Origin of the sequence: Pseudorhodobacter sp. E13 (assembly GCF_003991405.1) — a bacterium.
Classification (GTDB): domain Bacteria; phylum Pseudomonadota; class Alphaproteobacteria; order Rhodobacterales; family Rhodobacteraceae; genus Pseudorhodobacter.
Genome location: NZ_RPEN01000141.1, coordinates 1 through 47927, shown reverse-complemented (window position 1 = coordinate 47927; position 47927 = coordinate 1). Strand labels below are relative to the sequence as shown.

42 protein-coding genes are annotated in these 47927 nt (G+C 55.9%); 29 read left to right on the top strand and 13 right to left on the bottom strand.

Features of this window, described 5'->3' with window-relative positions; all coding sequences use genetic code 11:
* Positions 1 to 104: 104 nt before the first annotated feature.
* Positions 105 to 524 carry a type I restriction-modification system subunit M N-terminal domain-containing protein gene (locus EGN72_RS03215; protein WP_127045212.1) on the bottom strand — a complete coding sequence of 140 codons (420 nt, stop codon included), beginning with the start codon at positions 522 to 524 and terminating at the stop codon, positions 105 to 107.
* A 175-nt stretch (positions 525 to 699) separates the two neighbouring features.
* Between EGN72_RS03215 and mobC the strand changes: the two genes are divergently transcribed.
* The 3 genes from mobC (at position 700) to EGN72_RS03200 (ending at position 3873) form a co-directional block, all read left to right on the top strand.
* Positions 700 to 1221 carry a plasmid mobilization relaxosome protein MobC gene (gene mobC, locus EGN72_RS03210; protein WP_127045211.1) on the top strand — a complete coding sequence of 174 codons (522 nt, stop codon included), beginning with the start codon at positions 700 to 702 and terminating at the stop codon, positions 1219 to 1221.
* Positions 1211 to 2119, top strand: coding sequence for a relaxase/mobilization nuclease domain-containing protein (locus tag EGN72_RS03205; protein WP_158623131.1), 909 nt, complete (start codon positions 1211 to 1213; stop codon positions 2117 to 2119). Before mobC ends, EGN72_RS03205 begins: the two co-directional genes overlap by 11 nt.
* Positions 2120 to 2226: 107 nt before the next feature.
* Positions 2227 to 3873, top strand: coding sequence for a type IV secretory system conjugative DNA transfer family protein (locus EGN72_RS03200; protein WP_158623130.1), 1647 nt, complete (start codon positions 2227 to 2229; stop codon positions 3871 to 3873).
* On the opposite strand, the gene EGN72_RS19440 is transcribed toward EGN72_RS03200, so the two are convergent.
* Positions 3864 to 4103, bottom strand: coding sequence for a hypothetical protein (locus EGN72_RS19440; RefSeq protein ID WP_233587009.1), 240 nt, complete (start codon positions 4101 to 4103; stop codon positions 3864 to 3866). The genes EGN72_RS03200 and EGN72_RS19440 overlap by 10 nt on opposite strands.
* A gap of 50 nt (positions 4104 to 4153) precedes the next feature.
* Between EGN72_RS19440 and EGN72_RS03195 the strand changes: the two genes are divergently transcribed.
* From EGN72_RS03195 to EGN72_RS03185, 3 genes are all read left to right on the top strand, one after another.
* Positions 4154 to 4408, top strand: a complete 255-nt coding sequence (locus EGN72_RS03195) for a hypothetical protein (protein ID WP_127045208.1) — start codon at positions 4154 to 4156, stop codon at positions 4406 to 4408.
* Between the two features lie 477 nt (positions 4409 to 4885).
* Positions 4886 to 5146: a hypothetical protein gene (locus EGN72_RS03190; RefSeq protein ID WP_127045207.1), complete on the top strand. Its 261-nt coding sequence runs from the start codon at positions 4886 to 4888 to the stop codon at positions 5144 to 5146.
* Between the two features lie 10 nt (positions 5147 to 5156).
* On the top strand, positions 5157 to 6884 hold the full coding sequence (locus tag EGN72_RS03185) for a recombinase family protein (protein ID WP_127045206.1): 1728 nt from the start codon (positions 5157 to 5159) through the stop codon (positions 6882 to 6884).
* Here the strand turns inward: EGN72_RS03185 and EGN72_RS03180 are convergent.
* Positions 6873 to 7112: a hypothetical protein gene (locus tag EGN72_RS03180; protein ID WP_158623128.1), complete on the bottom strand. Its 240-nt coding sequence runs from the start codon at positions 7110 to 7112 to the stop codon at positions 6873 to 6875. The genes EGN72_RS03185 and EGN72_RS03180 overlap by 12 nt on opposite strands.
* A gap of 236 nt (positions 7113 to 7348) precedes the next feature.
* Between EGN72_RS03180 and EGN72_RS03175 the strand changes: the two genes are divergently transcribed.
* Positions 7349 to 7762: a hypothetical protein gene (locus EGN72_RS03175; RefSeq protein ID WP_158623127.1), complete on the top strand. Its 414-nt coding sequence runs from the start codon at positions 7349 to 7351 to the stop codon at positions 7760 to 7762.
* 33 nt (positions 7763 to 7795) lie between these two features.
* Here the strand turns inward: EGN72_RS03175 and EGN72_RS03170 are convergent, their stop codons facing one another.
* The 3 genes from EGN72_RS03170 to EGN72_RS03160 all read right to left on the bottom strand — a co-directional run bounded on the left by EGN72_RS03170 (position 7796) and on the right by EGN72_RS03160 (position 11441).
* The gene (locus EGN72_RS03170; RefSeq protein WP_127045203.1) at positions 7796 to 9571 is read right to left on the bottom strand and encodes a hypothetical protein; all 1776 of its coding nucleotides are present in this window, start codon (positions 9569 to 9571) and stop codon (positions 7796 to 7798) included.
* Between the two features lies 1 nt (position 9572).
* On the bottom strand, positions 9573 to 10550 hold the full coding sequence (locus EGN72_RS03165; RefSeq protein ID WP_127045202.1) for a hypothetical protein: 978 nt from the start codon (positions 10548 to 10550) through the stop codon (positions 9573 to 9575).
* Positions 10551 to 10760: 210 nt separating this feature from the next.
* The gene (locus tag EGN72_RS03160) at positions 10761 to 11441 is read right to left on the bottom strand and encodes a vWA domain-containing protein (RefSeq protein ID WP_158623125.1); all 681 of its coding nucleotides are present in this window, start codon (positions 11439 to 11441) and stop codon (positions 10761 to 10763) included.
* 239 nt (positions 11442 to 11680) lie between these two features.
* Here EGN72_RS03160 and EGN72_RS03155 point away from each other — a divergent pair, with 239 nt between their 5' ends.
* The 4 genes from EGN72_RS03155 (at position 11681) to EGN72_RS03140 (ending at position 17114) form a co-directional block, all read left to right on the top strand.
* Positions 11681 to 13090 (top strand): PP2C family serine/threonine-protein phosphatase, encoded by a 1410-nt coding sequence (locus tag EGN72_RS03155; protein ID WP_127045200.1) that lies wholly within the window; start codon positions 11681 to 11683, stop codon positions 13088 to 13090.
* On the top strand, positions 13087 to 14367 hold the full coding sequence (locus tag EGN72_RS03150) for a hypothetical protein (protein ID WP_127045199.1): 1281 nt from the start codon (positions 13087 to 13089) through the stop codon (positions 14365 to 14367). The genes EGN72_RS03155 and EGN72_RS03150 overlap by 4 nt, the downstream gene beginning before the upstream one ends.
* Positions 14368 to 14392: 25 nt before the next feature.
* On the top strand, positions 14393 to 16342 hold the full coding sequence (locus EGN72_RS03145; protein WP_127045198.1) for a CHAT domain-containing protein: 1950 nt from the start codon (positions 14393 to 14395) through the stop codon (positions 16340 to 16342).
* 328 nt (positions 16343 to 16670) lie between these two features.
* Positions 16671 to 17114 carry a hypothetical protein gene (locus EGN72_RS03140; protein ID WP_127045197.1) on the top strand — a complete coding sequence of 148 codons (444 nt, stop codon included), beginning with the start codon at positions 16671 to 16673 and terminating at the stop codon, positions 17112 to 17114.
* A 172-nt stretch (positions 17115 to 17286) separates the two neighbouring features.
* Here EGN72_RS03140 and EGN72_RS03135 read toward each other — a convergent pair whose 3' ends face one another.
* Positions 17287 to 18267, bottom strand: coding sequence for a hypothetical protein (locus EGN72_RS03135; protein ID WP_127045196.1), 981 nt, complete (start codon positions 18265 to 18267; stop codon positions 17287 to 17289).
* Positions 18268 to 19013: 746 nt separating this feature from the next.
* Between EGN72_RS03135 and EGN72_RS03130 the strand changes: the two genes are divergently transcribed.
* The 5 genes from EGN72_RS03130 to EGN72_RS03110 all read left to right on the top strand — a co-directional run bounded on the left by EGN72_RS03130 (position 19014) and on the right by EGN72_RS03110 (position 25123).
* A complete protein-coding gene (locus EGN72_RS03130) occupies positions 19014 to 19670 on the top strand; it encodes a hypothetical protein (RefSeq protein ID WP_127045195.1) in 657 nt (218 codons plus the stop codon).
* Positions 19670 to 19939, top strand: a complete 270-nt coding sequence (locus EGN72_RS03125; protein WP_127045194.1) for a WGR domain-containing protein — start codon at positions 19670 to 19672, stop codon at positions 19937 to 19939. The genes EGN72_RS03130 and EGN72_RS03125 overlap by 1 nt, the downstream gene beginning before the upstream one ends.
* A gap of 76 nt (positions 19940 to 20015) precedes the next feature.
* Positions 20016 to 20843, top strand: a complete 828-nt coding sequence (locus EGN72_RS03120; RefSeq protein WP_127045193.1) for a tetratricopeptide repeat protein — start codon at positions 20016 to 20018, stop codon at positions 20841 to 20843.
* Between the two features lie 169 nt (positions 20844 to 21012).
* Positions 21013 to 23421, top strand: coding sequence for a filamentous hemagglutinin N-terminal domain-containing protein (locus EGN72_RS03115; RefSeq protein ID WP_158623123.1), 2409 nt, complete (start codon positions 21013 to 21015; stop codon positions 23419 to 23421).
* Between the two features lie 52 nt (positions 23422 to 23473).
* On the top strand, positions 23474 to 25123 hold the full coding sequence (locus EGN72_RS03110; protein ID WP_127045191.1) for a ShlB/FhaC/HecB family hemolysin secretion/activation protein: 1650 nt from the start codon (positions 23474 to 23476) through the stop codon (positions 25121 to 25123).
* A 10-nt stretch (positions 25124 to 25133) separates the two neighbouring features.
* On the opposite strand, the gene EGN72_RS03105 is transcribed toward EGN72_RS03110, so the two are convergent.
* The 5 genes from EGN72_RS03105 to EGN72_RS19660 all read right to left on the bottom strand — a co-directional run bounded on the left by EGN72_RS03105 (position 25134) and on the right by EGN72_RS19660 (position 37230).
* Positions 25134 to 25463 (bottom strand): hypothetical protein, encoded by a 330-nt coding sequence (locus EGN72_RS03105; RefSeq protein WP_127045190.1) that lies wholly within the window; start codon positions 25461 to 25463, stop codon positions 25134 to 25136.
* A 38-nt stretch (positions 25464 to 25501) separates the two neighbouring features.
* Entirely contained in the window at positions 25502 to 25816 is a 315-nt protein-coding gene (locus EGN72_RS03100) for a hypothetical protein (protein ID WP_127045189.1), read from the bottom strand.
* 252 nt (positions 25817 to 26068) lie between these two features.
* The gene (locus tag EGN72_RS03095; protein WP_158623122.1) at positions 26069 to 35488 is read right to left on the bottom strand and encodes a filamentous hemagglutinin N-terminal domain-containing protein; all 9420 of its coding nucleotides are present in this window, start codon (positions 35486 to 35488) and stop codon (positions 26069 to 26071) included.
* Positions 35489 to 36073: 585 nt separating this feature from the next.
* Positions 36074 to 37051 (bottom strand): tyrosine-type recombinase/integrase, encoded by a 978-nt coding sequence (locus tag EGN72_RS03090; protein WP_370323147.1) that lies wholly within the window; start codon positions 37049 to 37051, stop codon positions 36074 to 36076.
* Positions 36952 to 37230 (bottom strand): helix-turn-helix domain-containing protein, encoded by a 279-nt coding sequence (locus EGN72_RS19660; RefSeq protein ID WP_127045186.1) that lies wholly within the window; start codon positions 37228 to 37230, stop codon positions 36952 to 36954. The genes EGN72_RS03090 and EGN72_RS19660 overlap by 100 nt, the downstream gene beginning before the upstream one ends.
* 158 nt (positions 37231 to 37388) lie before the next feature.
* Here EGN72_RS19660 and EGN72_RS03080 point away from each other — a divergent pair, with 158 nt between their 5' ends.
* The gene (locus EGN72_RS03080; RefSeq protein ID WP_127045185.1) at positions 37389 to 38003 is read left to right on the top strand and encodes a hypothetical protein; all 615 of its coding nucleotides are present in this window, start codon (positions 37389 to 37391) and stop codon (positions 38001 to 38003) included.
* Positions 38004 to 38014: 11 nt separating this feature from the next.
* On the opposite strand, the gene EGN72_RS19120 is transcribed toward EGN72_RS03080, so the two are convergent.
* Positions 38015 to 38185 carry a hypothetical protein gene (locus EGN72_RS19120; protein ID WP_158623121.1) on the bottom strand — a complete coding sequence of 57 codons (171 nt, stop codon included), beginning with the start codon at positions 38183 to 38185 and terminating at the stop codon, positions 38015 to 38017.
* Between the two features lie 187 nt (positions 38186 to 38372).
* Here EGN72_RS19120 and EGN72_RS03075 point away from each other — a divergent pair, with 187 nt between their 5' ends.
* The 12 genes from EGN72_RS03075 to EGN72_RS03020 form a co-directional block, all read left to right on the top strand.
* On the top strand, positions 38373 to 39023 hold the full coding sequence (locus tag EGN72_RS03075; RefSeq protein WP_127045184.1) for a tyrosine-type recombinase/integrase: 651 nt from the start codon (positions 38373 to 38375) through the stop codon (positions 39021 to 39023).
* Entirely contained in the window at positions 39020 to 39913 is an 894-nt protein-coding gene (locus EGN72_RS03070; protein WP_127045183.1) for a hypothetical protein, read from the top strand. Before EGN72_RS03075 ends, EGN72_RS03070 begins: the two co-directional genes overlap by 4 nt.
* 97 nt (positions 39914 to 40010) lie before the next feature.
* A complete protein-coding gene (locus tag EGN72_RS03065) occupies positions 40011 to 41024 on the top strand; it encodes a hypothetical protein (protein ID WP_127045182.1) in 1014 nt (337 codons plus the stop codon).
* A 298-nt stretch (positions 41025 to 41322) separates the two neighbouring features.
* Complete coding sequence (locus EGN72_RS03060) at positions 41323 to 42231, top strand: orotidine 5'-phosphate decarboxylase / HUMPS family protein (protein WP_158623120.1); 909 nt, start codon at positions 41323 to 41325, stop codon at positions 42229 to 42231.
* 4 nt (positions 42232 to 42235) lie between these two features.
* On the top strand, positions 42236 to 42727 hold the full coding sequence (locus EGN72_RS03055; protein ID WP_127045180.1) for a GNAT family N-acetyltransferase: 492 nt from the start codon (positions 42236 to 42238) through the stop codon (positions 42725 to 42727).
* 71 nt (positions 42728 to 42798) lie between these two features.
* On the top strand, positions 42799 to 43062 hold the full coding sequence (locus tag EGN72_RS03050) for an addiction module antitoxin (protein ID WP_127045179.1): 264 nt from the start codon (positions 42799 to 42801) through the stop codon (positions 43060 to 43062).
* Entirely contained in the window at positions 43059 to 43376 is a 318-nt protein-coding gene (locus EGN72_RS03045) for a type II toxin-antitoxin system RelE/ParE family toxin (RefSeq protein WP_127045178.1), read from the top strand. Before EGN72_RS03050 ends, EGN72_RS03045 begins: the two co-directional genes overlap by 4 nt.
* A gap of 211 nt (positions 43377 to 43587) precedes the next feature.
* The gene (locus EGN72_RS03040) at positions 43588 to 44241 is read left to right on the top strand and encodes a tyrosine-type recombinase/integrase (protein ID WP_127045177.1); all 654 of its coding nucleotides are present in this window, start codon (positions 43588 to 43590) and stop codon (positions 44239 to 44241) included.
* The gene (locus EGN72_RS03035) at positions 44241 to 45047 is read left to right on the top strand and encodes a hypothetical protein (RefSeq protein ID WP_127045176.1); all 807 of its coding nucleotides are present in this window, start codon (positions 44241 to 44243) and stop codon (positions 45045 to 45047) included. Before EGN72_RS03040 ends, EGN72_RS03035 begins: the two co-directional genes overlap by 1 nt.
* A gap of 61 nt (positions 45048 to 45108) precedes the next feature.
* Positions 45109 to 46599: a hypothetical protein gene (locus EGN72_RS03030; RefSeq protein WP_127045175.1), complete on the top strand. Its 1491-nt coding sequence runs from the start codon at positions 45109 to 45111 to the stop codon at positions 46597 to 46599.
* An 89-nt stretch (positions 46600 to 46688) separates the two neighbouring features.
* The gene (locus EGN72_RS03025; RefSeq protein WP_127045174.1) at positions 46689 to 47324 is read left to right on the top strand and encodes a hypothetical protein; all 636 of its coding nucleotides are present in this window, start codon (positions 46689 to 46691) and stop codon (positions 47322 to 47324) included.
* 217 nt (positions 47325 to 47541) lie between these two features.
* A partial coding sequence (locus EGN72_RS03020; protein ID WP_233587008.1) for an AAA family ATPase occupies positions 47542 to 47927 on the top strand: 386 nt, incomplete at its 3' end.

Below are 47927 nucleotides of genomic sequence, written 5' to 3'. Positions count from 1 at the left end.
GAAACGGAAGGAAACACCAGCATTGACGCCATCATGACACGCAGAACATAACCACTGGGTGGGTCAGTTCTCGGTGACAATGCCGGGTCAATTCTCAGTGGCAATCAACAGTCGTCTTCACTCTCACTTCCCATCGTGCTCTGCTCGATGGCATTCAGGATGCTTTGGAGATCCTCGAGTATGAAGTTGCCAGCAGTCTCTTCGTCATCCTCATCGACCTTGACGTTCCCACGCGCTGCGATGGCCGAAAAAAGCTCTTGTGGCTTCAGGAAGTACCCAAGCTTCTCGAGGCTTTCCTCTCGGATGGCTTCAAGGTCATCCGCGTCGGTGACGAGGCGGTAGTCCTTCACCTCCTCGGTTTCGAGGAGCTTGTTGGCGAAGATGTACTGCTTCTCGGACAGGTACTTGTAGAAAATGAAGCCGAGAATGTAGTCGCGGAACTGGTCAGCGTCCATCTTGCCGCGAAGTTCGTTCGCGATCTTCCAAAGCTGGCTTTCAAGTCGTTGTTTCTGCGCTTCGGTCATGAGGTTCCAACTAAATTTGCTCGCGTTTATGCTACCTTATCCACGACTAGCGTCTAGAGAAAGCTCCGAATTTCCTTGGTGTCCAGCAGTCGACGGAACCCCGTCCCTACCATGACCGCGAAGTCTGCACAAAGTTTGCTGCCAATGTCATGCGGCGGTAGACTTCGGATATTCCATGAGAAACAAACCCATCGGGATCGGTCGGGCTCTGAGCCAAGGCTTGCGTTTATCCTCGGATGCGACCCACGCGCGGGAGAAGTCTGAGGAAGCAGAACGCGCCTCCTACCGCCGCCAGTATTGGCAGAGCTATTCGAAGAAGGTGAAACGGATCTTTGGTACGGTCTCACCAGATGAATACGAAGCGGCCCAGTTGCGCGCAGACGACGCTGGGCGGTCTGTATGGGGCCAAGTTTGGGCAGAGTCGCAGGCTTATTGCAGCGATCGCGCGATTGCGACCGGCGAGATCGCCGATCTGCAACGGGAACTGGTCGCTGAACTTCGGCGCATCGGCAACAACTTAAATCAACTTGCGCGCCTCGGTTACATTCAGAACCGCAAGCAAGGTGCCTTGAAGCAATCGGATGACACACTGACGGTCAAAACCATGCAGCAACTTTCGATGCTTGAAGCCGCGGTCACCAAGTTCGACGATGGCACGACGATCAAGGTGCTCTCTGGCATCGAGAATGATCATTAAATCCATGTCGCGGAAGACACCGACCTTCGCGCAACTTGCGTCCTACATAGGGCGCGAACCAGGTCCGGCTTCCGGCACCTCCTTCGTGCGAAATCTCTACGCCGACGGCCGCGACACTGCGCCAATTGTCGCGCAGTTTTTGGACAACTACCGCTACTTGCCCGAGCGCAAGGGCGGCAACGCCCTGTATCACGAGGTGATCGTGCTGGAGCCGCAGCCGCACTTGGCAGCTGATACCGTCGAGACTGCCTTACACGCGCTTGCCGAGAAATATTGCCAGCAACGCGCTCCGCATCAACTGGCATGGGGGCGGGTTCATCATGACACGGAGTTCCCTCATATTCATCTGATGATCTCCGCCAATTCCGTCCGCTCAGACCGACGCGTGCGGATGGAGCGGTCCATCTTTGCACACGTTCAGCGGGATCTGGAACGCTGGCGAGCGGAAAACCTCCCTCAGCTGAAAGCGCGGGTGATCTACGGGCACGAGCATGAAAAACAGTCCCCGAGGCAACCATGCCGAGAAGGAGAGATGGTACGACGGACCAAGAAACCGTCGAGAAAGCAGCAGGTCTATCAGCAGGTCCAGGAGGCGATTGGCTTGGCTTCCGATCGTTCTGATCTGATCAAGCTATTGAACCAGAATGATTTTGAGCTGTATGAGCGCGGGAAGACTATCGGCGTTATCGACCGGGGAACCGGGAAACGCTATCGTTTGCAAACATTGGGTCTTTCCGACGCGTTATTGGCGATCGACTTGGTACGCGGCGGTCGGACCGTGCCCAATGAAAATCCGCCCCTCGACGCCCGCGCCCAGCAAATTCTTCGACGGCGGATGGGTGTAGCCGCGCGCGAGCAACTGGTCGATCCTGAACGCGATCTGCCAGAGCGCTTCTAGGGGTTAGCGGAACCCCGTCTCCTTACACCATTCACCGAACGCGGTAGCCGGGAATGGCCATGCACAAAGACCGTGCAGGGCTGGACGAATTCCAAGGAGACGCGAGCATGAAAGCATTCAACCAAGGTTTTCTAAAAGTCATTCTGATCGTGTCGATCCTTCCGCTGGTTCCAGTGTTCCTGTTGTCGCTCACTCCGGCAGGGTTACTGCTGGTCGCAGTGGTCGCCTACTTTGCATGGCCTGCCTTCCAGCGGGGCGTCAATCAACTGTTTCGGGGAATCTGGGAATTCGTAACCTCGATCTTCGTCGGATTCTTCAAACTGATCGGCTTGTTGTTGATCGGCCTTCTCAAGGGCCTAGGCCTACTGCTGAAAGCCTTTGGCCTATCGTTTGGCTGGCTGGCCGGACTGAACCTGCCATCAACCCGCTTCATGGGCTGGTTCGAGCGTTGGCGCTTGCTAAATGCGTCCAATCAAGGGCCTCTGGTTGACGGCCGGTCGGCGCGCCTGACCGAGACGGCAGGCTACGAGAGCTTGTTGGTTCAGGGCGGTATGGGACGCGGCAAAAGCTCGACCTTCGTGCTGCCCAACTTGTTGTCCCCTCCGAACAAGCAGCCAAGTTTCGTGATCTCTGATACCTCGGGCGAGCTCTATCAGGCCAGCTCGGGATACTTGGCCAGCCGCGGTTACCTGATCCGCGTTCTAAACCTGATGGATCCGGCCCATTCCGAAACCTACAACCCACTTGCCAACGCTACCGCCCCTCAACATCTGGCAGATTTGGCCAAGACTCTTGTCCGCTCAGCAAGCGGTCGCACCATGGGGCAAGCCGCTCACGATCCTTTCTGGGATCAATCAGCTGAAAAACTGATCCGTATTCTAGCGCAGTGCCTGTTGAATCAGCCCGATCCAGCCTTTCGGAACCTAGCAAATCTCCGCCGCCTGGTCCTGGGTTTTGATGCCCATGTCGCACCGCAAGGGCAACTCGGCCAGATCGATCGCTTCGTTTTGGCCGCCACGCAAAATGACCAGAGCACGTTCGCCGCGTATCGGGCTTTCGTGCAGGGAAACCTGAAGACCATTCAGTCTGTCCTTATGACAGCCGATGTTGCACTTGATGCTATCGCGACGCCGGAAATGGCCGCGTTGACTGCCACCAATACCCTCAAATTTAGCGAGCTACGCCAGCAACCGATCGCGCTCTATGTGATGGTCAACCAGACACAGATGGAGCTCTACGCCTTTCTGCTCAACCTGTTCTATGCCGACCTATTCAAGTCGCTTTTGAAGGATCCAGCCAATCCCGGTCGCCCGGTCTGGCTGTTCCTTGACGAATTTGGGCACCTGCAGATCCCTGGCTTTGAGGTATTTGCCACCACTGCCCGCAAATACAAGGTCAGCTATTCCCTCTTTCTACAATCACTGGCCCAGCTGGAGGGGCGCTACGGCCCGCACAACGCCCGCACCATCATCGAGGGGCTAGGCAGCGAAATCTATTTGCCCGGCACGTCCCTCGACACCGCCAGAAATCTGGAAGCACGGCTCGGTCGAACCGACAAGGCTCCCCTGATGGCGGCCAGCGACATCATCCGTATGGATGAAAATCAAGCACTGCTTTTGTACTCGAACCGTTTGCCCATCCTGTTGAAAACCAAACGGTACTACCAGCGCGCCGATCTACGCCATCGCGCAAAGAAATCGCCCGCACCGTTGCCTCAAACGGGCGGACGCACACCTCGTCTCATTCAACTGTAGCTATGAACCCCATGGAATCCCGAGAGAAAAGCGCCCGTGATGAAGGCTATTCTGACGGCTGGTTTGATGCCCTCGAAGGCCGGACACAGCAAAGAACCCAAGAAGACGAAATATTCGGGTCGGGTCGCGATCTGCACGCTTATCGAGCTGGCTATGAACTCGGTTTCATGACCGGCAGGCACCACCGTCGAACTCTGCCGCTCACGGTCAGCGGAAGCGTTCGGCTTCATCGCATGCAAAATGACGACCAGGACTTTGAACGCGACTAGGAAATATCGGCATGAACAAAAACGAAATTCGCGATGCAGGATTCACCGAGGGTTACGCCCGAGGAATCGACGGGAAACCGCGCGCCATGCGCACACCGATGGAGCTGATCCTGCTAGCCCCAAAGTTGGTTCCCACCTTCTACGATGCCTATGAGCAAGGGTACGCCAAAGGAAAAGACGATTTTCGGACGCTCATGGAATGGCGCGCCAATGCTGAAACGATGCAAGCGGCTAGAGAGGAACAGGAGAAAAGCCATGAGCGCTAGTTGGGATGGACACCACGACGCCCGCAATGATGCTGAGTTCGACGTAGCCTTTGATCTCCCACGGCAGCCGCGACCACGTTTCTTGAAGTCTCTGATGTCCACTCAGTATCGGGTGGCCTACATGGCTGCGTATCGGCAAACCTACAATCACGCCCTGCGAAGGCACGAAGACGGGATCGCCTATGAGTTGTCCTGTCGATCTAAATTAATCCCTGGCGAACAAGTGCCACGTGGCCGGGTCTTTGAGCGAGGCTGGCGAGACGGCTTTGATGGCAAAGATTCCATTCCCGATGGATATTCACACACAGAAGTCGAAACCTATGAACGCGGCCACAGCGTTGGCAAACAGTACCGCGAGTTGGAGTTGACCCAGCAATCGCGGCAAAGGAGTCGACACTTGCTTTCGCCATGACGTGCAAGGCAGTTTGTCACGGATTGGCTTGCTGAACCGTTGCTCTAAAAATAAAATTACCAAACATGAGGAACCGATCTGCCCGGCTGACGGAAATCACTCCCGAGGAAATGGCGCTCTTGCAGGCCAAGGCCGACGAAATGGCCGAGCTGCAGGCATTGTTGAACAAACTGCCAATGGGTTTGCAGATCGAAACCCTGACCGAAACGGAACTCGAACGGCTGCGCCTGATCGCACGGTCACCGGCTACGATGTTATGCGGTGATAGCTTGCTGCTCTGGAATAATCTTTGCCGCCAGCACACCAGCCTCAAACCTCGTACTTGAACCTTTCCAGATGTCCATTCCCCCAACGACTTCGGCACAACGGTTCGGGGTGGCGTTGTTGCGGGTGTCTACGGACAAGCAGTTCCAAGAAGGCGAGAGCATCGAAACACAGCGCCGCAAGGTAGAATTCGTGGCGCGACGAGAACGGATCGATATCGTCCGATATTTCATCGAGCACTACTCCGGTCGCAAGTCAGATCGCCGTATCCTCGACGAACTCTTCGAATTTTTGTCGGAAAACCGCGACATAGACGCGGTGATTGTGGGCGATATCGACCGCTTCACTAGGGGTGGTACTGAAATTTATCTTGCCCTGAAACGTCAGTTGAGGGAACTAAACGTGCGGCTGGTCGACACAACCGGCATCATCCAGCCGGAACGAAACCGATTGGAGCATCTCGGCGTTGAGTATCAGTGGTCTATCGAATCTCCGAGCCATTACGCTGAAATCTTCATGGCAGAGAAGGCCCGCGCCGAAGCATCCGATATTCTGACACGCACAATCGGACAGCAGATTCAATTGACGCGTGACGGGTATCAATGTCGCGCCGCAAATTTCGGATATCGCAATCGGAAGATCACCACCGAAGACGGCAAGAAGAAGACCATCCTGGTGCCCCACGAGTTGGAAGGGCCTTGGATTGTCCGAATGTTCGAGCTGAAAGCTGAAGGTGGCTGGCGCGACGATGCGATCTGCGAAGCAATCAACGCGATGGGCTATCAATCCCGCCCAACGAATATCTATGACAAGGATACAAGGCGCGTACTAGGGCAGACCCGGCAGAAGCAGCTTTGTCCTAAGCAGCTAAACCGCTACATTTCTCGACTGATCTACTGCGGTGTCCGCTGCGAGCGCTGGAATCAGGACAAGCCAGTACTAGCTCCAATTGAGCCGTTGATTTCAATTGACCTGTTCAACCGAGCCAACCGTGGCAAGGTACGCATCAAACAACACAAGGACGGTTCTCTTGAAATTTCGGAAGACCGTGAGACCTACGTCAGCCGTCGCCACAATCCCGAATTCCTGCTCCGCCACGTCGTCACCTGTCCGGAATGTGCCCGTCCCTTGGTGGCATCGCGCTCGAAAGGAAAGTCAGGGAATTACTTCGGATACTATCATTGCAGCCGTGGTCACAGATACTTTGGCGTTAACAAGAACGAGTTCGAGAAGACTGTTGCCAATTATTTGGACCGACTACAGGCCAAGCCCGGTTTTCTGCCGCTGTTCCGGGAAGTTGTGAGAGACGTTTGGATCCAGAAAAACCGCGCCCGAAAGAGCGAAAGCGATCAAATCACTCAGCATATTGCTGCCCTTGAGGGCCGACAGGAATCTTTGCTGGACCGCATCGCGACCAGTAACTCCCGCTTGGTTCAGCAGAAGCTTGAGGCCCAAGTTGAGGAATTGGAGGCGACGATCAAGGCAACCCGAAAGAAGCTGACGTCAACGACCATCCGAGAGGACGAAATCGACGCTTACTTCGACGTCGCAAAAAAGCTGATGGAACACCCCACGGAGCATGCGATGAACGCGCCCACCAAGGAGAAGATCGAGAATCTGTGGGGGTTTATCTTCAAAAAGCATCCAACCTACCGTGATCTGGTCGATGGAACACCCGAATTGACGCTCCTGTACCGGCTTAACCGGGATGTCGGAGTCGATAGAGAACAGTTGGCTGGGGAACTGGTTTCTGAATGGAACACCTTTGAGGCCGAAGTCCTGGCGTTCCTACTCATCTGAATCATCAATTCTCGGACCATTCCACTTACCATCAGTGTCGATGTCGCGGTAGATCTCAAATCCTTCTTCAGCAATGCCGTAGAGCACGTTGATGATTTCGACCATGTCGTCGTCAGAGTAGTTGCGGCCCAGCATTCCGAGCATCCGGCGCGCGGCGGAAATGGTGATGCGGTGCTCGTTGTTTTGGCCGTTATCCGGACCTTGGTTGTGTCGGTAATTATCTGTCATGGTTTTGAAATTATGTTGACCAAAGCCTATCGACCGCGCGGCGTCACGCGTCTCGAGCACGCCGAAAAACTTAATGAAGTCTTAATGAAGTCGAGCGGGCAGCATCTGCAGATTTGTGCCGCTGGGTTGCGGGCGAGGCTTTCCCGCCCGTGCCGGGCTGCCCCACCCACCCGTTGGCGCACGCGCAAGAGCTGTGCAGATATTGGCTTTCTGCCGTTGCCGCGTAGCCTTGTGGCATGGAGAAAAGTTCGGATCGGGCCCGTGAAACTACACAAAACTCCGTCGAAGACAAAACACGTGTGGTCACTGAGGAGGTGGGCAATGCAGTGGATACTGTCACCGAAGACCCCGGTTATTTCGAATTCACCTCTGAATGGCAGGGCATCGGTCTGCACATCCGCTACAATGCCTGCTGGCTTGGTCGTTGCGCCGGCTTGCGCACCCATCATGTTGAGCTGCGCTCGGAAGGAAAGGTGAAGCTGCCGGTCACGGCAACCGGTTATCGCTCGCTGTTTTTGCACGGCGAAGACCCCTTCGCCGATTGGGGTGGCGATGTCGTGGCGTTCGTGTCGGACTGGCTGGATGATGCGTCCAGGAGCGCCGACTGGCAGCGCTATGTCGAGGAGTCGCGGCAATTGTCGCTGTTTTGATAGGGTTGGTTTCGACAGCATGGTTTTGCCCGTCTATTCGGTCGTCAGAAAGCGCCCGTCTTCGAATCCCAGTGCGCCGAATTCTGACTGCAGCGCTTTGAAGTCAAACCGCGTCTCATGCAGGAACAGCGCGCTCAGGAGCAGTGGCATTGCATCGCTTAGCTGGTCGAACACCGGGCCGTCTGGACTCCAACTGGTGCTGTCAGACTTGTTCAGACGGTCATCCGTCTCAACGTGCCGGATGATGCCATTCGCAACGGCGTCGCTACAGGGGGCAACGAATATCGAGGTCAAGTTTGGTGCGCTTGCAGCAAAAACCAGACAGGCCAGCTCGATCTCGCCCTGCTCAATGCGGTATTTCTTGTAGGAGATGTCTGCGAACAATGTGGCCAGTGACCGTTCCAGGTGATCAAGCGGCGACAGGTCAAACAGGATGATCTGAGTGGCGGCATTGGCGATGGGGTCGTGCCACTGCTCCTGCCAGTGCTTGTCTGACAAGAGCAGCATTGAGGTTGAGGCCAGGATGCCTTTTTTGAGGATCCGGTCGATGATCAGAAGTTGCCCGGGTTTGCTGAAGAGACAGATATCCATGACATGCTGGCCGTTGCGTTTGACCGCTTTCACCATATAGACCAGATAGTCCTGCCGGATTTGCTCCAGCGCCTGCATTGCGGATGCGTCCAGATCATATTGTTGTTTGAGGCGATCTTTGGTCCGCGAGGCCACAAAAATGACCTCTCGATCCTCATGGCGCGAAATGAAGCGATCCCAGTCAGTTCGAGGCAAATCGTCGAACAGGCAAACCCGGGCCGGTATCGGCGGGCCAGTGACCAGGGTTTCTGACAATTGCGCCTCCAGCGCGTCCGTATCGCTGCCCTTATCTGAGGATGGCAGACGCAATGTGGATGTGGCGGTTTTGAAGGGTGCCAGCGCGTCGCATTGATCCAGGAGCGGTTGGCAATAGGAGACGTAATCAGTGGAATGCAGGCTGGCTTGACCGGCGCGTTCGACCAGCTGTGCGATGCGGGTTTCCAGAAATGCGCTTAGTTCAACTGAGAACGGTTCGAACTCAATCCCGAGCAAGGTTTGGTCAGCTTCCCTGCTGGACGTCTCCGCTGTCTCGGCGCTGGTCAGCAGGGCCTTGGCCGTGTCATCTTCGGTTTGCGTGAGGAAATCGTTCACGGCGGTTTGCCAGAAATCTTCGGTCAGCATTGGGGTCAGTATTGCCAGTCTCTGATCAGGAAAGTCGTCCTGCGGCAAGTCATCGACCACGTAGTCTTCCAGGCCGATTTGTGTAGCGTAAACGAGGACAGGTGTCTGAAAACACCCCTTGATCACGGCGGCCAGTGCGGCCATGCGCGCAAAACGGCTATGAAGCCCTGCAATCAATGCCTCGCCCTGTTCCAGCCAGTCGCGATAATCGAGATAGGCCTCTACGAACGCATCCCGCATCACCCCCGCATCTTGGGCGATCATCAGCGATTGCAGCGTGGCATAGATCTCATGGCAATTCCGGCATCGGTCCCTCAGCCCCTCCAGCCGGATCAATTGTTTTGCGCCGCCCAATTCCCGCATCAGATAGGCCTGTGCCATCAGTAACGCGCCGTAGGCCGTCGATTGGTTGAGCTCAAAATGGCAGGTCTCATGCAAGGATGCGATCAAGGACGTCCAGTTCGTTTCCCCGCCACCTGCGTGCATGTCCCAGCCCAGGTGATCGAAGCGGCCAGTGGCGGTTTTGGCGTCGCCATCAAGCAAGAGCTCCAGATTGCCTTGGAGCTCGTGCCTGTCGGATTGGGGCGTTTTTGCCATCTCAGCCTTTCACATAGTCCAGAATGCCGAGGGACAGCCGTGGTTGGTCTTGCACCAATTCCCAACGCAGAACCTGGATGACCGCGTTCAGCTCTTCACGCCGCCATTCCTGTGCAGTGGCCGCTTCGCCCAGCAACGAGGTCAGAGGGGGCGCATCTTTGTCTTTGCCGGGTCGGAAGGTGATCGCAGCAAACCCGAAGGTGCCGGGTGCGGAGCGGGCCCGGATCGGCTTTTTCTCGCAATTCAGCACGTAGACGCCTGTTGCGCTTGGCTCCAGATAGGGCATCGGCAAAGCCAGAACTTCATCGCCATTCTCAGTGTCTTCCAGCGCCGTCGTGCTGAACTCAAACACATAGATCTGCGTTTCCTTCGGCGCATCAAAGCGGATATCCAGCATAAATTCCTGGCCCGGCGTGATGCGTAGCAGATCGTCTTTCACGCGCAGATTGTCACCGCGCCCATCGCCTTGGTTCGACAAACGCAAAGACGTGTTCGCCAGTTTGATTTCCGGCGCGCCGTCCCCCTGCAGCTCGGCCAGAAGTTTCAGCAGCAGCACCGGGTTTCTGGGCGGCGCAATCATTCCGGGTGAGGCTTCCAGAATCCGGTCGATGATCTGGCTCGGTGTGAGGCGTACCATATCCTCGGGCGAGAACAGTGACGCAGCCTCTTTGCCGGCGCCCACGCTCAGATGATAGAGCATGTGCTCTGCTTCTAGGATCGACACGCTGATCTGGCCACAGCGGATTTTCTGGCCGCGATCCTCGCGCCAGCTTCTGGGCGGGCGTTTGTCATCGTCCTCGACCAGAACCCGTTTCTTACTGATATCTTCGAGTTCTTTTGCATCGGGTTCATAGATTTGCTCGAAGAACGGAGCCGGTTCCTGACGCCCCAGGGTCTCCATCAGACCACCAAAGGCGTGGATCATCTTGAACGTATCACCCACATGTTTGCGCTTCCCGAATTTCTGTTTGTTGCCCAACTTGTCGATATCCTCTTTCCGAATGCGGGGCGGTTTCGGAAAATCGCGAACTGGCGGGTTGTTATGCCCAAGGCCTGCAATTGGGTTTTGATCATCGCGCATGGTCTTTCCTTTCACTGCTGATCTTCAACGAAAAACGCGCCCCTGACTACCGGCAAAGCTCAGAGCCAAGGGCGTGTCGTGGTCATTTCAATATCGGGACATAGCCGATCAGATCCGGGCAGATTGGAACGTATCGCTCAGCGTCTGGCCAACCTTGGCGAGGAATTTTTGGAGATCCCCGCCATTGGTCGAAACCCGGTGCGCTTTCCCGTCTGAGGCGATCTTTTCCAGCATGGCGGTGTTGGCATCCATCCCAAAGGCGATGCAGATGATATCCGCCTCTTCCTTGGCCTGTCGGATGATCGCGTCACTGGCATGACTGTGCCCGTCCGACATCAGGATCATGACCGGGCGGTAGAACTTGTAGCCATCGGAATTGGGACGTTTGTCCAGCTCCTGCACCGATTGCAGGCCCAGCTGAAGCGCTGCCTCGAAATTGGTGCCGCCGCTGGCATGGCCCGGTTTCAGGGTGAGGCCGACCGCTGATTGCGCGAAAACCGTCCGTTTGGCGCGATCGTTGAACGGAATTTCAGTGATTAAAAAGCCATCTTTGTTTGCCGGGACAGCCGTTTCTTTCACCAACCCGTTCTTGGCCAGATTGCATTCATCAATTTTGCCGCTGCTGCTCATTGAGCCCGAATTGTCGAGCATGATCACAACGTGCTGCCGCCCGTATTTGATGTTCATGTCCTTGAAGGCTTCTTCAGGCGGTTCCAAGTCGGCAAATACATTGTCGGATGGTGTGGGGTTTTCCGGTTGCTGACCGGCCATTGCCGCGTCGAAATCCATTGTGTTTCCCATGGGTGTTTTCCTTTCTCTCACTGCGACATTGCAGCGAGGCCAGAGGATCAGAGCGCCCCGAGTCGCAAAACGCGTGGGATCCCACGCGTTGACGCTGCGCGCGGAAATGAACGGCGATTCCATCGGGCCTCAAAACACTGGGGTGTGGGGAACCACGCCTGCCCGCAACTCCCGCCCCCTCTCAAAGCTGGGTCATCCGAAACCCGTTTTGAGAAAGGAAATCTCACATGTCTTCCGACATTCGCCGCTGGCCCATCAGCGATGCCTGCCAGGTACAATCGGCACGCCTGGGGTTTGATCCTGACACGCCCGAACAAATGATCGCCACCCGCAATGCGCAAGCCGAACAACTGCTAGCACTCATTCATGGTGGCCAACCGCAGCAGAAAACAGGCCGCTCGCACCTCATGATTGGCGTCGCGCTGGCCGCATTGATGTTCGTTCTGCCCGACACCGTGAACGCCGATGTCTACGCGATCCCCGAAAAACTGAACCCACCTGCGACGCTGCAGTTTCCACCCGATCCACCTGTTTGGCAGCCGTTGGACTTGCCCGAGACCAGCAATGAAGAGAAGGAAAGCGCGGAGGATGGTGCGCCTCGCGATGCGATTGCCCTGCCGCGTGTCGATCCGCATCCACCGCTGACCATTCGCACCAATCCATCCGCTGAAACGGCCCAACCCAGCTGGCGGCCAGAAGTCCTGATCAGTTTTCCATCTCTCAACGAGTTTTTCGCCGCGCTGCCGCAATTGCTCCTGGCCGGGGTTGCCTGGCTCATCTGGCGCGAGCTGCGCGCGATACGGCGCGAGAAACACGCCGAGACCACGGAACAGGAGATGCAGGAAAGCAAGGACGGAGACATGGACGACAACATCAGCGGTGAAGAACAGGAAGACGTGCGGAGTCCCTGGCGGGTGACGGTTGGCGGGGCGTCCCATTGCGGGCAAGTCCGCAAAGAAAACCAGGATGCCTATGCCGTACGAGACGTTGCCGACGGCATCGCCTTCGCAGCTACCTGCGACGGCGTGGGCGGGCGGCCCGGCGGTCGTACCGCCGCGCGCTATTGTTCCCGCAAGCTGAAATCCCGCGTCACCATGGGGCTCACCGTTGGACTATCCGCCGAACAGGCTTTGCTAGATGCCCTCGCTAGCTGCCCAAATCAAATGGAAGAAGACGGCATCGAGGGGCTGACTACAGCGTTGCTGGCATTGGTCGATGGCGACCGTCTGACATGGACCAGCCTTGGAGATGGTCGCATTTGCATCATTCACCCCGATGGCGTGGCACAGGACCTGATGGCCCCGCATCACGCGCCAAACATGCCGTCAAATGTCATCACCGCCCATCTTGAAGCTGGGCGAACATTCACCCCCCGATTGGGCTCCATGCGTGTAGAACCCGGCAGCCTGATCTTCACCATGTCCGATGGGGCGGGCGATTTGTTCAACCTCCATGGCCTCGCGGCACGCCACAAACAAATCGTCGAGCAAATCCACAAGGCCGGGCCTGAGATCTTCTGCGACAATCTGCTGAGCCACCTCGAAAGCCTCAAAGACAAGGAAACTGGCCAGCCGCTCCATTCCGACAACCTGACCCTCACCGTCATGTTGGTTGAGAACGAGGAGGCCCAGGCATGAGCAAGCACGTCTTGAGTTTTGGAGGCCGAAAATTCCGCGTCGTCAAAGACAGCTTTGATGGCGGCGGACAAGGCAAAGTGTATCATGCAGAGGATGAGATCACGGGATTGCCTGCGATCTACAAAGTTCTGGATCGTCCCGATGACAAAAATGCCAATGGAAAAGCCCGGCTGCGCTACATGGTCGACAATCAGATCGGTGCAAGTCTGCCGCAGGTCTGCCCGCCACTGGTTCCGCGTGAAAAACGCGGCGAGCTGGGCTATCTCACCTTGCGTGCCCCGGGCGTGGCGCTTGACCAGGACCGGCCGCGCCGGTTTCCCGAACGGTTGGAAACCGCCTGGATATTGGCCTGCCACTGGTCGCGTCTTGAAGCCCAAGGGTTGGCCCATGGCGATGTTGCGCCTTCAAATTTTACCATCACACCCGAGGGCGACGTCTGGGTGATCGACACTGATGGGTTTGCCGCGCAAGACCCTTTCGTGCCCCAGCCCACCATGGTCGGCCAGCACCCCTTTCTCGCCCCGGAAATCCGCACGGCCCGAAACCAGAAGAAGCCGATTGCGGCAACCATAAACAGCGACCGCTTTGCCTGGACGGTGCTTTTGAGCTGTGTGCTGCTCAACCGCCATCCGACCGATGGGCTCAAGGTTGCGACTCCCGCGAAATTCGACAAGGTGATGATGAGCGGCAAGTGGCCGGAGCGCCGCCGCAGACCCAAGAAAGGTGAAACGCCGATCACCGCCTTAGGAAATGATCTGCCGCTCCTGTTCGACAAAGCCTTTAACGCAACTCCAGCAGGCCGACCTTCGGCAAATGACTGGCGCCTCGCCCTGGGACGCGCTTTACAGAATATGGTGCAACACAAATGTGGCCATGTGTTTGTCGCTGGCAAGCGCAATACCTGCCCCTGGTGTGGCCAAAGCTACCAGCCTCTGCTTTCAGCAAAGGCACAGGACCAACTCACTATTCGGCTGCGGGCATTGTCGAAGCCTGAAGCCACGGAATTCACTTTCAAACGCGGCGAGCGGCTGATCCTTGGGCGCAGCAACATCCCTGGTGCCAGTGCCTTCGTGTCGTCCGAACATCTGGCACTCGCCATCATCGGCAACGATCTCCACCTCGAAAACCTGGGCCGTAACGGCACGTTGATCGCAGTGAAAGGAAGGGGAGAGCAGCTTCTTTCGCGGCTTGTGACGGCACTGCCGGGCAAAGCCCTTGACGGCGCCGTCCTGACCCTGGCGGATACGAAAGTAGCGCTTGGAATTTCCGCGCGATAGGCTCGGCGTATGAAAGGTGCGGCGGATGAGCGACAACGACAACATCGAGGTGACCATCGGAGATGTGTTCGACTGGCTCAATGCTCCGAGCGTTTCCGAAGCGGCCGAAAACCAGAAGCTGGAACTGATCGATGGCATTCTTGAGCGCGGGCTGGCCCCCGATGAAGCCGGCCCGCTGTTGGAATTGAAATTCCAGATCATCGCGCATTCCAACTGGCTCACCCCACACAAGATCGAAACCGCGCTCGGCGTTCTCTCAGAAGCACGCCAACACAAATCCGCGAATGTGGAACTGGCCCTGATCGGCGATGATCTCAGAAGGCTCGGCATCGCCTACACCGAATTCGCTTTGGAAAAGAAGCCCAAACAATCAGCCGACACCGTGGATGCCTTGGCGCTTGTTCTGGCCGACTACGAAGACACCGGCGAAATCCTCGGAAAATCCCTGCCACCGGATGTTCGACACGGATTGGCGGCGTCGATCTACAATGATCTGGGCGCGGCCTGGATCGCCCGAAACCCCAACGACCCGGGCGGCCTCAGAAACGCCGAAACAGCCTTCGCCAGTGCCTTGGCAGAGCTCGAACAACACGATGCCGAACCCGAGCGATTGCGAATTCTCAGCAATCAAATCGTCCTTCGTTCGCTTCTAGGAGACTGGCGCGGTGCCGCAGCGCTCATTGCACAATTCGATGACCTCTTCGATTGCGTTCGCAACGATCATCTGGCCTCCGCCCAAGCCGACATCACGACGCTCTTTGACAAAATCCAGTCGCTCTGCGTGCTCATACTGGCGCGCACCGCTGGAGACCACGCCGCCTTGGAGCGTTCCGAACTGCTTCTCAAACGTGCAGTCCCGGACGCGCCACCCCCTCACCCCCTTGTGCCCGGGGAAGCGCATCTCATTTTCATTGTTCCGCCACTGGATTTTCCGACACAGGCGTTTCTGCGGCTGGGAGAAACCCACGAACGCTTCGATCTGCCAGAGCTGACCCGCAATGGCCTGCTCACCTTGCTTGCCAAAGGCGAAGACACCTGGTTGCCAGCCTATCTCACGGTCCTGGTGGAAAACCAGGAAGCGGGTTTTGGTACCATCATCGATGTGACCACCAAAAAGCTGGCGCGAGCCATAGCACCGGTTCTGCGCCGCATCGAACACCTGATCCGCTCCGGCACACTGAATTCTCTCACGCTCACGCGCACCAACCTGCTGGGTCACTTGCCAGTACACCTCGTGCCTCTCTCTGACACCGGGCCACTTTGCCTTGCTTTGCCCGTCAGCAACAAAATTCCCGCGTCTCCAAGAGAGCGGCATTCAAGAGACCTGATGCCTGCAAACATCCTCATGGTAGCCGACCCAGACGACAACCTGCCATTTGCACGGGCTGAAGCCCTGGCCATCACCGCTCAATTCCCACAAAGCACCGTTTTGATCGGGGAGGAGGCCACAAAGGATCGGGTGCTCAAGGCGCTTGGCAATGGTGAGACCTATTCCCACGTGCACTTCGCCACCCATGGCCGGTTCCACTGGTCGGACGGCGATGCTGACGGGATAGTCCTGCGCAATCGAGCCATCCTTACCGCAGGCGAAATCACCGGCCATTCTCGCCTGTCGCACGGCGCACTCGTGTTTTTGGCCGCTTGCGAAACCGGCTTATCGGATGTTTGGGAAAACGGCTTTGATCCTGCGTCCCTCGCACGCAGCTTTCTTGAGGCCGGGGCCGGTGACGTTGTAGCCGCGCTCTGGCCCCTGTCAGATGCGTCCGCCGCGCGCCTTGCCACCCTGTTCTATGAAGAGCTGCTGACGTACCCGAATGCAAAACGCGCGTTACATCACGCACAAAAGCGCTTCCATACTGCAAATGCTCCCAACACACAGAGCACGCTACGCTGGACAGAGACAGGGCTATCCTCCAAAACCAAAAAGGCACCATCGACCTTCGATTGGGCGGGTCTGGTGTGTTTTGAGACGTGATCGAACGTTTTAAACGGGGCAGAAATTGCCGTAGCACGAAACTGAACAACGCACAGCGGCAGGTTTGACCGGAAGCCATGAGGCGGCCTCAACTGAAAATTCTGGTTCAGTGTTCCTTCGCACCGACACTCCAACAGCGAGCCCGGAAAGTGGTCAGTACTCAAGCGTTCCGCAAAGCACATCAGGCCAGCGCGACATTTGAGTTTACCCCTTTAAACGAACGGCTTATTCTGAATCACCAGAGCAACCGCGCCGTCGGGGGCAAAGATCTGAAGCCCAACCGCGGTAAGGCAACGCAGGGCGCTCAGAAAAAAACAGGACATACCCGATGTTCCGCCTCCGCTTTGGCAAAGACCGCATCTATCTGGAAAGGAAAGGATCCTTGAACGACATCCCGTCTGATATTGCACCCGATTTCAGCCTGATCGGCCATTACGCGAAATCGCTGGCGGATGACCTGCTTTTTACGCGTATGTCCGAGGCGGTATATCATCAATGCATTGAAATGGGCTTCGAAACAATCACCCCATCCGACACGCCCTTTCCGGCGTTTTCAGAGGGGGAGTTTGATCAGCTGATGCGCGCCACGCTCACCGCCCGGCATCGGGAAATGTTCCAACAGCAATCAAGCGAGGACGTGGCGCGGGCCATTGACCAGCAAATTGCAGCCGGTTTTGGCACGGCAGCGGTTCAGGCCATCTTTGTGAGCTTTGCTGAGCATGGGGTGTTTTTCATCAAGACCGATCAGGATGATGACGATACCACATCCTGAGGCATGCGCGCGCGAGGACACAACAAACTGTTGCATCCTGTGAGGATCTCTTGTTACGTCGCATTTGCGCCCGATGCAGCAGGGGCGCGGTACTGCTCGGCGACCCGACAGCAAATCCCCCAGTTTGTGGTCGGGTCAGCCAAAGCGGGCGGCGTCTGGCAGAATACTTGCGCTATTCAATCGCCAGGAGCTGCCAGGCACTCCCATCACAGAATGACACCCGACCGCCCGTGTAACGCAGTTTTCCTTCATCGTCAGCCTGGCAGATATGATGCGTGCCCAGCTTCAGGGTGCCGTCGATCTGAGCATTTCCCACAACATGGAGTTTTTCTGCCGGAGTGGCCGTTCCTACACCGATCCTTCGATTGACGATCAGATTGTAGTTGATGGTCGCCCCATACCCGACCGTCAGACCATAGCCGACATCAAGTCCGTAATTGATAGTCGCCCCATAACCCACATTTAAATCGCGACCCACATCCACGCCCCAATCCACATCCAAGCTGCGGGCCTGCAGATCGCCACTGAACAGGCCACCACCATTTACATGCAACCGTTCAGTGGGATTTGTGGTGTTGATCCCCACATTGCCGCCTGAGGTGACGGTCATGCGCTCATAGTCATTGGTGAAGAAGCGCAGGGGCACATTGCCGCCGGTCCCGATGAGAAACGCAGATGGCGCGGGATTGCTGACGGATCGCAAAAACACGGCGCCTGACTTTGGCAAGGCACGATAGCTCCCCGTGGCATTACTGCCAAAGGCCGTGAGTGAAACACCGGCCCCATTGCTCTGCACGGTAGAAGATGCGCCCACATCCTCGGCACTGGCATTGGAAACATTCTGCGTGGCGCTGACAATCCGCGCCGCCTCGTTGCCTGTGATCTGTAGAGCGACATTGGGCGTGGCCGTGCCAATGCCCACTTGACCGTCAGCATAGTAAATGTCGTTGCCCGATCCATCCTGCCATTTGATCTTGGCGTCCACTGCCTCGATAGCGCCGCGCAATTCGTGCATATGCGCGGCCTTAATGGACGTGCTGCCTGCCACAATCTCTTCGTCCCAGGAAAGGGCCGAAGCCGTTGCACCCACAACAAGGCCAAAGACGCTCAGAAGCGCGCCTGTAATCCGAAATCGATTTGAGACAAAGTTCATCACCCGCATCATAGCGTAGGATCGCTCGGACGGCCAAATCGAATTGGCGCATTTTGTGACACGCGCGGCGGTTCGACGTCTGCCCAAGCAATCCAGCAGGATGGCGGGTCAGTCTCGTACTGTAGCGCCAAGGGTAGACCCCGGTCGGCCCACGGAAGAGACCCCTTGCGCGGCGGCTGGTTCACCACAGTTCCCAGGATCATGGAGTCTTGGTTGGCTGAGTTCGCGTTCGAGGCACTGCCGTGCCGCGAAGGACGCCTCATTCAAGCAAGAAAGTACGCGAAGCCAGCCCGCATTAGAGGTTGTTTTGTTCATTCAAAAACAAGAGAACGCGGCCTCTGTCTACGCTCGAACGCGTTTCCTGTTCCAGTCTGAATTCAATACATCGAATCGCGCTCTAATTCACGGGGCGTTTGCTGCCGTGGCTCATGCAGCCTGCATGTTTCCTGAGCGACAGGATTTGAAAACCGGGTTGGTACGATTTGCCTGACGATTGGGCGGCGGCGGAGCGCTTTCCCCGCAGTTGCCGCACCCGGCGGTTTCGTCCGGTGCATCAGCACCGCACCACACACAGGTGGCGTCTCGTGAGTTTTTCGGCAGCATTGCATTCCCCCTGCTTGCTTATGGCGAGCGTAGCGGGATAATTTGAGAGTCCAAGTCTTGCGATCTGGTTATCCACAAGATTTTCTTAAAACCGTGGCGCAGGACACATCTGCCACAACCGTCAAAGGGAGAATTCCGGTGAAATGGCCAAAGCATCGAAGCTTGATCGTCTGAGTGACCAGGTTCTCAAGGTGCTTTTGGAAAAGCACAACTGCCCATTGCGCTTCCATGAGGTGCGGGCGCGGTTCATGGGCAATATCGCGACGCCGGACATGGCCGCAACGCCCATGCAGGAAATCAAAGCGCTTTGGGGTGGAGAACTCCCCGAGTTCGAAGATACGGAAGATGCCCGCCTGCTTGTGAGTGGGCTGATGGGCGGGCTCTGGAACGGTCTGAGCAAACATCAGAAGCGTCAGAATCCGTTTCAACTGACACGGATCAAGGCTGCCCCGCCCAGCTATGAGCATCTGGCCCGGTTATCAAAATTCCGCCGCCAGGAGCTGGATGGCTTTATCGAAGGCCTGTTCGCGGGGAAGGATTACATGGAATTCCCCGAAACAGCGCATAAAGCCGTGGGGAACCTGTCCGAGATACGCGCCATGATGGCGGGCACTCACGAGCTCTGCGCATGTCCACCCGCCCCGGCCAGCACGGACAGTCTGGGTGAGACCCTGAAGCATATCCGTGAGCTGACCCGTATCGCGGAAACAGAGATCAATACTGTGATCCAGTCCTGCAAGGCCGCACGGGCGCATCTGCTTGAGACCTATAGGGCCGAAAAACCGGACATAGTGCATTGATGGAATTTGACGACCCTCAGTTTGACATCTTCCCCGATCGGCTGCATCTGCGCCGGGTTGATCCAGCAAAGAACATGCGCCGGTTTTATCTGATGACTGTGCAGCGCGATCTGTTCGGTGGGGCCAGTCTTGTGCGGGAATGGGGGCGCGTCGGCAGCTCCGGCCAGCTGCGCATTGATCACCATTCAGATGAAGGCCAGGCAGTTGATGCCCTGGCGGATATTGCCAACCAGAAACACAAGCGCGGGTATCGCGCCAGTGAGAGTTAGGTTTTGATTGCGGGTGAAGGCTATTTCCGATAATTCATCCGTTTAACAGCGCCACGTCGATTGAAGGAAGTTACACATGCAAATTATCTCGCGTTTGTCATTGGTTATCGGGTTTTCTGTGCTGAGCGCGGGTGTTGTTTTGGCGGACATTCCTGCAGGGATTGCGGCTCTTGAAGTCGGCGATGCACAAACCGCTGCACGCGAGTTCCAAGCGAGCTTTGACGAAGGCAATGCGGACGGCGCGTTTTACCTGGGCCGTATGTTTGAGCTTGGGTTGGGCACGCAGGCAAATATTGCGCAAGCCGCTGAGCTTTTTAAGGTCGCCGCCGCTCAGGACAGCGCTCTGGCACAGAACCGCCTGGGGCTGATGTATCTCGATGGCCAGGGGGTGATCCGAGACTATGCGCAAGGGGCAGAGCTTATCTGCAAAGCCGCTGATGCCGGCGAGGCCAATGCGCAATTCAATTGCGGCGCAGCCTATGGCGATGGCAAAGGTGTTGCCAAGGACCCGGCCAAAGCCCGCGCGTACTGGCAGCAAGCCTCAGAACAAGGGCATATCGCGGCCACGAACTTCCTTGGTCTTGCCTATAAGACCGGTGATGGTGTCGAAGCCGATGCGGCCAGGGCTTACGAACTCTTTTCCACCACAGCTGAGCAAGGCAACCCGATGGGTCTCTATGAGGTGGCGCTCGCCCTGGAAACAGGCACCGGCACGGAAGCGGATAAGCTGCAAGCCTATACTTATGCCAATATCGCCGCGGCCCGAGCGCACCCAGACGCTCCTGCCCTGCGAGATCGCATCGAAGCCGATCTGAGTTCAGAGGAAATCACCCAGGCCCAGAAAGCGGCCCGTGACTGGATCGCAGCGGCCGAGGCCAGGGCCGCTGAAGCACGCAGCAACTGATGCCATGGCTGTGTTTGGTGCCCGTGCCCCTCGTTTGGGACTAAGTTCTAGAGCGTGTTTTGTTCCATTGAATTCAGGATGGAACAGGAAACGCGTTCGATCACAGGGGGAGACAGCATTCTCCTGTATCCGGTTGAAGAAAACATCCTCTAGGGCCAGCGCATTCACGTTGGCCGTCCTTTTTTCTTTTTCACCCGCAAGTCTTGTTGCCCAGATCGTCTCTGACGGCAGCACCAACACGAATGTGGTGGTCAATGCCGATGGCTCTGTCACAGTGGGCATTGCGCCCACCACATCGGATGGCGTGAGCTTGAACCGCTACCGCGATTTCAGCGTGCCCAAACCGGGCGTGCAGCTCGACAACCGCACCGAAGCTGCGCGGACCATCGTCAACGAGGTCACTGGCACGTCCCGCACGGACATCGAAGGTCCTGTCGAAGTGCTGGGGCAACGCGCCCATGTTATCGTGGCCAATCCCAATGGCATCGTCATTGATGGGGGCCGCTTTGTGAACACAGGCCGCGTGGCGCTCACCACAGGGCAAATCTCCACCACACAGCGCCAGATCGCGCCGGGTATTTTCCAAGACAATTTGGTCTCGACCGTGAATGGCGGCACCATCACCGTCAAAGGCGGTGGCCTGTCCGGCCAGATGGATGCGATTGATCTCATTGCCCATTCGATCCGGGTTGATGGCCCGATCACCAATGAAAGCACAAACGCGGGAGCCAGCATTCGCTTGGCCGCTGGTAGCTCCAGCACAGAATTTGATAGTGCGGTGCTGCCCGGCAATACCGGCCTCAGCTGGGGCAATATCACCGGCGCAGGTGCCACCTCGGAGGGGGCCGTGCTGGTGGAGATCACCCGACCCGGTGTATTGCGCGCCAATCGCGTCGGCATCGAGGTCAGCGATCAAGGCGCAGGGGTGCGCTTTGCCGGTGAAGGCTATGCCACGGCGCGCAGCTTTACCCTCAGTGCCGATGGGCGGATTGATCTCAGCGGGGCCAAGATTGAGGCCCCAGCGGGGATTTCGGCCTCGGCGCGTTCGATTACGCTTGATAATAGCACACTCACGGCCTCTGAGGGTCCGATTAGCATGGCTGCGACAGAGGCCACTGGAGATGGCCTCACCGGGCTTGATTTTGCCCTGAGTGGACAGACCCTGTTTCTGAGCTCGGAAGGCAATCTGAGCTTTGGCATAACCGAGGATGGTACAACCAGCCTGACCTCTACCACGGGCGATATCGTGCTCCAGGCCAAAGGGACTTTTGCCGATGCAGGCAGCAGCTTTGCCGCGCATCGCAATCTCCTGGTCAGTGCCGATCAGCGCCTGAGCCTTTCTGAGAGCACGCTTGGCACCACGGAAGGATCGATCCAGCTCGATACCAAAGGAGCGTTCACTGCCACAGGCACAGTGGCCAATGCCTTTGGCCATTTGCTGGTCACCGCCGATGAGGCCACGCTTGCCAAAGGTACACGACGCAGCGAGTTCAAGGCCGAGAATGGCAGCTTCATTCTGACCACATTCGGCGTGAACTCCGCGGGTCATCTGACCAATACCGGCAGCCTGATCCAGGGCGGCGTGCAGGTCGATGGCCTCAAGGACAGTGCCGAGACGGAAAGCACAGGAGCTGTCACGCTCAATGTTAAAGGCAGTTTGATCAACACCACCGCAGAAGACCTGGCCGTCATATTTGGGGCCGGAGGCGATGTTTCGATCCGCACCGGCGTGAACATCGAGAACAACCGTGGCCGTATCCTGGCCAATGGCGATGTGAAGCTCATTGCTGAAGGGGACGTGCTCAATATAGTAGACGCGCCCAACGGAGCCGTAGACCCCGAAGTGGTGCAATACACCCGCAAGGGCAAACGCCAGTGGTGGACGCTCTGGATCAAGCGCAAGCGCGAGTCCTACGTCTCCTATGATTACGGCACCCTGGAGAATACCGATCAACTCGCGGCGATCACAGCCACGGACGGCGTGAGCATCGAGGCCAGCGGCTCTCTCATCAACCAGGGCGGTGATATCAATGCCAATGATGGCGATCTGGAAATCAAAGCCCTGCGCGTCGAAACCATCGGCCTTGGCTCGGGCAAGGTCTATGTGCGCAGGACCTGCGTTCTGACCTGTTCTTATGATGGCGAGGGCTCTGTTGCTTACTTTGGTGGACGCCTTAACGCCTCAGAGAATGTCAGGATCGAGGCTACGGAGAAGTTCTATAACCGCGCAGGCTCTGTCTTGGCCATTGGCAACGTGGAAATCATCTCAGGGGACGTTGAGCTCGAAGCCGCTCTTGTGCCCACATTGGTGACCCGCCCAGCTGGGCTTTACAACTTCTGGGCTTCTAAAGCCGCCTGGGTGTTCCTGCGCGATCAGTTCGGTTCCATTGTGGCCGACACCGGCAATATCACCGTCACCAGTGATCGTCCCGCCAAGATCACAGGCGGTACGCTCACTGCCGGGGGCAGCGTCGAGCTTGAAAATGGCCAGGAAATTGTTCGCGCGCCGGATGCCTATTCAGACGCACCCAATCACACCATCGGGTTCTTCGCGGACCTGCCGCTGATCCGGCAGTAGGCGCGTGCGTGGTATAAGCGCATATGGGCGAGGCTGCATCGCCAAGGCAAGTATGGTCCTCGCCCTCACGTTTGCAACCAGCGCGCCACTCCTGGCGCAGCAAGTGCCGGACCCAATACTCGAAGAAGAACGCCGCAGGCAGCTGGAACAGCGTACCAATGAACTTGGCACGCTTGAGCGGCGCGGCGGCGCACCTGATCCAGGACCCGCCCAAGCGAGAGGCGGACCCTGTTTCCAGATCAATCGGTTGACCGTAGAGGGTGTCACGCTCCTCTCACCCGAAGAGCTCGCGGCCATCACCAGCAAATACGTCCCTCGCTGTATGCAAGGCGCGGATATCCAGGCGGTGATGCGCGAGCTGGATGCCACCTATGCCGATCAGGGCTATATCACCTCCAAGACCTATATCCCGCCGCAGAACCTCGCCGCGGGTGAACTGACCCTCACCATGCTCGAAGGCACGGTCGAGGACATTCTGCTGATCGATGCCGAGCAGCAGATCGAAAGCAAGCGTGGCGAGCGGCAGCTCAAAACCGCCTTTCCAAATGCGGAAGGCGAGCTCTTCCAGCTCCGCGACTTCGAGCAAGGGCTTGATCAGATGAACCGCCTGGCCTCGGTCGAGGCGATCCTGAAACTGCAACCGGGCGCAGAGCCCGGCGGCTCCTATGTCATTGTCCAGCGGGTGCAAGAAGATCGTGTGCGCGGCTATGCGCGGCTGGACAATCAGGGCTCAGAAAGCACCGGGCGCAACAGGCTCTCCTTCGATCTCGAAGTGGACGATCTCTTCGGGGCCAATGATGCCTGGACCTTTGGCTATTCCGGATCAGAAAACACCAACGCGCTCAGCATTAACGGCTCTGTTCCTTATGGCTATTGGACATTTGAGACGGAGCTTGCCTATTCCGAGTACCTGACACCGCTCAATGCGCTTTCCGAGCTCTTTGGCACCTCCCGTACCGCTGGCCTGAAAGCCCGCTATGTTGCGCATCGCGATCAGACGTCCACAACCGAGCTGAACTTCGGGTTGCGGCTGCGCAAAAGTGACCGCTTCATCAACGATCTGCGCCTGACGCCGCAGAACCTCACGACCTTCAACCTTGGCGTCAAACATCTCCGCCTCGGAGAAAAGGCCCGGAATTCCTATGACGCGACGCTGACCTTTGGCACCACGCTCTTTGGGGCCGACAAGGACGCGCCTGGCGTTGGTTCAGACATTCCCCGCGCGCAGTTCTTCAAGATCAACGCCGGCTGGCAGCGTCAGGGCGCGCTTGGGCAGGCAGGCACCCTGGTCACCGATCTGCGTGCCCAATGGAGCCCGCATACGCTCTATGGCACGGAGCAATTGTCACTAGGGTCGTTCTCAACTGTGCGGGGCTATGAGGCCTCTGTCGCCACAGGCGATATGGGCCTCAACATGCGCAATGATCTCTACCTCACGCCTAACATCTGGAACTTCCTGCCTGAAGAGATCGCTGGCAAGGTGGCGGCCAAGACCCAGACACATCTCTTCCTGGATATGGGGGTCACCCATGATCGCGCCCGCGACGTCACTGAAAAAGCCGCAGGCTTCGGGATCGGCCTGTCGTATTATCACAAGCGGTTCACCCTCTCAGGCACCGTCGGTGTGCCGCTCATCGAAGGCAATAGTTTTGGGATCGGTGATCCCGTGGTCCAAATCAGGGCGGATGTGAAAACATGGTGAGTTTCGTTTACTATTTGCCCCAGCCCTTGTGCTGACAAAATCCATTATTTAAATCTATCAAAAAGTTATCCCCAGAATAGGTTATTCCAACCCACGCCCCTTCAGTGTTATGAACTATCTCTGTGAAGGGTTCTTTGTACGCAAGCAGATATGGTTTTCCCGGTGTCTCCGTCTTTGTTGCAATCCAAATTCGTTCGCCACTATCATCAATTAGCCAAAGATTGTCAGAGGTTGAAACGCCATATTTCTCTTTAACGGAAATCCAATTTAATATGACAAGTTTGCCCTGAGGTGTGTAAACCTCGCGGTAAATATCAGCTTTATCTACGTGTATTTTCATTTTCTTACTGCAGGGGCCGAGGATTAATGAAAGAGTCGCTAGGTAGATATCCAGTCTTCGAAGCGATGATAGACGGTGAATTCGCCAGCATAGTCTTCCTCCGGCACCTCGAACGTGGGCAGAATTTTCAACTCCAACTTTGCTTCGACGTTCTTGCAGACAGCTAACAAGTCAGCAGGAGTTACATAAAAATGGAGGCGGCTCATTATTGCAAAGCCTTCGAAATAGCCACACTGACCTGTTCGGATGTCGCGCCTATTGGAACTGTAATCACGCTCGCATCGGGAATTAGCTATGTCAGACCAGCGGTCGAAATTGGGTGATCTGAGCTCAAAACCGCCAGAGATATCCATTCTGGGACGTCTTCTTTCAGATCAATGTAATCATCCCAGTATTGGAGACCAGCTTGGTCAAGCCTACTAACAACTTCTGCCAACGACTCAAAGTCAAAGTATGGCCCGTATACTAACAGGCTAGTTGTTTCATCACTAGGGCTATCAAAAGCCATCATTTGCGCGAAATCGCCACTTGCAAGTGAAAGGCTTTCAAGTGCTGCGCGCCTGATCACTAATGCCCTATTCGGAATTCGTATCATTCCTGCAACCTCAATTTGGAATTGTGACGCCGTCCGGAACATGAATTCGGACATTGTGGATCGGAGTACTCGTGGCGGGTTGGAAAATTACACGATCCAGGCCTGTGTTACTTCCAGTCCCGCCATGCATCATTGCTTCCGGTGCCGCAAAATCTATTCGAATACTACCGGTCGCTCCTGGTGGGACCCCACCATCGAACTGTTGAGTAACAAAAACTCGCGGGGTTGTTGCGCCGGGAACATGTCCAACAGCAGATGGAATAGCTGTTCCCTGATTATCCAACCACAGTCGAGCTTCTGCTGGAGATACCCAACGAGAAACGTACACGTAGCCGTCGGGGAGTGGTCCGTTTGCGGCACCCAAGCCACGGGGGTAAATCGTGTCATAATGCCCGACTGGAACCTCTGGAGGCGATACGATGCGGTTTGGCGTAGTTCTTCCCAGCCTAACGATATCGGCGCTCGCTTCGATCACGTCATCGAGGAGTTTCGAACCGCCAGCTTGAGACACCGCTGCTCCGCCTGCCGCAAACTCCGCAAGTGTTACTTCAGCTCCCTCCCGCCCGAGCGTCATGGCAATGCAGGTTGGATTTCGCCCGCAGAACGCCACAGCGCCTCGAACGGCTTGCCGGACACTGACCCCAACTAATCCACCGCCACCAGCGAGCAGGATCACACTGGTCAGTTCACCAACAAAGTCCTCCATGGCCTCCAGATTGGCTGCGCGTCGCGCGGCGTCTGCTTCAAGGCGTATAATCTCGTTGTCGAAGCGGGTGCTGCATGTTGTACCATCCTGTCCGCCACAATGTGTCAGTACAAATTCAGCCCGGAATTGTTCTTGTCCAAGTTGTTGCAGACGATTCCAATCATGGCTGGAAGCAACCTCTTGAGCACGGCCATATTGGAACGCGTCAAAGCTCGAGAGCGTCAGCCGTGCGTTGGAAAGGCCCAGTAATCTGACAAAGTCGGCATATTGGCCGGAAAGATCAGCCGCGACGATACGCTTTAGATGGTATTCTTCGCAACGCCGATTGCCATCACACGCTGCGAATGCGGCATCATTGCGTGCACTCAAGGCAAGATAGCGTTCCGCAATCTCAAAACAATCGCCGTTTGCCTGGATGCAGTTTCGCAAATCATTCTGCGCCTGAACCAACTCGCTGTGGCTCAAGTAATTGTTGTTGATTGCCGATTCACCAATTGTGCTGCCGAAGCTGACGTTTGTCGCCTCGCCGTCCGCAAATGGGAACGCGGCAATGGCCCCCACCAATGGAGCCAGAGCCTGTTTTTGATCATTCGAGAGATTGTCTGCCCCCGCCAGCAGCGACGAGCTAGCGCCTGAAGCAAAGCCCGCGGCACAATTGCCGTTGAGGGCTTCGAGAGCCACGCAGCCCACACCGCCGTGGAGCAGGAGATGACCGAACGAGCCTTCCCAATCGGCATTGCCATGGCCGAGCTCACCGATGCCGAACTGCGCGACGGCCAGTGTCTCGGAAATCAGGAAGGTACGGGCCAGATCATCGAAGCCCTCAAAGAGGTCTTCCCCGCGCACTGCGTTGGTAACCACTTGGTTGAGGACGCGGTTGCCAAAGCGATCGACAATCGCATCCGGCGCAAAATAGGCTTGCAGGCTACCCGCCTGATCGATGCTGGTGGGCGTGGTGCTGAGCCCGAGCTCATTGCTCAGATGACCGGAGATATAGGAAGTGCCGCCAGCGATGAGCGCGGTCTGCAGCGCGTCGCCCAGATCGAACTGACCGGTGATCGCCCCATCAATGACACTGACGGTGAAGCTGTTGAAGCTCTGCTGCGCCGCGATCTGGAATAAGGTCTGGGAGGTCCCGACACTGGTTCCGGCACTGCCGAAAAGCCCCAGTCCGGATCCACCGGTGGCGTAGGTGACAGCGATCTGCAGCAATGCCCGGAAGGCGGGGGTGAGTTGGACCTGCTTGTCATACCATTCACGATCCCGCAGAGCGATGGTGTGATAGGTCGCGCCGTAATCCTGGATTAGAGTGTCGAGATAGGCGAATTGCTGGCCATCGGAGGCCCCGGGCAGGTCGTAGTCACGCAAGTACTTGGCGTCGATGCTCCCCGCTGCTGCCTGCGCCCCCTCCAGGGCTGCAGGTGTGTAGAGATTGGCAAGGGCGTTGTCGAAGTCGCGGTTGGAGATTGTGCGCGCCAGGGAGCGGTTGATATCCACCCCACGCCAGCCCGCGATATGCACGTCGCCCCCTACGGAGAACTCAGGGACTTGCGTGGAGACAATCTCGGGGAAGGCGACGGTTTCCCGGTCATAGCCTTCCTGGATCGTGGTGATGGTCACGAGATTGGTGTTCTGGGTGAACTTCTCCAGACGGATGGCATCGATGGCACCGTCAATATAGAGATTGCGTCCTGCTTCGAGCCGCACGCGGTTGGCCTCAAAGCGCCCGCCAATAATGCGGATGTCGTTCTCGGCCTGAAGGGTCAGCTGGCTGTCAGCCTGGAATTCACTTCCGGTACCAAGCTCGGCATCAATGCTAATCGAGGTCTTGGACTTGTTATAGGTGATGCCAAGGAAGCTGCTGGTCTTGTTATAAATCGCAGAGCGCACATAGCGCTCCCGGTAGGTGCCCAGCAGGATATTGCTCTGGGCCGAGGCAATGGTGAGATCACCGCCTGCAGTGATTTTGGCCCCTGCGGCAATCACATCGCCCTCGGAGCGCAGGCTGACATCGCCGCGCGCTGCACTGATTTCGGGGCGCGTGTAGATATCGTCGTACTGATAGACCGAGCGATAGTAGCGGCGCTTGGTGAACCAGCTGCTGCTGGACCATGACCATTCATCGGAGAACTCACGGTAGCCCCAGGCGGCGGCCAGGCTGATGCCCTCATCCGCCTCAATGGTGACATCTCCATAGTGCGCTTTTATCGGCGTACCCAGGAAGGCGGCATGGCCGCCGGCGATGATGTTCACATTTTGGCGTGCGGTGATCTGGTTGGTATAGGCGCGGTATTCCTCGACATTGCTGAGCTGTGAGCTGCGCACCTCTTCGGTCAGGTGCAGCGCCCCATCTACGATACGTTCCACATTATCCGCACTGGTGGGCCGCCAGTTGCCCGCGTCGCGATATTTGTCCGAGAAGCTCCAGCCGACATATCCAGGCACATTGCCGCTTCCGCGTGTGTTAGCGCGATAAAGCGGCTCACTGATGATGTTATTTCCTGCGGTCAGGTCGATATCACTGTAGGAGTAGAACTTGCCGGAGGTCAGGCGGATGTCGCCCCCCGCATAAAGTGAGATACCGCCGCTGCCTGCGACCAGGGTTTCTCCGCGCAAGCCAGCGGTGCTCACATCCCAACGGCTTGATGTCGCGCGTGCATTTGGATTGGCTGCGCGCCATTGGAATGGATCGAAGGAGACATACACCTGCCCAGTTTCAGCAGCATATGTGATCTTGTCCGCAACGATAACTTGGTTTCGTTGGCCAATAGTGTGGCGCGCCAATAATGTGATGTCGTGCCCTACAAAGCGATGGCTTGAGTGAACCCCTATGTAATCTGCATAGACCTCTAAATCAAAATACAAGTCAGACGAGGTTAACCATTCACTGATGTTCACGCTTCCGGCTGTTGCGTTGCCAAGGCGAGCAATCTTGAGACTGTTACCCGGAGATATCTCTACATCCTCACGGGCATGAAAGTGCTTCCCACTTCCAGTGAGGAAAATATCGCGACCCGCTTGTAACGTCGCATTGGAGACCTCTAAACCGTCATGATAACTGTCTCCACCCCGGATGAGCAGGTCTTCACCCGCAATCAATTTACCGGAGAGATTGATGGTTTCTGCTCTGATAGAAACCGAACCACTTGCAGCGAGATCAGTGTGCTCAAAGACATAACCGCTATACCCATATCCTTGGAATATCTTGGGGTCGTAGACCCACTTGTAACCGTCAAACGAATAAGATCCAGATCCGGACCACCGTTCGGTTCTGGTTCCAGCCATTCCAAGATTAGCACCGATTTGAACCACGACATCATGGAGCGGCCCGCCGATGATCCCAAGCTTGCGCTGCTTGGTGGCGCTTGCGTAATTGCCATCAAAGCGGTCGATATCTCCGACAATGAGCTGTGTGAGGTTCCATCCGCGCAGAGCGCCGCCATTGGCGCGCAGCATACCGCCTGCACCGACATAGAGGTCTTTCGTGGATGCGCTGCCAGAAAGCTCAATCGATTTTGTAGCAGACAGCACGATCTGGTTTGGGGCTGCGACGGCCTGTTTCAGCTGGATATCACTCGCTTCAATACCAACATTGTCCCGGCCTGAGATAGCGCTGTGGGAAACCACCGTCCCACGCTGGGCAACCAGAGAGATGTCCGCCCCTTCCAATTGACCGCGATTGGTGATGCTCCCCGATACTGACGCTAACGCCAAAGATGTGGTTGCTGTCAGGCTGGCCTCATTCAATACGTCGTTGCGCGCAATGAGGCTGACGTCGCGTGCGGTGATATTGGCTTGAGAACCAGCATTGGTAATACTCCCTGACAGTTCAGCCACAAGGTCTTCTTCGGCCCGAAGACTGCCGTGGTTGATCAGGTCTGTCCGCGCCTCGAGAAGCACATCGCGCCCATCCATCAAGCCATTGTTCACAATCCCGGCATCCCGGGACTTGACCCCAAGAAAGCTGCTGGCGGTCAGAGTGCCTGAGTTGGTGATCTGACCGCGCGACAGGAGGCGCAGCTCTTTTGCAGTGGCAAGACCTGTGTTTTGAGCGTTCAAATCAGCTGAGATGTTGAGCACATCCGTTGCCAAAACATCGCCGATCACACCATCGTTGCGGAACTCCCCGTCGGCAAGCAAAGCTATCGTCGCACCTTGCAGGGAGCCGGTGGACATGTTGTGGATCGCGCCGTCCACATCGGCTATGTTCAGAACCGAGCTGGCGTCGATGAGCCCGGCATTGCTCAGCGCGCCAACCCGAAGATCAACGCTCTCGCCGATGATCCGGCTGTTCACCCTGGTGGTCAGGCCCGCGGCACCCGCGTCAATGAACAGATGACCATGTGAGTGCAGCTGCCCACCGCTTTGATTCACAAACTCTGCCGCGTCAAAGCCCATATAGGTCTCTGTGGTGATCGCGCCATAATTGTTCACCGATTGGTTCACGCGCCCAAAGAGCCCGTAGGCGTCGATCTCTCCGAAGTTGGTGAACGTGTCGGCACTGAGCCCCATAGAGACCGCTTCGATCTCAGCCCCGGCTGCGTTTGTGAATGTGCCGCCCACGTTCACATTGATCATATTCGCCGCAGCAATGCGACCCGCATTGGTCAGGATGGCGTTGGCCCGCAGATCGATACTGGTGCCAGAGAGCGTCGCGAGGCTTTCGTTGACGATCTGGGTCGCGGAGAGAGACAGGCTGCTGCGGGCCTCCAGAAAACCCGCATTTGTGAATGCCTCTGTCACGACGACACTCAAACCATCCGAGGCGTAGACATTACCACGGGTGTGACCTGAGGTTGCTGCCTTGAACGACAGAACCTGGCCAAATGTATTGCCCGCGAGATCAAAGCTGTCCGCAGACACCGACATAGCTCCACCGGACACCAGCTCGCCGGCATATTCAAAAGTACTTGTGGCCTTGATGGTCACGCGGTCACTGCCGGTCACGAGAGATGAGCCCGTGCCGATGATAGACGCCGCGCTTAGAGATACATCCGCCCCGGTCAGGGCCCCGCTCGAAAGAAGTGTGCCTTCTACACCTAGCGACAGTCTTGATGCACTGGCCAGCAGGCTGCCGGCACCGATTTCCAGCCTGCCCGCCACCACGGACAGCGGGCCATCCGCGTAGGTCGTGCCCGTTTGCAACAGGCTATCAGTCAGCGTCCAGGTATTTGATCCCTCACCGGAAAGCGCCACGAGGCCGGCGTTATCAAAGTGATCGGCGGTGACTTTGAGATGGGCCGCGCCCAAATAGCTGTCTGGGTCAAAGCGAATACTGCCCGCATAAAGGCGGGTGTCGCCGCCAGAGAGAAGCGTACCCGTGTTTAGAATGTCGCCCGCTCCTTGAGACACCCACCCGAACCGCTCGTTACCATACCTGTCGAGATAGCTTTCGTAGGCAAATCGTTCTGCCGTCAGCTCAAGCCGCCCGCCCGCTTGCAGGTGCCCGCTATTGGTGAAACTGGCCGCCGTGATGATGCTGTTTCCAAGCGTCTGAAACACGCCTTCATTCACAAAGCTGCCATTGTGGAGTGTGAAGCGGTTGGCGGTTGCGGAGGCTGTGACCACGCCCGTATTGACAAAATCCCCAAAGCCACTGCCGAGCTCAAGTTGACCGCTCAGGCTCAAGACGCCTGCGTTGACAAACCTGTCCCCTGCCGAGAGTTTGCCAAGTCCTCCCGCGGTCATCCGTGCGACCGACGTGACCTCGATCACTGGCGCGCTCAGCGAGAGGTTTTCGCCCGCCTGAAGTTGCCCATCAATCAGCAGATGGTCTGGCCCTGACAGGCTCAGATCCCCGCCGGCGGCAATCCGACCCTCAATGAGCAGATTGGCAAAGGAGATCGCAATGTCTTCGCGGGTCTTCAGGCTTTGAGGTGCGGCCTCGTAAAGCGCCAGTGCCTCGCTGCTCAGATGCCCGAATACCTTTACCTCGGAGACATAGAGAGACTGCCCGGAGTGCTCCAGACGCACATAGCGACCTTCGACATTCTCCGGCAGCGCGATGTTCAGCGCCTCGGCATCCCCCGCATCCGTGATCGGCGCACTACGATAGACCTCCTGGTGCGTGGCATCATAGACAACAATCTCGGCACCAATCAGACTGGCATTGGTTTCCGCCCGGTTGTAGGACGGATTGCTCAGGACAATTTCAGTAAGGACAAGTGCGCTGGCCAGATCGACCTCAATCCACTCCTCTGCCCCGCTGCCGGTCTCAGCCCGGTTGTAGCGCGAAACCTCGCCGTCAATCGCTGACGCCGCCTTGGCACGGCTGTTACCCGAACTGGAGACCGCTGCCGTCACCAACCCGCGCAGGCTCTTGGTCAAATCAACCTCTTGCGTGAAGTCAGGATCGTCGCCAAAGTCCGTGCCCGTCCCAAGTCCAGAGATCAGAGCGCTGCCTGCCAGAAACCGCGCTTCTGCATCGGCGTCGCGGCCGACCAGTGTTATTCTGCCCTGTGTGGCGAAAACCCCGGCGTTCTCAAAGAGCGCGAACGAGCCGTTGGAGAAATCGTCGATCAGGAACACCTCACCTGCATTGCGCAGGATGGACGTTGAGATGCCAGCCTTCCTCGCGCGCAAAAGCGCACCGCTCGCATTGTCAAATGACGCTCCGCCTATATCCACGGTTCCATCTGCCAGGAGGTGGCCGGAGTTGATCACCGCGCCGCCCGCGCTGAGATAAAGATTGCCATAGCTCGCCAGCGTGCCTTCGTTGCGGATGGCCTCCGAGGCTCGGAAGACAATCCGGTCGCCTGCGATCACTGTGGTCTCGTTCAAAATATGACCCGCAATGACCTCAAAATAGTTGTCGACATTGACCACGCCGGCGTTTTCAAACCCAGCCGCGATGATCCGGAACGCCCCAAGTGAGGCCAGAATTCCGCCATTCGCAAAGACGCCTTCCGACGTAATCTCGCCGTAGTCACTGACCCTAATCTCACCGGTGGCGCTATTATTAAGATCAGGCGCTGAGAGATAGGCGCGGTGGGCCTGGATGTAGCCATCATTGTGCAGGCTGCCCTCAGAAGTGAGTGTCAATTTGACGTCGCTGCTAATAACACCTTCGTTGACAAGCGCTGAGCTGGTGTTGATGACGCCGCTTTTGGCCAGGATCACTCCTGTCTCATTGTTAAACAAACTGGCGACATCCAGCGTCAGGCTGGTCGTGCCGGAAATAACCCCAGCATTGTGGATATCCGCGTCGGACAGGATCGCAAGACGCACGCCTTCAATGATCCCGCCCGCTTCATTGTAAAGGTCGCCACCAAAGCTGATGGACGCGAAATCGTGGCGTCGCAGATCCGCACTGTTACGGAAACTCCCGCTGGCGGTCACCACAAGCTTCGAAGGGGTGGCATCTGAAAGGCCTGCCACTGTCACATCACGGCCCAGTTCAAAATCGCCTGTCTCGATGTGGAAGTCCTCACGGCTGAACACAGCCGTGTCGCGTAGTGTGAGACGCGCGCCTCCCTCGATGGCCTCCACAGCGTTTGCCACAATCGTCGCGCCCTCAATGACGATCTCGGTCTCGCCGCTGAAGGTGAACCCGCCCGTCGAGGTGCCATAACCCGCAAAAGTCAGTCTCTGACCACCATAGAGCGTCACATCTGCGCCGGATTGCAGATCACCACCAAAACTCAATTCGCCAGTCTGGGCGGTGATGCTCACACCTGCAAAACCGTAAAGCCCTGTGCGAGCTGTCGTTGCCACATCGTTCAAGGCAAAAGCAGTGACCGTCGATGTGGCTGAGGTGATATCTCGTTCCAGCGTCAAGGTGCCATTGCCGGCGTCAAGAGCGACAGCGCCTTGCGCCGCCACCGAACGCACGGTCGTATCGCCTTGACCAGCGATCTGAATCCCACCTGCATTGGACTGCACTGAGCCAAGCGTGCGCACCCCCAAACCCTGCTCATTGCCGATGATTTGGATGCGCCCCGCTTCCATGGCCCCGTATTCCGTGCCATCGACGACGAAATCCGGTGCTGCACCCGTGCCGGTCAGCGTGGACAGACGACGCCCATTGGTCAGGTCATAGCTTTGGGCCCCGCCTTGTACGTTGATCCCATCAATCGCCGTGACTTTGCCATCCACCACAACCGTGCGGCCAATAAGATTGACATTGGGCGTGCTGGAGCCATCAAGCCCGCGGCGCCCGATGGTCACAGCCCCTTGCGTCACATCGAGACGCACATTGCCGCCATCAATAACCGGCACGCCAGTGGTCAGTGTGCCATTGCTGGCATTGAGAAAGTTACAGCCGTTACACAGAACGCCATTGGGGTTGGCAATAATCACCCCGGCGCGATCCCCGGCAACCTCAATCGACCCCGTCAGGGTGGAGCTGGACGTAGAGGTCACCTCATTGACGATGGTCGAAGCCGTGCCGCCAGACAGGTTCGGGTTTCCAGAGATCGCACCTGCGACATGTGTACTGGTTGCACCTTGAGAGTTGTTCAGCACCGTGCCTTCATCAGGCACGTTGAACTCACGATATTGGTTGTGTGATACGCCCCCCGCATTGGGCCGCGCAATATCCACCACCTGTGGGCGCGACGTGCGCTGCAGGCTGGGCTTGAACCCTACATTGCCGTTGGGATCAATGATGATCTCTTGCGCCTGCGCCAGCTCCACCATCATCGGTTGCAGCGCCACAACCAGGCAGGTCAAAAGCGTGAAGCCCTGGTGGATTTTGCGAGCGAGCTTTAAGGGACGGTTGCGCAAGAAACGCCAAGGAGAAACAAACTTAAAAAACAACAAAGATATGGCCTCGACTCACAGATGCGTTACCAGATTTGTTACCACGGTTGAACACTATGGACAACGTGCGCACCGCGCATTTCAATTCGCATTTTGGGAACCTGTGTAACGAGTTCCGGACAGCTTGAGTTCGTCTCGCAAGGCTTACAGGGATGAGAGAGTTCAAAGTGATGAGTTTTCTCTGGCTTCACGCGGTGTCCTCGCAACATCGTAGCCAATTATGAAGAAAACCGGGTTGACGCGAGCGCCATGAACTTAAGAGCGCTGTCTTTCGGGTCTGTGGCTCTTTTGGGCGCATTCACCGACAAACAGGTCTCTCAAGGTCAAAATCAGTGCTCTTAAGTTCAGCGAACCCAAACAGACCGAAATACCGTGAACAAACCGGGAATATGGCTGAAATAAACAGTGCTCCTTTGACCAAAAATCAATAACTTAGCCTCCCGAACGCAAATTCGGGAGGCAGGGGCCGGAGGTTCGAATCCTCTCACTCCGACCAGTAAAATCAAGGACTTAGCCTTGAGAAAAACAGAATTCCTTGGTTCGGCGAACCTAGACGGCAACTCTGGGTCGCGTGAAATCCACAATTTCTGCAGCTTTCAAAAGGTGTTGCGGGCTGTAGCGCGCATAGACCCGGGCAGTGATGTCGGTGCTGGAATGGCCGAGATACTGGCTGATCTCGGCCATCGGGACACCGCCCTCTGCCATGTGGACGGCGCAGGTATGCCGCAGCACATGAGGCGTAACGCCTTGCAAACCAGCGCGAGTCGCCACGCTGGCAAAGCCCTTTTTGATGCTCTTGACCGGGCCGCCGGCCCACTCGATGACATGATCCGATAGCGCGGCTTGCTGGGCTTCTTGCAGAGCGTCCCGCAAGCCAGCGTTGATCGGAACTACCGCCCGGCCTTTCCTTGGTCCGGTGGCGTTCTTCCGCAAGTCGATTTGTCCACGATCCAGGTCCACCCGGTCCCAGGTAAGTTCCAGCACCGCCGTCACCCGCGCCGCCGTCGATAGCATCAATATGATGGCCAGCCGGATATGCGGTTCCATCTTCGTCGCCAGCAGCCGGTCGATTTCCGCATGGGTCAGGTAGCGGTCTTTCGGAGCCGGTGGCGTTGGACGTTCGATGGGCGGCGTATACTCGACCAAACGCTGTTTGACGGCCCAATTCAGCGCAATCCGCAGATGGCTGAGTTCAGTCCACACCGTTCCGGGTTGGCGACCTAAGGCTTCACGTTTGCGGTGATACTCGCGGCACAGTTCGGTCGAAATCTGATCCGGTCGGAATGCACCGAAATGCGCCAATACTGGCTTGCCGCTGTACTTCATTCTTTCGGTGATTTGCCGTCCAGCCTTCTGTTCGCGATAGGCGTGCCAGATATCGGTGACGGTAAGCGCACCGGCAATGCTGCGATGCCGGTTGAACAGATCTAGCGCTTCGGCCTCGGCTTCCTTTCGGGAGCATGCCTCAAGCTGATAGCGTCGACGTTTACCGCCTTCGTACCACGAGACGCAGAAACCGCCCCGCAATCGGCCAATGGTGAGATCAGGCATTGTTCATATTCCTCCACGGCTTGCGCCGGGATGCGGAACATGCGTCCCAGACGGAAGCCTTCCAGTTTTCCTTGTTTGATAAGATTGCGCACGGTTTCGGCAGAACACTGCCAACGTGCTGCAAGTGTGTCCGGCGTATAGGGTCGTTCCGGCATGTTTGACCTCTTCTGTGTTTGGGAGGAGCCCTCGGGCCCCTTTCAGTAACGTGTTGCCAAACTACCCGGATATGAGCTTCCAACCAGAGACGTGGCCTCCCACGCCTCACAGGCATGTGGTCAATTCTTCTAGCCTCGCCCAGATCGGAGGTCTGGCGATGACAAAAACGGATTTGGTGGTGTGCTACGCGGCGCTGGACGGGCATTTCCGGCGATTGGAGACGCAATCCCGCCAATGGTCCGACAAACAGGCCGAAATCGCCCGAGTGGAACGTGACGTGGAACGCATTCTCAAGAACGAAGAGGAAGCCCGTGACGCCTATGCACGTCGCTTGCAGGCTCGCACAGAGACCGAGGACCTGTTGGCACGAATGCAAAAGCACGAACCGGGGGTGAGCCTTTGGGGGTATCAAAGCCCAGCTCGCAAGCGTTTGTCGGACATGCGACGGGCAGTGACTGAGCACACACGCGCGATGCAAGTGGCACAGGAACGGCAGGTGCTGGCCGTGACCGCCGCCAAACGCGCACGCGGCCAACTGGCTGCCGCTCGGGCGCGGTTCAACCGCTGGCAAGAGGCGCAGATCGAAAAGATCGACCCCCGCGCCGTTGAACTGGAAATGACAGGCTTGCAGCAGCGTATGGGCTTTTTGCTGCGCCACCTTTCTGAGGCCGACATTGACGAAGCGGTCATGAGCAATCGCGTTTCCCGGCAAGAGGCGCAAACCGTCAGACAGGCATTGCGCTCGCGACAGTGGGAGGATCTGGAGCGTTAGGGGCTGGTGGGTCATTCGCTCCGCCCTTGACCCAGCCGTGCCCGATGCCAGTCCTCGAACAACGCGAGTGTTTCTTCGCTCATTCCCCGCTCTCGCCGTTCTTCGATCAGGTCGGCCAGTTGGGCTTCGGTCATGATGGTGACGGCCGAATGGGCGGAGAAACTATAGGCTTTTGCGAACATCTTGCGCTCACCATACCCTTGCTAATTTCAGAAGCGAGGGGCGCAAGCGACTGTTTCTTAACGTAATCTTCATGTACCATGTGGCTCGACCGGAGTATCAGCGGGCTCAAGGCCCCTTGGTGAGAAATCCCTTTTTGTCAAAATACCCTCGCTTTTGAAAAAAGCGGGACACCGGTCGCCACACTGAATGACGACGACGAATTCCGGCTCTCGGGCGCCCTGGAACAAGGGGCTGGTGGCGGGGCAGAAACGCGCCTTTGCGCTGGAGGAAATCGCCCAGATCGAGGCGATGCTGCTGGCGCAAGAGAACTGGCACGATCTGGCGCTGCTCAGCTTTGGGCTCGACACGATGTTCCGCGCCAGCGATCTGCTGACCACGCAAGTCTGGCAGGTGGCCTATCCGAACGGATCGATCCGCACCCTGATTGCGCGGCGGCAACGCAAGACGCGCCACATCGTCAATCCGGTGCTGACACCGCCCACGCGGGACTACCTGCAGCGCTGGCTGAGGGTGAGCGGAAAGGCTCCGCAGGATTTTGTGTTCACCCGGTCGAAGGAGGCGAAGGCCGAGCCGATCACCCGCGGCCACTATGCCGATCTGATCAAAGGCTGGGCGACCTGGCTCGGGCACGAACCGGGCGCTTTTTCCAGCCACTCCATCCGGCGCAGCAAACCGGCGCACATGTATTGGGCCGGCGAGGACATCGCCCTGATCTCGCGCCTGCTGGGGCACAAGTCGATTGCGGCCACCATCGAGTATTTGGGCATCACGCAGGCCAAGGCCGAAACGGCGGCATTGCGCCATCCGATGATGCGGGGCAATCCCAAAAGAAAATGACCCGCACAATGCCACAAGGCCGCAAGAAGCGCCGCGACTGGCTTGGCGTTCTGACTGGTCAAATTGCCCCTAAGTCAAAAGTTTTTTGTCAACAAAATTTGACGAAACCTATGATTTCATTAGATAATAGGGTTGTATTAACCCTTCTTTTCATGGCGGGATTTGGCAAACTGGCTGGCGTTCTCGCGGTAGGTGCCGCACTAGCAGGCACTCCAGAGGGGGCGAAAGCCGAAACGGACGTCGCCTTCACCCTTAGCAACGGCGAAAAGGTGGCCGTCAATGTTAATGGTGTTCCGAACGCTCAGATTTTGGTTGGCGATACGATTGAAAAAGCAGAATCCTGCATCGCCGGTGGCGAAGCGCGCGATATTTGCGTCGCACAAGCAATTGTTACCCTGACCCGCGCCCAACTAGATAGCGTGGTGCGCGAAACCCATCAACGTCTTCAGCCTCTGGAAGATGACATCGGCCTGACAGCAGCCGAATTGATCGCTGAACCCGTATTTTGCGATTACGCTCCAGACGATGCCAGCCAACAAACCTGTGCAGCGGGAACTGAGGCGGTGCAGTTAGCGGCGCTTGATGTGCAGATCGCCGAAGTCCGTGAACGGCGAATTGCCGCTGAAACCCGCGTTGCTAACAAAGAAGAGGTTCTTGAAAGCGAACAAGCCAGCGGTCAGCGTCTCGACGCAGAAGCCGCTGATTTGGATAAAACTATCTCGGATGTGACAACTGAGTTGGAATCAGAAACGGCTCGTGGTGAAACCGCCACGGCTCATGCTGATGCTGAAACAGCTCGTGGTGAAACAGAAGCTGAAAGAGCCGATGCTAATTCGGCTGTTTTGGCCGCGCTGCAACGCGTAGCAGCAGAAGACGCGGCCACAAACTAAGCCATACGTAGCCATGCAGCTCAGCGCTGTCTCAAAGCAACTGGTGAAAACTTGGTAGAAGTGCCTTTTTGTGATATAATCACAAGAACTTATCTAAATGTCCGAGCGTTTCTCCGCGTCCGATTTTCCCGAACTCAGCGCTGCTGAGAAAACACGGCTGCAAGCCGAAGTAGGCGCCGAAACTCAGAGTGCTTGTAGCGAGTTGGCCAGTGAGTGTGCCGACGATTTGAACCAAACGCCCGAAGGCCGGTTGCAGTTGGTATGCGCCGAAGAAAACCTGCCTCTTTCTGAAACTGATCCAGCCACTTTGCTGGAAAACCGCCATTTGCAGGTGGCGTTCAGTCGCCCGCTACCTATGCCGCCGCGTATTCGCGAGCGTTGCGTCGGAATTTTGTGCGAAGCTCTCGGGCAATCAAGCCAAGCCCCTGAAGCACCAGTCACCGAGGCCGTCGCCGTCAAACAAGCGACTTTAGAAACCGCGATGGAGGGTGAAACCGCCGTTGAAACCCGCGAGGCGGATATTGACGCGGCGATTGAAAGCGAACAATCCGCCAATGCAGTGCGCGCACATCGGAACGATGGTTTGAATAAAACATTGTCGGATGTGACAACTGAACGGGATGCCGCCACGGCTCATGCTGATGCTGAAACAGCTCGTGGTGAAACCGCCACGGCTCATGCTGATGCAGAAGCTGAAAGAGCCGATGCTAATTCGGCTGAAGTTCAGAATTTTATTCGAGAATTACCTCGGGGGAAACTTCATGAATACAGGCAGCGAGCAACGGAACAGCTGCCAACCAAAGCGCAACGAGACTTGGCCGAAACTCATTTTGCTAAGTATGAAGCCGAACTCGCCGCGCTCCAAACCGTCTTCACACCGCAAGAAGTGCAACAGGTTTTTGGCGGTAACCTGACCGAAACCGTGACGTTGAACCTCGCTTCCCAAAGCAAAGCCGACGTCTATCGCGACGTGTTTGCACGCATCGACGCCGGGATCGCCGACGAGGATCGTCGCCGTGAGGTTCGGGCGAAAGTGGCTGGGCAGCTGTCCAGAGAATGGAACACCTTCAAAGCGCTCTGTATGACTGGTCACGAGGAGGGTTTATCGTGAGTTACAATCAGGACACAGCCCACCATAGTGCCCTGTGTCCTGAGAAGTGAGTCCGCTCTTAGTTGAGGATCGACTCTATGATGATCATCCATAGTGCGTTTGTGACCAGCCCTATAACGATACCATTGAGAAAGGTGATTAGGTCATTGTTATAATTCATTCTTTTACCCCTTTTTGTGTGTGGCCTTTTGTTGCGTGTGTTTGTAATGTAGGCTGGCAAGGGACGGGTTTACGTTCTCAAAAGTTTAGGAAAGTTTGGGTTCTGCAGGTTCCATTTGGTGTAAACTTCGGACGTTTGGTGAGGAAGAAGCGTGGTATAGAGGGTCTGTCGCAGCAGGATTTAGCCGCGCTTGCATTCGGTAACGTTGGAGGAAAAGCGAAAATCTCTCAAATTGAGAATGGTCGCATTCATAGTCCTCATCAGAAAACGATAGATAGTTTGGTGATTGCTTTAGAGATAAGTGATGCAGAACTGTCGGAGTGCTATGCTCCGATTAAGCTAGACGAACACGAACCGATACAAGGTCCGTTCTTTCATCCGGTGGATCCGCAAATTTTTTGTGACAAAATTAGCGGGAGGCGTCTGCAGTTCGCTCTTGATGTAGCTAATCGTGTAGAGCTCAAGAAATTCGCCTTAATCGCTGCGAAAGAAAACGTGGACTTCTTAGAAATTGGAGATCCCGTTTTTCAAAAATATGGCATGGGAATAATACGTGATGTGAAGAATTACGCCCCAGGTATTCCAATCGTCGCCGAATTTGCATCTTCTGACTGGATTGAGCAACAAATTCAGCTTGCAGCAAATTCGGGAGCAGACATCGTTCAGGTAATTGGATTGTCAAATGAAAAAAGGATCTCTCGTGCCATTGACAGCGCAAGAAAACATAAGGTTGGCATATCGGTGGCAATTCTTTCACACGAAAACATAGCAAAGCTGATGGCTGAAAGTGAAGCTTATGGAGCTGATATGGTTGCCATTATTCGCAATTTAGATTCATCGAATATTTTTATCGACATTATGGAAATATTAAAATCGCTTCCAGCTGACTTTACTATACCATTGGCCATATCCGGAGGCTTTACAGCCACACAAGTTGCGCTAGCATTGGATCAAAGGTGGAATGTTGTGATTGTGGGCTCATCCATTTTAAATTCCCCAACCCCAGCAGACACGATTCGAAGAATAAAACGAATTCTCAGGACTTAAAAAAATGACCGAAAAAGTGAAAATTCGCAGCTTGTTGCAAGATGACATTCAGGAAGTTAGAGACTTGATCTCCGAGGCTGGCCCGTTTGTGTCTGCTCGAACTTTGTCGGACTATTGGCTTTATAGTCGTTTTTTTTCGGAGACCTGTTTGGTTGCCGAGATATCTGGAGAGATCGCGGGTGTAGTTGTTGCCGTATTGAATCAAGTGACCAACAGTGGTGATTGCTATATTCAAGATGTTGCCGTTTCTTCAAAGTTCAGAGGGACTGGGGTAGGCAAGGTTCTGATGGAGCATCTCGAGCTTGCTGTAAGAGAACATGGATACAATAAAATGTGGCTCACCTCGGAGGCGGCGAATAGTAATGCGATAGCGCTTTGGCGGAGACTAGGTTTTGTAAATTCACCTGCGGACTACCAAGAAAATGATCTTTGGGTTACGCGTGACTTAAAGGGTAAAGGAAAAGATCGCGTAGTCTTTGAAAAGTCACTCAAATAGATACGTTTGACCGTTGAAAACCTTGCTTTGACTGGATATTCCTGTATAATCTGGACGAGGAGCAACTTTTTATGTCCAAACCTATGAACTTGTCTGTTCGGCTGACGACCCCCTTGACTGAGTTTGTCACCACGCGCGTGGGCGCGGAGGGAGACTACGACAACGCCAGCGAGTATGTGCGAGACCTGATCCGCCGGGACCGGGAGCGAGAAGAACAGCGCGCCTTCACCAAGCTAAAAGCGACCTTGCAAGATGCCTTCGCACAGCCAGATGAGGCTTATGTCGAAACGAGTCTGGCGGACGTTAAGGCGCGATACAAAAAACGAACCGCATGAAGTCCTACTTTATTGAGGCTTCGGCAAACGCTGCCATCGACGATTTGTACGCTTACACGACAGAAAAATGGGGGGACGAACAGGCAGATAAATATCTGTCGGGTCTATTTGCTCGCTTCGAGGCCATTGTTTCGAAAGAGGTTTTGTGGCGACCTGTGCCGACCGAATTTGAAATCAAGGCTTGGGTTACCCGTTACGAACACCACTACATTTACTGGAAACAACTTGATGATGGGCGCATCGGGATAATGGCAATCTTGCACGAACGAATGCACCAAACAGCGCGTTTAGCCGATTTGACCGACGATGAGTAATTCCGTTTACCTCAAGCCCAGCTTGGTGTCATAATTTGACCTTTGCTTTCGCCAAAAGCGAAACCCTTAGCAGGCTGTTTTTGCGTCGTTTCTTCTGGTAACATGGTCGAGCCTCCGGTTCCGGAGCCAATGCTAAGCGGTTGCCCTCCGGGTGTATCGGCTCAGAATACCTTCGCTTTTGGCGAAAGCGAAACTCTAACCCCTTCATCTCATGCGGTCGATCCGCTCACAAAAAAAGCAGGCCTGGAATCGCGGTCATATCGTTGGCCAGAAGAGGGCTTTCAGCGCGGAAGAACTGGCCCAGATCGAAGCCAAACTAGTGGTTGCAACCAACTGGCACGATCTGGCGCTGCTGTCATTCGCCTTGGACACGATGCTAAGGGCCAGCGATCTACTCGCCACACAGGTCTGGCAGGTGCGCAACTCTACTGGACCAGTTCGGACCATGATCGCTCGTCGGCAGCGCAAAACCCAAACAATCGTCCAGCCGGTGCTCACCCCTGCCACCCGCTACTATCTAGAGCGCTGGATCTCGGTCAGCGGCAAACAACCAGCGCATTACCTGTTCACCCGCAGCAAGCCGACCGATGCCCCACCGATCTCGCGCCCACACTACGCGGAGATAATCAAAAACTGGGCGAGAGAACTGGGACACGACCCATCAGAATTTTCCAGTCACTCGATCCGACGCAGCAAACCCGCACACATGTATTGGGCGGGCGAAGATATCGCTCTGATTTCCCGATTGCTGGGCCACAAGTCGATCGGCAACACCGTCGAGTATTTGGGTATCACCCAAGCCAAGGCGGAAGTAGCCGCCTTACGGCATTCGTTGATGCGCGGCTTTGGCGAAAAGCCACTTTGATGTTAACCCACTTTTTACCGCTCTATCGCAATAAATCAGCGGAACGTGGAGGCATCAGACTGGTCAAAAACGCCTTACGTCAAGTTTTTTTCTGTCAAGAAAGTTTGACAAAAAGCACCAATTGGATAGAAAATAGAGTTAACTATAACGTTATCTCAAAAATGGGTTTTGGAAAACTTGGTACCGGCTTTGGAGGGGCGCTTGCAATCGGCGCTGCTGTGGCTGCCATGCCAGATCGAGCTGACGCAGGTGAATTCGCTGATTACTGCGCTCCAATTGCTAATGGTGAAGTGTTAGAAACCGAGCTTACACCGCAAAACATGGCCTACATTTTTGACGATCAAGGTCGGGTCCATAGAGGGCGAGCTGACGAACTTACCCAATATTTCGGTGACGGAATTTCTGAAGAATGTGGAGCTGGTGACGTTGGAGCGTATGTAACACAGATTGGAGAGCGTGTGTTGCTCGAAATCTATCCTCCTGGGCAATACCCTCTCGGCATTGACCCCACCACTTTTCAGGAAATTCAGGCCAATTATTCAGCCTGTATTGCCGAAGAACTTGCCGTTGTTGATAAAAACGGAAACGGGCGCGTCGACCCGTCAGAGAATGTTAATTTATACCGCACAGGAGAGATGTTTTGCAACGAAGAGCTTCAAGGCTCTATGCGTCATGCTGGGGAAATGGCCGCCAGCCAAACACGTATAGCCGCGCTTAACGCACAACAAGCAGCCGCAGAAGCGAGAATTTCCGCGATCACTACCAGTATCATCAATGGCGCTCGTGCCGAAGTCGGGCTCAACTAATAGGCAGGTTTGCCGAAGACCGTTTTTTGTGGTAAAATGTGGAGAATATTAACTATTTCCCATGCCTTTAGGTGGTGCCGATAATCCATTTGGCGGCTTGGAGCTTCGAGCGCAATCGGCTCCCAGAGCCGCTGAAGCTACTCCCCCACTAGAGAGTGTCGTAGCGGCTGCCGACGCTTCACGCACGGCTCGACAACAAGCTGAAGCCGCCCATGTAGCGGCTGAAGAACCCGAAAAAACTCGGGCAGATATTTTACTCGCCGTTCAGACTGACTGGAATTACTGTGGCCTTGAGCCGTGCGATGAAAACGCCGAACTGGCTACCGACATTTTGGCCGAGCACCAAACACGGATTCAAACGGTGGAACCCAACTACGTATTGGGGGAAAGTGAAACTCAATCTGAACTGGCAGAAATTGTTGTACGTGGGGTTCAACGGCGAGAGCGGCGAGCGCAGCGCCAAGCTGAAGAAACGCAAACCGAGGCTTCTCAAGCAAGGTTAGAACAAGCTGAAGCCGCCGAAACGGCTGCCGTTAAAGCCACGGAAGTTTCTTACCAAGAGGCCGTTAACGAATTGACCGGACTACCAAATACCGAGAAGATTCAGCGCTTAATTGCTGATGAACGGGTGCCCGCATCGGAAAAAGCCCGCCTGCAGTCCTTCAGCCAAATCATCGCTATTGCTGATCAGGTTCCGCAAGACGCGCCCTTGGTTCGTCAACGCATCAATCAGCTCGACATGAGCCAAGGCGTGCCCGACCCAGTGCGATTTGCACGGGCGTTCATTTTCGATAGTCCCAATAGCCAACTCCCTTCTGGGGTGACACAGGCCACGCAGGAAGCCATTGCCGCTAGCTTGGGTATTGAACGCCGCCCACTAGAAGTTACCACCGGCTCGGAAATGACCGAGGTGTTTGAACAAGGCGTCGGTACTCGTATGGTGCGTGACCCAGAAACGGGCGAACTGCGTGAAGAACCTATTTTTTTACAACCCGGTGAATTCGAAGAGATACGTGCGGGGCAAGCGATCGGGCTCACAGATCAAGGCGATCGAGCGATGCGTTTTGATGAAGAAGTCGGCAGCTTTACCGTCATCCTGCCTGATAATGCCACAGCCGAAGATATGGCCATGTATGGGCTAGCAGGACAGATGATGAGCCAGTTGCACGACGTAAATATGGCTGAAATGATGTACCCGGGTCGAAACATGTTAGAACGAGGCGGCGGCGTGCTTGATGTGCGTATGCCGGATGATTTCAATCGCACACAGCGTTTGTGCCAGATTTTCTTTGGGGGTCTCGCAGGCCATGACGGTGAACTTCTCGATCAAAGTGATCTCGATCGCATTCCCTACTTAATGCAGTTTCAGAACTCTAAGGGGGATGCCGTTATCGGTGATGTGAACCCTGACCAGATGCGCGCCGACTATCGACGCCAAGGCATTATAGACGACAGCGGGGATTTTAACTGGGATGTATTTGCAACAATGGTCGAGGCTAATCGACTTGGTTTGTGGACTGGGGAAGAAAACTTCAGCCGCAGTGCCGCTTAGCAAACGATCAGGAGCGGCCAAAACTTGCCTACCGATTTGTCGGTTGACGTGATCTCCGCCATAATTGAGACGAACTACTCCCCTCTTTCATGCAAACCGCTGCCTTCGGTGCCTATCCTGGTCCCTCCGGGGAGATTTTTGTCAACGTGCGCAAGGGTGATCAAGGGGTTCAGCTCTCTCGGCTTCTGCCTGCTTCGGCTCAAAAGGAAGGATTTGATGCCTTCCCCTTAGCTGCCTATTTTGACTATGTTCAGTTGTGGCTCACTACCCCCATGCAATGGCAAGAATTTGCCCGCCGCACGGACACCCAAGGGGCTACAAACACCCGCCCCATTCAGACTTGTGCACCAGGCTTCGACTTGAGTGCCTACGATCTTATCGACGCGAATAATTATGTGAATTACGAGGCGTTGCAGAATCTTGTCAGCGTGATAGCCCAACTCTATGACCACAAACCCCTAATCTCGCCTCAAGCTGGTTTGTTTTTCAACCTGTTCAAAACCGGTCTCGAACCCTCTGAAATTTTTGACCACATCACGTCCAAAGCCGCGCAAGGTACGCCCGATAGCCAAAACGTGGTTCAGCTCGACCAGGTTAGATCAAGCTCTGATTTTCAAAAGTCCACGCGAGCAAGCCTGGCACAAGCCTCTACGCGATTAGCCGCTAAACAACTGAAAGCCCAGCGAAAACAAGGACGATTGAACCGAAAACGAGGGCGAAAGTAACACGAATTTCACGCGTCAAAATCGCCAAAAAACCGCTCTGCGAGCGACTTAAAAGGCTATGGCTGGGCACCTGTCCAACGGATGGAACACCTTCGAGACCCAGTTCAGGACTGGGATAGAGGTCGATTTACCGTAGGATCGAAAATATTTCATTTGCCATGCATGCTCTTGGTTTGGTTTGATGTACCTAAGCGCCTGGCGTACTTGCAAAAATGATGTGTCTTATCTAAAATCAGGGTGTACCATGCCTTCAAAAATACTGAAACTTTCGATATCCAAATTCCGTGGAATCGAAGACTTGGTTTGGCAACCCGCAGCGGGCATGAATTTGATCCTCGGAGGGGGAGATACAGGAAAAACTACCGTTCTGGATGCGATCAACTTGCTGTTTTCGCCTGCCACATCGATGACCGTGTCTGAGACGGACTATTGGATGCGTGACCTAAGCCAAGGTTTTAGTATAGATTGCATCCTACAACTCGGTAGTGAAATCGATATTAATACCCAATCAAGCATGGCCTTCCCATGGCATTGGAATGGTACAGACGCGGTGTTGCCGGAAGCTGATGGAGAAGCCGCTGATAACGTTGAAGTTTATAGGTT

Excerpts from the sequence above, each read along its gene's own strand:
- EGN72_RS03215 (WP_127045212.1), bottom strand. The coding sequence starts at position 524 with ATGACCGAAGCGCAGAAACAACGACTTGAAAGCCAGCTTTGGAAGATC.
- mobC (WP_127045211.1), top strand. The coding sequence starts at position 700 with ATGAGAAACAAACCCATCGGGATCGGTCGGGCTCTGAGCCAAGGCTTG.
- EGN72_RS03205 (WP_158623131.1), top strand. The coding sequence starts at position 1,211 with ATGATCATTAAATCCATGTCGCGGAAGACACCGACCTTCGCGCAACTT.
- EGN72_RS03200 (WP_158623130.1), top strand. The coding sequence starts at position 2,227 with ATGAAAGCATTCAACCAAGGTTTTCTAAAAGTCATTCTGATCGTGTCG.
- EGN72_RS19440 (WP_233587009.1), bottom strand. The coding sequence starts at position 4,103 with ATGAAGCCGAACGCTTCCGCTGACCGTGAGCGGCAGAGTTCGACGGTG.
- EGN72_RS03195 (WP_127045208.1), top strand. The coding sequence starts at position 4,154 with ATGAACAAAAACGAAATTCGCGATGCAGGATTCACCGAGGGTTACGCC.
- EGN72_RS03190 (WP_127045207.1), top strand. The coding sequence starts at position 4,886 with ATGAGGAACCGATCTGCCCGGCTGACGGAAATCACTCCCGAGGAAATG.
- EGN72_RS03185 (WP_127045206.1), top strand. The coding sequence starts at position 5,157 with ATGTCCATTCCCCCAACGACTTCGGCACAACGGTTCGGGGTGGCGTTG.
- EGN72_RS03180 (WP_158623128.1), bottom strand. The coding sequence starts at position 7,112 with ATGACAGATAATTACCGACACAACCAAGGTCCGGATAACGGCCAAAAC.
- EGN72_RS03175 (WP_158623127.1), top strand. The coding sequence starts at position 7,349 with ATGGAGAAAAGTTCGGATCGGGCCCGTGAAACTACACAAAACTCCGTC.
- EGN72_RS03170 (WP_127045203.1), bottom strand. The coding sequence starts at position 9,571 with ATGGCAAAAACGCCCCAATCCGACAGGCACGAGCTCCAAGGCAATCTG.
- EGN72_RS03160 (WP_158623125.1), bottom strand. The coding sequence starts at position 11,441 with ATGGATTTCGACGCGGCAATGGCCGGTCAGCAACCGGAAAACCCCACA.
- EGN72_RS03155 (WP_127045200.1), top strand. The coding sequence starts at position 11,681 with ATGTCTTCCGACATTCGCCGCTGGCCCATCAGCGATGCCTGCCAGGTA.
- EGN72_RS03150 (WP_127045199.1), top strand. The coding sequence starts at position 13,087 with ATGAGCAAGCACGTCTTGAGTTTTGGAGGCCGAAAATTCCGCGTCGTC.
- EGN72_RS03145 (WP_127045198.1), top strand. The coding sequence starts at position 14,393 with ATGAGCGACAACGACAACATCGAGGTGACCATCGGAGATGTGTTCGAC.
- EGN72_RS03140 (WP_127045197.1), top strand. The coding sequence starts at position 16,671 with ATGTTCCGCCTCCGCTTTGGCAAAGACCGCATCTATCTGGAAAGGAAA.
- EGN72_RS03135 (WP_127045196.1), bottom strand. The coding sequence starts at position 18,267 with ATGAACTTTGTCTCAAATCGATTTCGGATTACAGGCGCGCTTCTGAGC.
- EGN72_RS03130 (WP_127045195.1), top strand. The coding sequence starts at position 19,014 with ATGGCCAAAGCATCGAAGCTTGATCGTCTGAGTGACCAGGTTCTCAAG.
- EGN72_RS03125 (WP_127045194.1), top strand. The coding sequence starts at position 19,670 with ATGGAATTTGACGACCCTCAGTTTGACATCTTCCCCGATCGGCTGCAT.
- EGN72_RS03120 (WP_127045193.1), top strand. The coding sequence starts at position 20,016 with ATGCAAATTATCTCGCGTTTGTCATTGGTTATCGGGTTTTCTGTGCTG.
- EGN72_RS03110 (WP_127045191.1), top strand. The coding sequence starts at position 23,474 with ATGGTCCTCGCCCTCACGTTTGCAACCAGCGCGCCACTCCTGGCGCAG.
- EGN72_RS03105 (WP_127045190.1), bottom strand. The coding sequence starts at position 25,463 with ATGAAAATACACGTAGATAAAGCTGATATTTACCGCGAGGTTTACACA.
- EGN72_RS03100 (WP_127045189.1), bottom strand. The coding sequence starts at position 25,816 with ATGGATATCTCTGGCGGTTTTGAGCTCAGATCACCCAATTTCGACCGC.
- EGN72_RS19660 (WP_127045186.1), bottom strand. The coding sequence starts at position 37,230 with ATGCCGGAACGACCCTATACGCCGGACACACTTGCAGCACGTTGGCAG.
- EGN72_RS03080 (WP_127045185.1), top strand. The coding sequence starts at position 37,389 with ATGACAAAAACGGATTTGGTGGTGTGCTACGCGGCGCTGGACGGGCAT.
- EGN72_RS19120 (WP_158623121.1), bottom strand. The coding sequence starts at position 38,185 with ATGTTCGCAAAAGCCTATAGTTTCTCCGCCCATTCGGCCGTCACCATC.
- EGN72_RS03075 (WP_127045184.1), top strand. The coding sequence starts at position 38,373 with ATGACGACGACGAATTCCGGCTCTCGGGCGCCCTGGAACAAGGGGCTG.
- EGN72_RS03070 (WP_127045183.1), top strand. The coding sequence starts at position 39,020 with ATGACCCGCACAATGCCACAAGGCCGCAAGAAGCGCCGCGACTGGCTT.
- EGN72_RS03065 (WP_127045182.1), top strand. The coding sequence starts at position 40,011 with ATGTCCGAGCGTTTCTCCGCGTCCGATTTTCCCGAACTCAGCGCTGCT.
- EGN72_RS03055 (WP_127045180.1), top strand. The coding sequence starts at position 42,236 with ATGACCGAAAAAGTGAAAATTCGCAGCTTGTTGCAAGATGACATTCAG.
- EGN72_RS03050 (WP_127045179.1), top strand. The coding sequence starts at position 42,799 with ATGTCCAAACCTATGAACTTGTCTGTTCGGCTGACGACCCCCTTGACT.
- EGN72_RS03045 (WP_127045178.1), top strand. The coding sequence starts at position 43,059 with ATGAAGTCCTACTTTATTGAGGCTTCGGCAAACGCTGCCATCGACGAT.
- EGN72_RS03040 (WP_127045177.1), top strand. The coding sequence starts at position 43,588 with ATGCGGTCGATCCGCTCACAAAAAAAGCAGGCCTGGAATCGCGGTCAT.
- EGN72_RS03035 (WP_127045176.1), top strand. The coding sequence starts at position 44,241 with ATGTTAACCCACTTTTTACCGCTCTATCGCAATAAATCAGCGGAACGT.
- EGN72_RS03030 (WP_127045175.1), top strand. The coding sequence starts at position 45,109 with ATGCCTTTAGGTGGTGCCGATAATCCATTTGGCGGCTTGGAGCTTCGA.
- EGN72_RS03025 (WP_127045174.1), top strand. The coding sequence starts at position 46,689 with ATGCAAACCGCTGCCTTCGGTGCCTATCCTGGTCCCTCCGGGGAGATT.